Source organism: Streptomyces sp. cf386 (assembly GCF_900103585.1).
Taxonomy (GTDB): Bacteria; Actinomycetota; Actinomycetes; order Streptomycetales; family Streptomycetaceae; genus Streptomyces.
The window spans coordinates 1-57,114 of record NZ_FNHV01000037.1; the positions used below are offsets into that span (position 1 = coordinate 1).

The following is a 57,114-nucleotide window of genomic DNA, read 5'->3' on the forward strand; positions in this document are numbered from 1 at the left end:
ACGGTCTGGCTGTCTGCCACTGCGGAGCGGGGTCGGAGGCGGGTGAGGACGTGTGCTTCGTCAAGTTCGGTGCCGTACGCCCTGGCCCGGACGCCGCGGACCGGTTCGAACGACTGCTGAACGCGTGCGAGCAGCTGGCCACCGAGAAGGGACTGGGACAACTGGACGCCGGAATGAGCCTGGCCCGCCAGGATGCCTACCGGCGCATGGTCGACCGCGGTTTCCGTACCTGGCTGCAAGGCGTGACCATGCACAAGCCCAACGAACCTGGCTACAGCCACCCAGACGCCTACGTGATCGACGACTGGCGCTGAGTCCACCGCCATACCCGGCTTCGGGGAAGACCCGATGCCGTCAGGAGAGACTGACACCAGGACTCCACGCTGAACGACCTGCCGCTGACCGCCCGTCACCGTTCCTACTGACCACGTCGGCATTACGCAGGGATCACGAGACGTCAGCCCCTACAACACCACGCTTTGAAGGTCAGTAGACACGTTCAACGAGTGCTCCCCGCGCCCGCGGGGATGGTTCCCCGGGCTTGTACGTGGGCTCCGGACTCGGCATGTGCTCCCCGCCCCGCGGGGATAGTCCCGTGATCGCCGCGCCGAACGCGTCGATCAGCACATGTTCCCCCGCCGCGGGGATGGTCCCATCTCCTCCATGGCGGCCTTGGCTGTCACGTAGTGCTCCCCCCCCCCGCACACGAGGGGATGGTCTCAGGTCGACCGCGATGAGGTCCTCGTGGCGGAAGTGCTCCCTGCACCCGCGGGGTTTGCCCCACCTCCTGACGGGTGGCGCGCGCATGCTTGTCTAGGTCTCGCACACTCGGGGTTGGCCCGAACGACGTCCCGCATGCTCCTCGCACCCGCGGGAATGTTCGCGGCACCCCAAGCAGCGTCGGCAGCCGTGGCAGTGCTCCCCGGATCCCCGCGGGGATGTTCCCATCATCCCGCTGCCCGTCGACACGTGGATGCCGCGCTCCCCGTACCAGTGGGGATAGTCCCGCCACAATGTTCGCGATCGCCAGGGCCATATTCGGTGGGATTGCTCAGGCCACCGGTCGCGCTGTGGCTATGGTGCAGTGCTCCTAGGGCGCGTGTCGAAAGTGGATCTTGGTCGGGCGATGATCTTGTTTCGTGGCGCGTGGAGATCTGACGGACGAGCAATGGGCCCAGTTGGAGCTGCTGTTGCCGAGGGGCAAGAAGCCCGGCCGGCCGCCGGTGTGGACGCGGCGGCAGCTGATCGACGGCATACGGTTCCGGGTCCGTACCGGCATCCCCTGGCGGGACATGCCCGCCGAGTACGGGCCGTGGGGCCGGGCATACGACCTGTTCCGCCGCTGGCAGCGGGACGGCACCTGGCAGCGCATCTTCACCCAGCTCCAGGCTCGGGCCGATGCGAAGGACCTGATCACCTGGGATCTCAACATCGACTCCACCGTCTGCCGGGCCCACCAGCACGCCGCCGGAGCGAGGAAAAGGGGGACCTACAGAAGGAACCGCCCGGCGGTGTCGTCACCGAGCCCGACGACCATGGCCTCGGTCGCTCACGCGGCCGCCTGACCACCAAGCTGCACCTGGCCGTCGAGCAGGGCCAGAAGCCCATGTCCGTCGTGATCACCGCAGGGCAGCGCGGGGACTCTCCGCAGTTCGAGGTCGTCCTCGGCCGCGTCAGGGTGCCCCGGCTGGGGACGGGAAGACCGCGCACCCGCCCCCGGCGGGTGCGCGCTGATAGGGCGTACGCTTCCCGAAAGAACCGTGCCTACCTGCGCCGACGCGGCATCCGCTGCACCATCCCAGATAAAGCTGACCAGGCCCGCAACCGGAAGAACTCGGCCCCCGCGGCGGCCGCCCGCCGAAGTTCGACCCGGAGGACTACAAGGCTCGGCACGCAGTCGAGTGCGGCATCAACCGCCTCAAGAGGCACCGGGCTGTGGCCACGAGGTACGACAAGCTCGCGGTCCGCTACGAGGCTACCGTCCTCGTATCCGCCCTCAACGAGTGGCTGTGACCAGCACATTCGATAGACGCCCCAGGAACACCAAGAAGGTCACCTGAACTTCGATGGCCCTGTTCATCAGGGGAAAGCCATCGTCGCTGTCGCCTGTCGGTGAAACTACTGATGATCTTCGCGTGATGTCGCGCCCCGGTTGCCCTTCGCTGCAGGTCAGGGCGTGTGCTCCAGCGGCATCACGCGGCGAAACTCAGTAACGGCCCAGGGAGCGATTACCAGTGACGGCTGGTTGGTCAGGGCTACGAGACGTTGAGCGGCAGATCTCGGTGGAAGACGGCCATAGCCTGGCCGGGGCCGTTGTAGTCATCGACGATCTTCGTGTTGAAGCCTAGGCTGCGGTGGAAGGAGATTGAGCCGGTGTTCTCGATTGACGTGATCGCCTTCAACTGCCGTGCACCGTGACGTTCCGCTGCTTCGGCGAACGCCGTATACAGACGACGCCCAAGACCGGTGCCACGGGCGTCGTCCCGCGTGGCGATCAGATGCACGTACCCGGTGCCGTCTGGGGTGACGAACCCGAAGATGTACCCACGGACTCCGTCCTCGGCTCGGGCAACCAAGCAGGTGGAACCGAACTCTTGCACCAGTGCAAGAAGGTGCAACGACCGAAGGTCGCGTTCGCCCCAGTAACGGGGGTGATCAGTCAAGACCTGATGGAAGTCGGCCACCCCGGCCGTTGCGATGTGTATCCCCATGGTGACGATCATGGCAGGTGCCTTGGCCGTTACGGGCGAAGGGTCTGCAGGGAGACATCGAGCCGTGGCCACCAGGCACGACGAACTCGCGGTCCGCTACGAGGCTACCGTCCATGTGACTCGGTGGGTTGCTGCCTGAGATGGGGCCAGGGTGGTGAAGGTTCGAGTGCTGCTGGCCGTGGCTGCGGACGACACGACCTGCGGTACAGGTCAGTCCGCCGCAGACTCGGCCTCTGGCAGCGCCGGATAGTCGGTCGGGTAGAGCCCGGCAGCGAAGCCGTACACCACATCGCCTCCGCGGGGCAGTTGCGCGTAGTCGTTGGCAAGCTCCAGCACCCGCGCCCAGAACTCGCGGGCCTGCTCCCGCGGGATCCGCACATGCCGCACGATCGAGGAGAGCTGATCCGCCTGATGTGCGGAGGCCGACTCGGCCGCGGCCGTGGCGAGATCGTTGTTGCAGTAGGGTCCCTCGGCCCCGTCTGTGGGGCTGACCGTGCCGACGCGGAAGATGCGCGCGGTGCGGCCGTAGTAGCGCTCATCAATGGCCCGCACCCGGCGGGTCCGCACGACTTTCAGCAGCTGGGCATCCACCAGGACGCTCACGTGGTGCGCGACCGTGCTCTTGGGGCGGCCGAGTGCAGCGGCCAGTTCGCTCACCGTCGCGGCGCGTTCGAGGAGCAGCTCAAGGACGGCGTTGCGCAGTGGGTTGGCCAGCGCGCGGAGCTGGGCCGGGGCTGTCACATCTGTGACGTCGGAGACGTCGTAGTCGGGGAGACGGGGATTGTTCGACACTCTTCGATTATTCTAAACTTCCGGATCATTCGCTACCCACACTCAAGGGGTTTGGGCATGACAGAGGTCGTACTGTTCCATCACTCGCAGGGACTGACGCCCGGAGTCGCCGCTTTCGCCGACGAACTCCGCGCTGTCGGCCACACCGTCCACACGCCCGACCTCTTCGACGGACGCACCTTCGACTCCCTCGAAGAGGGCCAGGGCTACGTCGAGCAGCTCGGCTTCGGCGAGATCACCGAGCGCGGCGTCCGCGCGGCCGAACTCCTGCCGCAGGACGCCGTTTACGCTGGCTTCTCACTCGGTGTGCTGCCCGCCCAGAAGCTGGCGCAGACGCGGGCGGGCGCGCGGGGCGCGCTCCTGTTCCACGCCTGCATCCCCGTGTCGGAGTTCGGCGCGGCATGGCCTGACGGCGTGCTGGTGCAGGTGCATGCGAAGGAAGCCGATCCGTTCTTCGCCGAGGACATCGACGCCGCCTGCGCGCTCGTCTCCGACTGCGCTGATGCGGAGATGTTCCTGTACCCCGGAGACCAGCACCTGTTCGCGGACAATTCGCTGCCGTCCTACGACCCGGACGCTGCCAAGCTCCTGACCCAGCGGGCGATCGAGTTCCTCAGCTCGCGCTAGGTTGTTGGCGGGTTCTGCGCAGTGCCAGAGGCGCAGAGCTGCGACGGTCGAGGTGGCGTAAAAGACATACGCCCTCTTGTCGAATCGCGTGGCCACCGCCCGGTTCGCCTTCAATCGGTTGATCAGCCGCTCAACTTCGTTTCTGCGGCCGTAGCATGCCGCATCGAAGCCGGTGGGCCTGCCGCCGCTGCTGCCACGGCGCAGGCGGTGGGCCCGCTGATCAAGGCGTTCGGGGATGGTGTGCTTGATCTGCCGACGCCGCAGATAACGGCGGTTGCGGCGCGACGAGTACGCTTTGTCGCCACTGAGATGGTCCGGCCGGGTGCGGGGACGGCCGCCGTCCAGCCGAGGCACGCGAAGGCGGTCGAGAACCGGGAGCATCTGTGGGGCATCGCCCCACTGACCGGGGGTGACCAGCATGGCAAGAGGCCGAAGACCGCCCTCACCTGCCAAGTGAGTCTTCGTTGTCAGGCCCCCGCGCGAACGGCCCAGCGCCTCATCGGGGCGGTGCTGAGCGGGCCGGGTGCGCTTGCCCGTTTTCCGCGGCGCCTGCTTGCGTGCGCCGGCGGCGTGTTGATGAGCACGGCACACTGTGGAGTCCACACTCACCATGGACCAGTCGATCCGGCCATCCGCGTCGGCATCGGCCTGGACGGCCCGGACGATCCTCTCCCAAGTGCCGTCCGCGGACCACCGCCGGTGCCGGTCGTAACAGGTCTGCCAGCTCCCGAACCTCCTTGGAAGGTCCCTCCACGGGATGCCGGTCCGTATGCGGAACAAGATCCCATCGATGATCTTCCGGTGTTCCTTCCAGCGTCCGCCCCGACCGGTGTTCTTCGGCAAGTGCGGCTCCAGCTGGGCCCATTCAAAGTCAGTCACATCACCTCGCCCCACGCAGTGCTGAACGATCGGCGGTCCAGCTCGCCACTGACCTATCGGACCTAGGGCGGTAGTGGGTGTCTCGGGTACCGGTGGAAATGGGTGCTGGGCCCGATGGTGATGCCGCAAGGCTGTGTGTGACAGTGGCATGGACCTTATGTGTCGGTTCCCCGAGAGGAGGAGCCATGACGCAGCCCGGCACCGATCCGCTGCACGAATGCGCGGCGCAGACGCGGCGAAGCGATCATCCGTTCGCTCGCGGTCCGGAGACCAGGACGCCCGCGTCGGCCACGCGAATTCCGGCGACGGCGTGGCCTTCAGCTGCCCGTATGCCCGCCGGTCAGGGCGAACCCCTCAACGATCAAGAACCACGGCTCCCGTGTCTGTTCTGTCAGGCGTTACGGGAAGGTAGCTTGGTGGAGAAGGCCCTGCGAGGAGGGCGGTTTGATGCCGTGGTTCATATGGCTGCTCGCCGCCGGGGTGCTGGGTGCCGCGGAGTTCTTCACCCTGACGCTTGCCTTCGGGTTGCTGGCGGGCGCCGCGCTGGTGGCCGCTGTGGTCGCCGGTGTGGGCATCGGCGTTCTCGGCCAGCTCGTCGCCTTCGGGGTAGCAGCGGCAGCAGGTCTCGTCATCGTCCGTCCTGTCGCTCTGCGGCACATGGCACAGCAACCCCTCACACGCGAGGGCAGTGATGCGCTGATCGGCAAGCGGGCCGAGGTCATGCAGGAGGTCACCGCAACCCACGGCCTGATCAAACTCTCCGGCGAGGAGTGGTCCGCCCGCGCCCTCGACGAGAGCCTGGTGATTCCGGTGGGAGCGCTGGTGGATGTCATGGAGATCGAAGGCGCCACGGCCATCGTCTACCCCCGCGAGCTTCTTCCATGAACGGCTGAACACACAGCAACGGAGGCACTGTGGAACCAGTTGTCATCCTCACTCTTGTGGCGGCCATCGTCGTCGTCTTTCTGGTGGCCTCCACCGTGCGGATCGTCCCGCAGGCACGCCGCTACAACATCGAGCGGTTCGGCCGATATCGCCGGACGCTACAGCCCGGCCTGAACTTCGTCGTGCCGGTGGCGGACCGCATCAACACCAAACTCGACGTGCGCGAGCAGGTCTATTCCTCCGACCCCAGGCCGGTGATCACCGAGGACAACCTCGTGGTGAACATCGACACCGTGCTCTACTACCAGATCACCGACCCGAGGGCGGCGGCCTACGAGGTCGCCGACTACCTGCATGCGATCGATCAGCTCACCGTGACTACGTTGCGTAACGTCATCGGCAGCATGGACCTGGAGGAGACGCTCACCTCGCGTGAGGAGATCAACTCCAGGCTCCGCGCCGTCCTCGACGACGCCACCGGCAAGTGGGGCATCCGGGTCAACCGCGTGGAGATCAAGGCCATCGATCCACCGCACACGATCAAGGAAGCGATGGAGAAGCAGATGCGGGCCGAGCGTGACAAGCGCGCGGCCATCCTGCACGCCGAAGGGGAGCGGCAAGCCAAGATCCTGACCGCGGAAGGCACGAAGCAGAAGGACATCCTGGAGGCACAGGGCACGCAGCAAGCCATGATCCTTCGGGCGGACGGCGAGGCAAAGGCGGTGGAGCTCGTCTTCCAGGCCGTCCATCGCAACAATGCCGACCCGAAGGTCCTGGCCTACAAGTATCTGGAGACGCTCCCGCACTTGGCGAGCAGCGACAACAACACGTTCTGGGTGATCCCGGGGGAGCTGACCGAGGCGGTGCGGACCGTCACCCGTGCGTTCGGTGATCAGGCCACGGCGGGTGCTCCCACACCCCCGCAACCCGCGGAGGCAGGCACTGCCGACGCAGCGTCGCCTGAGAGCCTGGTTCCGGAGCTCGGTGCGGGCTCGACGGTGTCGCTCGACGCGGCGGCGGCTGCTGACGAGGCCGAGAAGCAGGCCGCCGCCGCGGTGAGCGATGCCAAGGCGGAGGCCGAGGCCGCGATGTCGTCCCAGGTGCCGCGCCGGGGGCAGACGTCCGGCGATTGAGCCCGCCCTCGGGCTGTCGCCAGGACCGCCGTGACGCGACTGGGCGGCGGCGACAGACACCAAGGGCGAGGACTCGCTGCGGCGCGCCGCCGACCTGCCGGCCTTCGCCCTCCTGGCTCGCCCGGCAGCCCCCTGATTCATTCGGTCCTGCTGCGCCGCCTGACCGCTATGCGCCAGGCCAGATACACGGCGCTCACCGGCGACAACACGATCAGCACCGTCAGTGTGAAGGCGCTGGACATGGGGTGCAGTTCCGTATCACGACGCCACGCCGCCCTGCGCCGAAGAACCCTCGGCAGGTTCCGGGCGAAGCCGACGACGCCACCGAAGTAGACGGCGAGGGCAGCGAGCAGCAGGTGATGGGGCTTCTTGGAAACGACCCGTGTTGCTCGTTGCCTCACTTGATCCAGTTCTCAACGACCCGGGAGGGTTGGTAGGTATCACGCCCCCCACAAACCGGTGCCGCGAGGCTGGTCAGGTGCAGCCCGTGTTCGCGGCCCTGCTCAAGGCTGCACGAGACTCTGCCGGGCAGCCTTACTCCTCTGCCGCGGGAATGGCCGACCGCGCCGCGTAGCGGCTGCGCATCGCGTCGCTGGCTGCGGGGCCCGCGGTGAAGACGTAGGCGGCGCTGTCGTCGAGTGGGCGGCCGGTCTTGGCGTCGACGACGACTGGCTCGACTTCCTCGCCGCTGTGCGCGTCGACGAGGATCATGCTGCGCTCCGTCGGCGTGAGGCGGGAGTTGCCCCACGCGGCCAGGGCGACGATCACCGGGCGCAGGGAGCGCCCGAGTTCGGTCAGTACGTACTCGTGCCGGACGGGGCTGGTCTGGTAGGGCCGGCGCTCCATCAGACCGTCCGCGACCAGGGTCTTCAGCCGGGTGGTGAGCATGCTGGAGGAGATGCCCAGGTTCTCCTGGAACTGGTCGAAGCGGGTGTAGCCGTCGAAGGCGTCGTGGAGGATCAGCAGCGTCCACCACTCGCCGACGTGCTCCACCGTCGTGGACAGCGGGCACTCCCGGTCCTCCAGCCTGATCCGGCTTGCCACGGCGACCATCTCCTCAGTTACTGCTAAAGTCGAAGTTAGTAGCTTCTATTTTAGCAGTCGAGGCGAGAGTGGCGCCTCGTATGCCCGCGCCCGGAAACGGAAGACATCGTGACCACATCCATCAGCGAATCCCTCGAAGACCGGCGCGCTCTGGTCACCGGCGGCACCAAGGGCACCGGAGCCGCCATCGCGCGACGCCTTGCCCAGGCCGGTGCGACCGTGCTCGTCACAGCCCGCAGCCGCCCCCACGACGTGGAGGAGAAGACCTTCATCGCCGCCGACCTTTCCTCCGCCGAAGGCGCCGCCCACGTGGCCGCCGAGGTGGACGCCCGCGCGGGAGGCGTCGACATCCTGGTCAACACCCTCGGCGGTTCCGAGGCGCCGGCCGGAGGGTTCGCGGCGCTGGGTGATGACGACTGGGCCAGGGAGCTGAACACGAATCTGCTGGCCGCCGTCCGCCTGGACCGCGCACTCCTCCCGCACATGATCGCCCTGGGCAAGGGTGCGATCGTGCACGTCACTTCGATCCAGCGCCGCATGCCGCTGTGGAACGGAACCCTGGCCTACGCCGCCGCCAAAGCCGCCCTGACCACCTACAGCAAAGGACTGGCCAACGAGGTCGCCCCTCACGGCGTCCGCGTCAACACCGTCTCACCCGGCTTCGTCCAGACCTCCGCTGCCGACGACCTCGTCGCCCGGATCGCCCACGACGCCGGCATCACCCAGGAAGCGGCACTGGGCCGGCTCATGGACTCCCTGGGAGGCATCCCGCTCGGCCGCCCCAACCAACCCGAGGAAGTCGCCGAACTCGTCGCCTTTCTCGTCTCCGACCGCGCCTCGGCCATCGTCGGCGCCGAACACGTCATCGACGGCGGCACCACACCCACCATCTGAACCCGCCACCACCATCAGGAGGGTCATGCACGACAACCAGCCCCGGACCATCACCCCGCACGACCTGCCCGAGGTGATCACCCGCTACCTCAGAGCGCACCGCTCCCACGAAACCGCCACCGCGGTCACGGCGTTCACCGACGACGCCACAGTGATCGACGACGGCAACACGTACCAAGGCACCGCCGCGATCGAGCGGTGGCTGGACCGATCCGCCACCGAATTCACCTACACCATCCACCTCACCGGCGCCCAGCAGAGCGACACGGCCCACTACATCGCCACACACCACCTTGAAGGCAACTTCCCCGGCGGCACCATCGATCTCCGCTATCGGTTCACGCTGCGCGACGACCTCATCGAACACCTCGCCATCGAACCCTGAGCCCGCTCCCGCACCACCTGTTCCCGCCTACGAGAGAGATCCAGCCCTCAAGTTCGGCATCCACCGCGGATCAGCTTGGACGCCTGAGGAATCGAGGCGAGCAAGTCCGGGGCCATCCTCAGCGCAGGGTGAGGAGATTCAAAGATCCCCATCAGCAGGACCGTGTCCTGCTCCGTCAGCGCCGCCCAGCCGTCCTCACTCATGGCCGGCCGACCGCATCCTGATCGTCCACCGCTTCATTTGCTTCCGCAGGCGACGTTTGAGATCACCCCAGGAGCCCGAGCCGTTCCGGCCCGAGCCTGCGCCAGCCTTTGTGGGAGGCAAGCAACGCACGCTGACCGGGCCGAACCCGGTCGATCGCGGTAAGAAGGGCAGCAAGCTGCACGTGTTGTCCGAGGCCCAGGGCATGCCCCTGGCCGTCGCGGTGTCCGGTGCGAACACCCGGCGGAGTCTCCTCAACCGCCAGGAGTCCCGGCTGTGCGCCCACCTACAGGCGAACCGCAGCCTCCGCGGGGACGGCCTAGTAGGGGAAGCGGTGCCGGTCCGTGTGGCTGATGAGCCCACCAAAGAGACACGCTCTGGGTCGTGTCCGCAATGTCAGGGCAGCCGGAGTCGTAGGCAGGCGAGGGTGAGTAGGGCTTGGTAATGGCGGGCGCGTTTGTCGTAGCGGGTGGCCAGGGCTTTGTTGTGTTTGAGCCGGTTGAAGTAGCGTTCGACGACGTTGCGGCGTCGGTAGGCCGCTCGGTCCAGTCGGCACCGGCTCTCGCCTCGCCGGATGCGACCGTTGATCTGGTCGATGCGTTCCGGGATTGCCGCTTTGATGCCCCGACTGCGCAGGTAGCTGCGGATCTTCGTGGACGAGTAGCCCTTGTCTGCCGCGACCTGCGCGGGGCGGGTGCGAGGACGGCCGGGCCCGCACCGCTCGATGCGGATGCGGGCCATCACCGCCTCGAACTGGTGCAGTCGTTGACGTTCCCGGCCGTCAGGGTGAAGGCCAGGGGCCTGCCCTTCCGTCGCAGGCGAGGTGGATCTTCGTGGTCAGTCCCCCGCGGGAGTGGCCGATCGCCTCGCCCGGCCACTCCTGCCCCCCCTTTTTCGCGCTCCGGCCGCGTGTTGGTGGGCGCGCACGGTGGTCGAGTCGATGCGCACGGTGGTCCAGTCGACCGCACCGACGGCATCGGAGTGCTGCTGGACATGGGCCAGCAGGCGATCCCAGGTACCGTCGGCGGATTATCGGCGGAAGCGTTCGTAGAGCGTCTTCCACGGCCCGTAGCGTTCGGGCAGGCCGCTCCGGTGGACGCTTTCACAGGATGCCGTTGAGGACCTGCCGCCGGTCACGGACCGGGCGGCCCATCCGAGGCGGAGCCAGCAGCGGCTCAATGACCGCCCATGCCTGATCAATCAGCTCATGACGACGCGCCACGAACAGACCAGCGCGACAACCGGTTTGCGGACACGGCCTGGGCATACGGTCAACGACCAGAGCATGGAGGTTTCCCTCATGGCCGTCACTGCACGCTCCAACCACATTTAGTTCGCGCCGCTGTGCGCAACTTCGTAAGATCTCCGGCGCGAGGCGGTACCGCAATGGCCGAGTGCTCGCCCTGGAACTTCGGAGAATCCCATGCGCCGTCCTCTCGTGCTCACCGCTGCCGCCGCGCTGCTGTGCGCCGGCTGTTCCACGGCCGACGCCGGAAGCCGTGACAAGCCGACGGCCGCGTCACCGTCCTCCACATCGTCGTCCGGCCCCCGCTCCGCCGTTCGAGCGGCCGTCTCGGCTCTCCGCGAGGACAGCGCCGGGTTCCGCCAGGAGGCCGAACTGGAGGGTGAGGGCCAGGTGTACGGCCTCACCATCACCGGCGGCTTCGACTTTGCCGCGGACAGGGGTCACCTGGCGGTCGACCTCCCCGGCGGCGCCATCGACCACAGCGACCAGGTCTTCGCGGACGGCAAGATTTACATCAGCGGCGTCCAGGGGATCGGCGAGGATGCCTGGGGGGTCATGCCCCGGGACAAGGCGCAGGCCCATTACCTGCTGCGGGCCCCGCTCAACGACCCCGAGCACGTCCTGCAGCAGATCGCCGCAATGCGCAAGATCTCCCGGGAGGGCGAGGAGAACGTTCAGGGGGTACGCGCAGTGCGCTACCGCGGCATCCTCGACCATCGGACTGTCACTCTGCGCATGACCCCGGATGTCCGCACGAAGACGGACCAAGCCCGCGACGCCCTGGGCAGCGACCTCCCGGTCTTCGCGGACGCATGGGTCGACGGCCGGGGGCGCCTGGTGCAGACCCGCATGAGTGTCAACATGTCCGGTGCGCGGGTGACGTTGACCATGGCCCTGTCGGACATCGGTGAGCCGGTCCGCGTGACGGTTCCGCGGGCTGCGGACACGATCCCCGTCACCGAGGTCGGCGGCATCCTGAACGGCTGAGCCGGACGGCCGCTCCTGCGATCGCCCTCACCCCACTCGCGATCGACGCCGGCGACGAGCTCACCGAGTATCAGGCAGGTGTCCTGTGGGCCGCGATCAAGGAGTTCGAGCACGTCGCGATCGCCTACGGCACCGCGATGGCTGCCCAGGGCACGCCACTCAAGCTCGCTGTGAAGGCGGCGATGCTGGTGTTTCGGTAGAACCTCTCCGCGTGCACGCGCGCCGCGGTGGCCGGAGCCTGATTGCGTGGACTTCCCCGTCGATGTGGCGCTCGCCGAGCTCGTCCCGACGCTGCCGGTCGGGACGGGCTGGCGGTACGAGATGAAACTCGACGGCCACCGGACCGTCGTCTGGCGGGAGAAGGACACCGTCCGACTGCAGGCCCGCTCCGGGCGGGACGTCCCCGCCGTGTGGATGGACCTGGCCCTCGCGGCACCTCGACTTGCTGCCGCCAGGAGTCGTTCTGGACGGCGTTATGCGACCTGTGGGGGTGTCTCAGCCCCAAGGTGTCTCAGGCGGCGCAGCTCCCATAGACGAGGCGAGACGAGGCGAGACGAGACGTGACGGGCGTCGCGGACACGTGCCGCAGCGGCCGCTCAGAGGTGGCCGTCCAGGAACTTCCGTACCTCGGCGACGGTCATAGGCCCCGTGCCGTGCGCCACCGCCTCTCCCTCCTTCAGCAGGACGTAGGACGGGGCTCCGGTGATCCCGTATCGCTCGGTTGCGGCCGGACAACGCGTGATGTCGGCGCGGACGACCGTCAGGCGGCCCGTGTAGTCGTCGGCGATGCCACCCACGACGAGGTCCATCACCCGGCAGGGCTCGATTGCCTTGGGCCATGTCCCGGTGAAGTATGCGAGGACCGGAACTCCGCTCATCCCGAGGATGAAATTGAACTCCGCGTCCTCACGGGGTCGGTGAACCCGCTTCGCCATGGAAGCTCCTGACCTCACGTTCCGTCATTCCACCCCCATCATCCCCCGAGGCCTTGTCTGGTCTTCACATCGACCCCCGGTCTCAGCTGGCCAATACCGCTCTTCCCCGGGCCGCATGAGTCAGCTGATGGCACCGAGAACGAGACACGATTCCTGGACCGCTCGCGGACGCGGTCGTGGACGGTCGAAGTACGCGTCAGCTGACCCGAAGACCGACCGCCAGCGTCAGTTCAAGGACCCGGTGTGGCGATGCGAGATCCGGAAACAGCTCCCGCAGCTGCGACATCCGGTACCGGACTGTCTGGGGATGGACGAACAACGCCGCCGCCACCTCGTCCCGTCTGCCCTGGTGCAGCAGCCACGCCCGCAACGTCTCCTCCAGCCGCCGTGCGGTCGCGACAGGCAAGGTCCGCAACGGTGCGAGAGCTCGGGCACGCAGGTCTGCGAACGCGTCCACGTCGGCGCTCAGCACCAGCTCGGGCAGGTGGTCCTCGGTGTCGCGAACATCAGAGGAGAGGGAGCGCGCGCGTACGGCTCGTGCGTACGAGGCGGACGCACGAGTCCAAGGCCGGGCCGGGCCGACCACGGCGGTGCGGTCGGTCAGCTGCCGCAAGAGATGTGATCGGTCGGCATCGGGGACGAGCAGCACACCGGTGGCGTCCGGCAGATCGTCGAGGACGAGGGTGCTCGGGTCGAGCGCGCGGTAGGCGGGCCGGGCCTGGGCGGCGGGCAGCAGGACCGCGGTCAGCGAAACCGGAGGCTGCCACCCGGCCCGTTGAACAGAGGCCAGCAGCACGTCCGGGCTCGCGCCGGCGAGGAGGTCGCGGGCCAGGTGTTCCAGGTGGCGCTCCTGGGCCCTGCCCCGGGCGGCCAGTTCGTCGGCGTGCCCCGCGGCGCTCGCGGCGGAGAGCTCGTCGATGTAGGCGAAGGTCAGCTCGGCGAACTTGGCGACCTCGGCGGCGGGCAGACCTGCGGGTACGGCACCCGCTGCCAGGCATCGCCAGGCCACGCGGGCGCCGACGCGGTAGGCGCTGAGCAGGGCGTCCATCGAACGGCCGTCGCGCACCTCGCCGCGGCCCAGCTCGTAGGCCGCGTCACCGCCGTCGCCGCCCGTGGCGTTCCCGCTCGCGAGGTCCAGGTAGTGCCCCAGGGCGGTGCGCACAGCTCGGCGGATGGTGCCGCCCATGCGGCCCGAAAGGGCGTTGGCGTAGGGAGGGACCTCGTCGATGATCGCCTGGACGACCTCGTCGGCGGTCGTCCTCAGCGCGGCCCGAAGTACGGTGACCGTCGTCTCATCCAGGGCCAGTTCGCTGGCCCTCCGGATTACATGGCTCACGTTTTTGTTTCCTGCGAACAATTCCACCTACCAGATTCACGTCTTGCGGTCAGGACTTTACGCCCTGAGACGCAGCAAGCTGGAGCCATGACGAGTACAGCCCTCCGCAGCAGGGCGTGGAAACTGCTGGAGATGGTCACGACGCCACTGCTGCCGTCGGACTACCTCGACCTGGTCAGCCCGCTGCGTGCGGGCGCTGACCTGCGTGGGCGGATCGAGGCCGTGCACCCCGAGACGGGTGACGCCGCGACCATCGTGATCAGGCCGGGACGGGGCTGGCGCGGCCACACAGCGGGTCAGTACGTGCGGATCGGAGTCGACGTCGACGGGGTGCGTCTGTGGCGTGCCTACTCGCTCACCTCGCCGACAAACCGCCAGGACGGCCGCGTCACGATCACCGTGAAGGCGATCCCCGACGGCAAGGTCAGCAACCATCTGGTCCGCAGGGCGAAACCGGGCACGCTGATCCAGCTCGACCAGGCGACCGGTGACTTCGTGCTGCCGCAGGCCAAGCCCGCCAAGGTGCTCTACCTGACGGCCGGTAGCGGCATCACGCCCGTGATGGGCATGCTGCGCGACACCGAATTCGACGACGTCGTCATGGTCCACTGCGCGCCCCAGCCGCACGACGTGATCTTCCGCAACGAACTGCACGACCTGGTCGCGGACAAGAAGCTGCAGCTCACCGAGGTGCACACCGACACAGACGGCATGCTCGACATCGCCCGTCTCGACGAACTCGTGCCCGACTGGGCCGAGCGCGAGACCTGGGCTTGCGGGCCCGCGGGCCTGCTCGACGCCGCCGAAAAGCACTGGACCGAGCACGGAGTACAAGAGCGCCTGCACACCGAACGCTTCCGCCCCAGCATCGTCGTCGCCGGCGACGGCGGCGATGTCACGTTCAGCGCCACCGGCAAGACCGTCGACGCGGACGGCGCCACGCCGTTGCTGGACATCGGCGAGGAGGCCGGCGTGCTCATGCCCTCCGGGTGCCGCATGGGCATCTGCTTCGGCTGCATCACGCCGCTCAAGGCGGGCGCCGTCCGCGACCTGCGCACCGGCGAGATCACCGAGGCCGAGCCGGGCGTCCTCATCCAGACCTGCGTGTCCGCCGCGGCGGGCCCCTGCGACATCGAACGGTAGGAGCACCTTGACCGCCATCGACCCCACCGCCCACCTGACCGCGGAGCAGATCGAGGAGCTCGGCCGCGAGCTGGACGCGATCCGCGACGAGGTGATCGCCAGCCGTGGCGAGAAAGACGCCGCCTACATCCGCAAGGTCATCTCGGCGCAGCGCAAGCTCGAGCTGGTCAGCAGGGGCGTGCTGCTGTTCTCGATCTTCCCGCCCGCGTGGCTGCTCGGCACCGCCGGTCTGTCCGTGGCGAAGATCATGGACAACATGGAGATCGGCCACAACATCCTGCACGGTCAGTGGGACTGGATGCGGGACCCGAAGATCCACTCCACCACCTGGGAGTGGGATCACGTCTCGCCGTCCGATCAGTGGAAGCACTCGCACAACGAGCTGCACCACACGTACACCAACGTGATCGGCAAGGACAACGACCTCGGCTACGGCATCATGCGCGTCGACGAGGACCAGAGGTGGCACCCGTTCCACCTCGGCCAGCCGCTGTGGAACTTCATCAACGCCTGCTTCTTCGAGTACGGCATCGCAGCGTACGACCTGGAGCTCGGCAAGAACCTGCACAAGCGCCGCCGCAAGAACCCGGAGTTCCGCGCGCGGGCCAAGGCCGTGGGCCGCAAGATCCGTAAGCAGGTGCTCAAGGACTACGTGATCCACCCGCTGCTGTCGGGCCCGTCGTTCCTCCCCACGCTCGCCGCCACGTTCACCGCGAACCTGGTCCGCAATATCTGGACCCACTCGGTGATCATGTGCGGGCACTTCCCCGAGGGCGTGCAGGTCTTCGAGCGCCGGTCGATCAAGGGCGAGACGCGCGGCCAGTGGTACCTGCGCCAGATGATGGGCTCGGCGAACATCAGCGGCAGCAAGGCCATGCACTTCATGACCGGCAACCTGTCGCACCAGATCGAGCACCACCTGTTCCCGGACCTGCCGAGCAACCGGTACGCCGAGGTCGCGGTGAAGGTGCGCGCGCTGTTCGAGAAGTACGAGCTGGAGTACGTCACCGGGCCGCTGCCCAAGCAGGTGTTCTCCGCCTGGCGCAAGGTCTTCCGGCTCTCGCTGCCGAACAAGAAGCCCAAGGTAAAGACGCCGGACCGCGAGCAGGAGCTCGTCGCGGCCTGATTCCCGGTATTGGTTCAGATCTTTCGGCCGTACCGGCGGCACCGCCGGGTTCGGTGAGATCCGTTGCGGACGGTGGGCGGCCGCGACATCAGACCGTACGACACGGGATCCGGGCAGCCCGGTGTCCGGCTGCGCTGCCTGGACGTGCGCCAGGAGTTCAGCAGACAGCCCCTGGCGAGGTGTTGTAGTGCGCTGACCTGCCGTGGCCGGGCCGGTAGTCGGGTGCGTACGCGCACTCGGTTTGCCGACGGGCGGGCTGGGTGGAAGGCATGGGCTGTGACGTGGACACTGCCGGAACCGATGCTCGCCGCCCCTGTGTCCGACCCTGCGCTGCTGCCGGGGTGGGCGGGTGAGCCGAAGTAAGACAGGTGTCAGGCCCTGGTTGCGGCAGTCCTTCCGGCAGCATTCAACGCGTCACAGGGAGGGAGGCCACGGTGTTGCCCTGGCCCAGAGCTTCGCGCAGGGTGGCGTTCTCCGCTTCGAGTTCGGCGTTCCGCAGGCTCAGCGTCTGGACGTGGTTGGCGTAGGCGGCGATGGTGGCGCGTGCCTCCCGCTGCTCGGCCGCGTGTGGGGAGCCCAGCGTGCGGTCCGCCTTCTTGAGGCGGGCGATGTCCGCCGTCAGGGTGTCGGTCTGCGGTCGGGGCGTTCCGGGGTTTACCCGTCCACGACGTAAGCGTCCTGGTGCGTACTCGCCGCCGACACATCAAGGCGTTCGCATGTGCCCGGCGCTTGCCTTGATGCGAACGGAAGCCTACGCAGCGTTGAAGTCCGGCCTTTGGGGCTGATCGGGCGAGGCTCAGCAGGCGACAGCCCATGTCCGGTCGATCCCGCAGCCCACCATGGGTAGCCGTCCTGGCAGGTTCTTGGTCTGCTGGTGGTACTCGGCCCGCATTTGGTTGACCAGCGAAAACAGCAATCGTCGATGCCAGTGGCGAGTTGCCGGCCCGCGCATGGTCCGGATCTTGAGGTGGACGGCCAGGTGCTGTACGTCCTCGCTCTCCGTGGGCAGGAACGGCCGGACCGCGGATGGGGCGTTGGCTGGGCGGATGGTCCGGTTGTGTCCAGCGTGGCTGTGGCCGACACCGTAGTGATCAACCTGTGTGGCTCGGACCTTTGCTCCCGAGCGTGGGCCGTGGCAGGGCTCGATCCCGACGTTCGGCCCGGGGGTTTCCTGTCCGTACTCGGGGCGAACGGATCGGCACGGCCAGTTTTGTGGAGGCGCCTGGCCGGGCCGTCGGCGGTAGTCCGTCGGCACCGCTTACAGCTCTCGGCCGCCCAGCCCCGCAGGGCCGGCCGCACGTATGTCACGCGGACTCGCGCCGAGTTCACGGCGGCAGGCCTTGTTGAAGGCCTGGAGATCGGCGATGCCGACGGCCGCGGCGATGGCGGTGATGGAAAGGGTGGAGGACAGCAGGAGGTGGCGGGCGCGTTGAAGGCGTCGGTGCCGGATGTATGACACGACCGTGAGGCCGGTTTCGGCACGGAACACTCGCGTCAGGTGTGTGTGGGAGATTCCGACGACGCGTGCGACGTCCGGTACGGACAGCGGGCCTGCCAGGTGTTCCTCGACGTAGGCCTGTGCGGCGGCGACGAACGGGTGGCGGCGCCCGGCTCCCTCGCTCCTCGGCAACCCGGCGATGCGCCACAGAGCGGTCCAGACCTCGGCCGTGGCTCGCGGGGGAGAGGTCGGCATGGCCGTCACGGCGCGGCGGAGCAGATCGGCCAGGCGTGTGCTCTCGGCCGCGGCGTCCTGCATCACCGGCACCACGCGTGCGGTTCCGCCGTCGTGCAGCCGCAGATGGACGTAGAGATGCTCCGACCTGCCCCGGTAGTGAAAGTGCACCTCCGTGTTCGGCGGCACCAGGCTGACGTGGCCGGGGCGTATGGGGTGGACCGACTCTCCGAGGGTCAGAGCACCCTCGTAGTGGTAGAGATGCAGCTGCCACAGGTCGGGCAGCCGGAAGACGTCATGGGCGGAGAAGACGCCGTGCACCCCGATGCCGGCATTGACCACGGTGGGCGCCTCGTCGAGTCGTACTGTTGCGTGTTTCACGAAGATGGAAAATTACCAGCACTGGACGATTTCAGCCCACGACCGATCCGGATCGGGCACCTACGTTCGTCGCATGTCAACCAGCAAGCAACTCCTGACATCGGTTCAGGTGGCGCGGTTCGTGGCACAGGGATTCCTGCGCCTGGACGGGGTGGTGCCGCGGGAGATCAACGAACGGGCCATCGCGACCTTGGCCGAGGGTCTGCCGGACGTGGCCTACGGCACTCCGCTGGGTGGGGCGTTCGCGTCGGACACCTTCGTCCACGAGCTGCTCGATCTTCCGGTCGTCGCAGGCGCTGTCGAGAGCCTGGTCGGTCCCGGGCCGACCGTCGACCACCATGCGGTTCATGTGCGCGAGCCGCACGAGGGACAGGCGCAGCCGCTCCACGGAGACGCCATCATCGATGTCCGGCCGGATGCGTTCGACATCCAGCTCATGTACTACCCGCACGAGGTGACCGCCGAGATGGGCGGCACCCTCAGTGTGCCAGGAAGCCATCTGCGCAGGATCAACGAGACGGACGTCGGCCGCGTCCAGAACCTCAGGGGGCAGACCCGTCTGACCTGCCCGGCAGGCACGGTCGTTCTCGTGCACCACGGCATCTGGCACGGTGGCCGCCGCAACGACACCGCGGGTCGTCGCTACATGTACAAGCTCCGCCTCAACCCGACCGTGCCGCAGGTGCGCCTGTGGGACGTGTCCGACCTGCACGACCCTGCGGTGACCGCGGAGCTGAACACGTACTTCCCCTGGTACGAGCAGGCCACGGCCCGACTGGAGATCTACAACCGGGTCCTGATGTGGCGGGCCCTGACCGGTGACGACTCGTTCGATGTCGACTACTGGGTCACGCGCGTCAGCAACCGGCCGACCCTGAGGAGTCACGCATGAGGCAGCAGGTTCTGGTCCTCTACCTCGCCACGTCGGCGCTGGACTCCGACGTCGTGGGCTGGTCCCGGTACGACGGGACCGGCAGGACCCGCCCGACGACCGGTGACAGCGACGAGCCGCCCTATCCCACAGGGCTTGCCGCGCTGCTCGACGGGTGGCGCCTGTTCCAGGCATCCCAACTGCTGCCGCCGCAGGCCGGTCACGAGTACGACGTCTCCTTCCTCAAACACGAGTTCTTCTTCGAGAAGACGGAGGACGACTCTTGATGACATCCACCTTTCCGTGGCGGAGAGGCGGGAGGCGAACGGCCGTCCTCGCCGCGGTGACCGCCCTGATGGCAACACTTCTGAGCGCCTTGGGTACCGCCGGGACGGCGCAGGCGGCCACGGTGGATACGAGCGCGTCTTATGTGCTGGTCAACCGGGGCAGTGGCAAGGCCCTGGATGTGGCGGGTGTGAGCACGGCTGACGGGGGCCTGACGCAGTGGACCCGTACCGACCATGCCAACCAGAGGTTTCAGTTCGTGGACTCGGGTGGTGGCCACTACCGGTTGAAGGCGCAGCACTCGGGCAAGGTGCTGGACGTCCTGAACCACTCCACGGTCGACCACGCGGACATCGTGCAGTGGGGTGACGCCTATGGCACCAACCAGCAACTCCGGCAGCGTGGACATCAAGCCGATCCTCCAGTGGCTCGCCTACACCAAGGGCTGGATGCCCGGCAACGAGACCATCGGTGAGGTGCAGTTCGGCTACGAGATCACCTCGTCGTCCGGCGGCCTCAACTTCAACACCAACAACCTGACCGTCAACGGCGGCTGACCAAGCATCAGGGCCGAGGTCGGTCCGCGTCCTTCCGTGGGCGCGGTCGACCTCGGCCCGCAGCGCGTTGTCCTCCGCGAAGGCGCCTGCGACGCAGACATGTCCCTGGCAAGCCTGCTGTCGGAAGCTGTGCCCCATGCACTGAGTGGGTTCTGCTGCCGGGTGCGAGAATGCCGGCAGTAGCAGGCGAGGGGATGGGGAAAGGCAGCGACCGTGCCGGACAACCGAGCGAGAACACCTTCGATGGAGGACCACGGCGAGCGCGGTGGGGGACCCGCATCGGTGACGATCGCCTATATCGCCGAGTCCGCGGGCGTCTCCGTTCCCACCGTGTCGAAGGTGCTCAACGGCCGCTCGGGAGTGTCGGACGAGACCCGGGCCCGCGTCGAGGAACTGATCCATCAGTACGGATACCGCAAGCCTCCGAAGAACCGCAGCAATCTCGTGGAGCTCGTGTTCCGCGAGCTGGAGAGCATGTGGGCCGTGGAGATCATCCGCGGTGTCGAGCGCGTGGCCCGCAGGAACCGGATCGGTGTGCTGGTGTCGGAGTTCGGGCTGCCCGACACGGCGGGCATGACCATCGACGACACGGTCGGCCGGCGTCCCCAGTGCGTGCTGTCGGTGGCGCAACTCTCCGAGGCGGAGCGGGAACAGCTGAAGGCGAAGGGCATCCCGTTCGTCGTCTTCGACCCGATCGACGAGTTGCCGGACGACGTTCCGTTCGTGGGTGCCACGAACTGGAGGGGCGGGCAGGCGGCGACCAGGCATCTGGTCGGCCTGGGGCACCGGCGCATCGCCATGGTCAGCGGGCCTGATCACCCCTTCTGCCTCGCCCGGTTGTCCGGCTACTCGTCCGCTCTCGCGGAAGCCGGACTGCCGGTGGAGCCCGACCTGGTCGTGAAGACCCAGCTCACGCGTGAGCACGGGTACGCCGCCGCGCGGGAGTTGCTGTCCCGACCCGATCGCCCCACCGCTGTGTTCACCGCCAACGACATGCAGGCGCTCGGTGTCTACCAGGCCGCGCGCGAGCTGGGCCTGCGCATCCCGCACGATCTCAGCGTGGTGGGCTTCGACGACGTACCGGCCGTGGCCTGGATGGATCCGCCTTTGACCACGGTCCACCAGCCGCTGGCCGAGATGGCGACGGCGGCCACCGAGCTGGCTCTGGCGCTCGGGCGGGGTGAGCAGGTGGCGCAGGTGGGGCTGGAGATCGCCACCACTCTGGCCGTCCGGGAGAGCACGGCTCCGCCGAAGGAGGAGTGAGGCAGTGCGGCAGGGACGCCGCTGCCCCGGCTGCCCGTGAGGTGGGCAACCAGGGCGAGGGGCCTGTCGGTCAGGATTCCTTGACAGCCGTACCGGTGACTGAATCTCCGGACTTCGTGACCTTGTACTTCACCTTGGCGCCGCTGTGGAAGTGGAAGGTCAGCGTCGCGGGTTCGCCGTCACGCAGGGACTCGAGGGTCTCGGTGGTCAGGATGATCGTGCCGTTCGGGTAGTCCGGCCGGAAGGCCTTGTTGAATTCCTGGTACGGAGTCCAGCTGGTCGGGCCGGCGTTGGTGCCGTCGGCGTACGTGGCCTCCATGGTCGCCAGGTCGTCTCCCTGGTACTTCGTGGGAATGGTGAACTTCTCGGCCGTGCCCGTGGCGTCCGACAGCACCGGAGTGTCGTAGGTGACCACGCCGATCTGCCAGGGCAGCCCCTGGGAGAACCGGGCCTGGAGCGTCGCGTTGACCCCGTAGTCGCGATCGCCGGCCAGCCGGGTCAGGGCCGGTGCCGTGAGGGTGAGCCGATTCTCGAAGACGGTGTAGTCCCGGCCCTCGGCCAGCTTGGTGTCGCCGTGCCACAGCCCCCGGAACTTGGTGCCGTTCCGGTTCAGGGTGAGCGACTGGGCCGTGATCCGGCTCGACTTCGCCACGAAGACCTTGTCGAAGGAGGCGGTTCCCGAGCGGGTGGTCCAGCTCGACTTGATCCAGGCGAAGAGGGCGGGGTCACGCCACTTCAGGGTCTCCCGGTTCAGGTAGGCGAAGCCGGGATCCCACAGGGCGGTGGTGACACCGGCGACGCGTGCCAGGTATCCGACGTGCTCGTAGTACTTCAGCGCCTCGCCCCGCTCGATGCGGGAGGGGTGGTTGTCGTCGGGGTAGGCGAGCAGGCCGTACTCACCGAGGTAGACGGGGATGCCCCTGGCGACGAAGGTGTTGTGCATGCGGGCGAAGGCGTCGTCGGCGTCGTTGCGGGCGTTGTCGTCGTACCGGGTGCCGCCCGCGATGTTCACGCTGAACGGGTAGTAGCTGTAGTAGTGCACGGTGGCGACCAGGTTCTTGTCGCGCAGCGCGCTGATCGTGGTGTACAGGTCGTCCATGAGGTCCTGGGAGGGGGTGCCGACCTGTGTGGTCAGGACGAGCAGGCGGTCCTTGTTCCCGCCGCCCGAAGCGCGGACGACCTTCTGGAACGAGGTGTTCAGCTCGTTCATGTACTGGGTCTTCTGTGCGGCTGTGGCGTCGCCGAAGGTCGGTTCGTTGACGCCTTCGAAGAGCAGGGTGCGCGGCTCGTTCCGGAACGCTGCGGAGATCTGGGTCCACAGTGCGTCGTAGCGAGCGCGTACGTTGTCGTGGTCCGTGGAGATCTTCTCGATCCACTGCCATGAGTCGTGGTGGACGTTGAGCACGACGTAGAGGTTCTCGGCCTGTGCCCAGTCCACCACCTGCTGGACCCGGCTCATGTACGCGGCGTCGACGGTGTAGGGCGCGGTGGCCGACTGGTGTGCGCTCCAGGTCACCGGGATGCGGACGCTGCGGAAGCCCTGCGCCCGGACGGTTTCGAACAGCTCTCTGGTGGCCTTGGGGTTGCCCCAGGACGTCTCGTCCGGAATCGCGTCCAGGGTGTTGCCCAGGTTCCAGCTGGGCTGCATCGCGTCGACGGCGTCCATGGCGCGGGCCGGAACCCTGACCGTGGAGCCTGTCTGCTGTGCCGCACCGCCCGGCGTGGCGATCGCGGTGCCGCCGGACAGCCCCAGGACGACGAGCAGCGCCATCAGCAGGCCGGTCAGGCGTCCTGGGCCGTGGCTGCTTTGGCGGGCGGGTTGCCGTATGCCCTTCATGTTCTTTCCTTTCGTTCGGTCGTAGGGGGTTGGGCTTCAGCCGTCGAGGGGCTCGTAGTCGAACCAGTCGAAGTGGACGGTGCCTGCCGTGGCGTACATGCCGATGACCCGGCCGGTGAAGCCGCCGGCCACCTCCGTCGACAGGTAGCGACCGTCGAGGGTCGCGAGCTCGGTCAACGTTCCGTCCGGGGCTTCGATCCCCAGCGAGGCGACGTCGGGTCCGGTGCAGGGCCCGTGCGGTGACGGCGGGTCGGTGACGGCGACGGCAAGGGTCACCGGCCCGGCGGGCACGGACTGGGCGGCCACGACCGTGCGCAGGGAGCCGACGCGCGCGATCACCCGCACCTCCGCGCCGCACGCCTCGATCGCGTAGTGGTGCCGCTCGTCCAGCCGTACGGCGAGGCCGCCGCGCCCCTGCCCCGCGTCGACCAGGGCGCGCGCCCGGCAGGAGAAGTGCTGCTGACGTCGGCCCGTGAACACCACGTCGGGCTCGTCCAGGGAGGCGCCCCGCGCGCGGAGCGTCAGCCAACCGGGGCGCTCCTTGGTGGTGCAGAGCTCGGCGGGGCGGTCCCGCACGGAGATCCAGGTCGACCCGAGTTCGCTGAGCTCGAAGTCGTCGCGCCCTTCCTCGACGGGGCCGGGGGTGAGCGGCCAGGGGAGCGCGGACAGGTCCGAGGTGACCTCGCCGACGACCGGCCAGTCGTCCTCCCAGGTCACGGGCGCGAGGAAGGTCTCCCGGCCGAGCACGTGCCAGCCGGGGGTGCCGCCGCGCGGACGTACGCCGAGGAAGACCATCCACCATGAGCCGTCGGGGCCTTGGACCAGGTCCGCGTGGCCGGTGTTCTGGACCTGGTGGTCGGTGCCGCGGTGGGTGAGGATCGGGTTGGCCGGGTGCGGTTCGAACGGACCGGTCGGCGTACGGCCGCGGGCGATCGACACACCGTGGCCGCGCTCCGTGCCGCCCTCGGCGATGAGCAGGTACCAGTAATCGCCGATCCGGTACAGGTGCGGCGCCTCCGGAGCCTTCGCGCCGGGGCCGCCGGACCAGAGCCGGTGCGGTGTGCCGTACGTCTGCCCGGTGGACGGGTCGATACGGACCTGCGACACCCCGGCGACCGTGCACCAGCAGGTGTCGTCCTCGTCCCAGGCCAGGTCGGGATCGATACCGGGTACGCCCGGTGCCCAGATGGGGTCCGACCACGGCCCGGCGGGGTCGGTGGCCGTGACGATCAGATTGCCGCCGCCCTCGCTGCAGTTGGTGACGATCAGCCAGAAGCGCCCGTCGTGATGGCGCAGGGTGGGGGCGTAGATCCCGCCGGAGGACGCCATGGAGGCCGGCAGCCGCAACTGCTCCGGCCGGTCCAGGACGTTGCCGATCTGCCGCCAGTGCACCAGGTCACGGCTGTGGAAGAGGGGTATGCCGGGGAAGTACTCGAAGCTGGAGCAGGCGAGGTAGTAGTCGTCGCCGACACGGCAGATGCTCGGGTCGGGGTGGAACCCGGGGAGCACGGGGTTGGTGGCGTGGGCGGGCGGGGTCTGAGCGGGCACCCTCGGTCGTCCTTTCGTCGGGTGGGTGGCGGGGTCGGCGCTCAGGGAGCGTCCGGTTCCGTGCGGGTGATGCGGAGCAGCGCCGCGGAGGGCGTGGTGGGCAGGGTCACGGTGAGGTCGGCGGTGTCCGGGTTCCAGACGGCAACTGCCTGACCTGCGGCGGGGTACAGCACCTCGGAACGGGCCACGCAGCCCGCCCGTTCAGCCAGCCGGAGGGTGATGGTTGCCTCGCCGCCCGCGCGGCGCCAGACGGTGAGGTAGGTGGCGGCGGGGGTGTGCAGGGCGAGCGCGATCCAGGGGTCGTCCCAGCCCGGGAGGCCCAGTGGCCAGGAGGGCACGGCTTGGGGCAGGTCGGCGCGGATGGCCTTGTACGTGGCGACCGCTTCGTGGACCAGGGCGCGGGCCTCGGGCCCCAACTCCAGCAGGCGCCCGGAGAGATGGACGCGGCCGAGGAGGGCGCTCGCCATGGTGAAGGCGACCTCGTCGAGTGAGTCCTCCGGCTGCGGATAGGCCCACACGGCACCCTGCTCGGGGGTGACGGCGGTGGGCGCGGAGGCCGCGATGGGCGCGTAGTGGTGGAGGTTCTGCTGGTCGCTGGTGGACTGCAGTTGCAGCCGCGACAGCAGGGCGTGGTCCAGGCGCATGCCGCCCGAGGCGCAGTTCTCCACCACCAGGTGTGGATGGCGGTCCAGGATGCCGTCGAGCCAGTCCAGGTGGGCGCGGTTGTGGCCGAGCAGTCCGGCGCCCGCGCTCTCGCCGGGGTGGGCGCTCGTGCCGGAGCCGGGGTCGATGTTGTGGTCGAGCTTGAGGTACCCGACGCCCCATGCGCCGACCAGGCGGTCCACGACCTGGTCGAGATGGGCGCGGGCGGCCGGGTGGCGCAGGTCCAGGTGGTACCGGCCGGACTCCGTGACGCGGACGCCGTCGCGGCGGAAGTACGCCTCGTCGGGCAGGGAGTCGGCCACCGGGCTGTGGACGCCGATCACTTCCGGCTCCAGCCACAGGCCGGGCACCATGCCGCGCTCCCGGATGCGGTCCAGCACCTCGTGGATGCCCTTTTCGCCGGGGAAGCGTGAGGCGGCCGGCTCCCAGGCGCCGACGGTGGTCCACCAGCCGTCACCGCCGTCGTCGTACCAGCCCGCGTCGATGACGAAGTACTCGGCGCCGGCCTCGGCCGCCGCGTCGATCAGCGGCAGCAGCTTCTCGGTGGTGGGGTCTCCCATCAGGCAGTTCATGTAGTCGTTGAAGATGACGGGCAGACCTTGGTGGTCGGAATGCGGACGCCGATGGGCGCGTCGGTACCGGGTCAGGGTGGCGAACGCGGCGTCGGGGCCGCCGTCGGCACTGAAGGACAGGGCCACGGGTACGGTGCGGAAGACGGCACCCGGTTCCAGCGGCTGCCGCCAGCCGTGGTGGGAGTCGGTGGGCCCGAACAGCGCCAGGTAGGCCGTCCTCTCGCGCTCGGCGCACTCCCAGCGCCAGCCCCCGCCGTTGTGCTCGACCTGCCACACCCAGGTGCGGCCGGTGCGCCGGTCCGTCAGGCCCCCCATGGGCAGGTGCCCGCAGCTGGACCAGGTGCCCTGTCCGGTCAGGGCGAAGCCGGAACGGCCGTTCGCGTGCTGCACGCGTCCACCGTGGTCCGGCGAGGTCAGCCGCAACGGGCGGCGCTGCCAGCGGCATTCGGCGAGCCAGTCGTTCTCCGCCCACAGCAGGTCGGCGGCGTCCAGGTCCGCCGGGTCCGGCGTGGTGAGGCACCCCGTCGCGAACGAGCTGACCGACTCCAGGTGGAGCGTGTCCTGCCCTTCGTTGCGAAGCGTCACCTCGCTGCGGAGCACGGGTAAGCCGTCCGGCGACCGGTAGGTCACCTCCGCGACCAGACCGGTGTCCGGGTCGTGGAGTTGGACGGTCAGGATGTGCCAGCCACCCTCGCGGGCCGCACTGTGGGTCCGGTGGCGCAGCCGCTCGCCGAGACCCGTCTGGACCAGACGGCTCCCGGACCAGCTGCGCCCGTGACCCGTGGCCGTCACCTCCACCAGAGGCAGGGACCCACGGGTGCCGTTGCCTGCCTCGCCCGGCCGTCCGAGGTGCGTCAGGCGGGCACTGCCGTCGTCGCCGAGGGTGAACTCGACGTGCAGGGCGTCGTGACCCCAGCGAAAGCTCCGCTGTTCCGTTTCCATGGTGGCCCTCTCCGGGTCAGTGGCCGCGCAGGACCGCGCAGGCGCCGGGCGGCAGTTCGTGGGCCGCCCCGCCGGTGAGCAGGTCGTGGGCGGGATCCGGCAGGGGCACGGTGTCGTCGGTGTGGTTGATCAGGACGTGCCAGCGGCGGCCGTCGGCCGCGTGCCGGGTGACGGCTTCGACACCGGCCGGCAGGTCCGGCAGCTCCGGCTCGACGCCGGCTTCCTTCAGGAGCCGTCCGACCAGGGCGCCGTAGTCGGCGTCGTCCAGGCGGGTGGACAGATACCAGCCCTGTCCGGTGCCGAAGCGGTGCCGGGTGAGTGCCGGGCTGTCCGCGAGCATGGCGTGGGTGTAGGCGGCGAGCGCTTCGGCGCCTTCGGTGCGCAGGGACTCGCTCCAGACGGTGCCGTGCGAGCCGTCCGACAGGGTGATCCGCTCGTCCGTCCGCAGTGGCCGGTGCTCCTCGACGCAGATGCCCAGCGCCTCGCGCAGCGGTGCGGCCGGGTAGCCGCCGAGCCGGGCGTGCATGCGGTCGTCGACGTAGCCGGTGGCGTGCTGGACGAGGAGTGTCCCGCCGCCCTCGACGTAACGGCGCAGGTTCTCCGCGCCCTTGTCGGACAGCAGGAACAGGGCGGGGGCGATGACCAGCCGGTAGCGGCTCAACTCGTGCTCGGGGTGGGCGAAGTCGACCGTGACGCCCGCGTCCCACAGCGCGCGGTGCGCCCCGGCGAGCGGCCCGTGGTAGTCGAGCCGGGAGGAGGGGAGGCCGTCCGCCTGCAGTGCCCACATGGCGTCCGGGTCGTCGAGCACGGCCACTTGCGCGGTGACCGTCGATCCGGCCAGCTCCCCGAGCGCGGCGACCGCCTCCCCGGTCCGCGTGGCCTCGCGGAAGATACGGCTGTCGGGGCCCGCGTGCGGGAGCATCGCCGAGTGCCAGGTCTCGGCGCCCGCCCGGGACTGCCGCCACTGGAAGAACAGGGCGCCCTCCGAGCCGCGCGCGATGTGGCCGAGGCTGTGGCGCAGTACGTCGCCCGGTTCCTTGCCGATCACCTGATCGCCGTCGTAGACCGTGCTGGTGCCCTGCTCCATCAGCAGCCACGGGCGGCCGCCGGCCAGGGAGCGGGAGCGGTCGGCGTAGTAGGCCACGTGTGCGGCGCCGTCGAGGCCGTTCGCGTCCGGGTACTGGTCGGAGCTGACCACGTCGAGTTCGCGGGCGAACGCCCACAGGTTCAGCCGCAGGTCGTAGGGCAGCATCAGGTTCGTCGTCACCGGACGGTCGCTGTGCTCGCGGATCGCGTCGCGCTGTTCGCAGTAGGCGGCGATGATCTCGTCGGCCCAGAAGCGGTGGAAGTCCACCGTCTGGCCGGGGTTCTTGTGGTACTGCGTCGCGCGGGGCGGCAGCACCTGTTCCCAGGAGGTGTAGCGCTGGCTCCAGAAGGCCGTTCCCCAGGCCTCGTTGAGGGCGTCCAGCGAGCCGTGCCGGGCGCGCAGCCACACGCGGAACGCGGCCGCCGTGTGGTCGCACCAGCAGAGCGTGCCGTACTCGTTGTGCACGTGCCACAGCGCGAGGGCGGGGTGATCGCCGTACCGTTCGGCCAGCGCGGAGGCGATCCGGCGGGCCGCGCTGCGATAGGCGGGCGAGGCGAGGCAGTAGGTGTCGCGACTGCCGTGCACGAGACGGGTGCCGTCGGCCCTGACCGCCAGCGCCTCGGGGTGGGCGAGGGTGAACCAGGGCGGTGGGGAGGCAGTCGGGGTGGCGAGGTCGACGGCCACGCCGTTCGCGTGGAGGCGTTCGATGTGGGCGTCCAGCCGGCTGAAGTCGTAGCGCCCCTCCTCCGGTTCGAGCAGGGCCCAGGAGAAGACTCCGAGGGTGGCCAGGTTGACCCTGGCCCGGCGCATGAGTTCGTCGTCCTCCTTCCAGACCGGCTCGTCCCACTGCTCGGGGTTGTAGTCGCCGCCGAAGGCGAGACCGCCCAGGCGGTCGGTGATGCGGCGTGCCGTCATGACGGTGACCCTCTCCCACGAAGTGTCGAAGCGCTTCACTTGCGAGGGAAGTTAACGGACATGTTTCGAGCGAAACAAGAGCCCGTGCGGGAGGAAAGTTTCTCTCCGCTGGTCCATTGACAGCCAGTGAGCGAAAATGACAGCGTCGATGCGCTTCGACAAGTCAGCCTCTTGTCCCACGTTCACGCCCGATTGCCGAGGGATCTGTCTCGTGGCTTCTCCGTCCTGTACGACCGTGACCGCCGCGACGGCGATGGGGGGTTTCCCGAAGCTGCCCGCCGGGTTCCGCTTCGGTGCGGCCACGTCCGCCTACCAGATCGAGGGCGCCCATGACGAGGACGGCCGCGGACCGTCCGTCTGGGACACCTTCAGCCACACCCCCGGGCGCACTCACGCGGGTGCCACCGGCGACGTGGCCGCCGACCACTACCACCGCCACCGCGAGGACGTGGCACTGCTGCGCGATCTCGGCGTCGACAGCTACCGCTTCTCGATCGCATGGTCCCGGCTGCTGCCCCAGGGTGTCGGACCGGTCAACCCCAAGGGGTTGGACTTCTACGACCGCCTCATCGACGACCTGCTGGCCGCCGGTGTCGCACCGGCCGTCACCCTCTACCACTGGGATCTCCCGCAGGCCCTGGAAGACCGTGGCGGCTGGCGCGTGCGGGAGACCGCCGAGGCCTTCGCGGCATACGCGGCACTCGCCGCCGAGCGCTACGGCGACCGTGTGGAACGCTGGATCACCCTCAACGAGCCCTACTGCTCCGCCTTCGTCGGCTACGCCGAGGGCCGGCACGCGCCCGGCGCGCGGGAGGGACGGGGCGCCCTGGCCGCCGCCCACCACCTGCTCCTCGGCCACGGTCTCGCCGTAAGCGCCCTGCGCGCCTCGAGGGCCCGGGAGATCGGCATCACCCTCAACTTGGACCGCATCCACGCCGCTTCCGACCGCCCCGAGGACCGCGCCGCCCTGCGCCGCGCCGAGACCCTGCACAACGACATCTGGACGGAGCCGCTCTTCGCCGGACGTCATCCCCGCGACGAGGCCGAGACCTGGGCCGGGCTCGCCGACGGCCCCTGGCGGCTGCCGGGCGACCTGGACCTGATCGGCATCCCGCTGGACTTCGTGGGCCTCAACTTCTACCGGCCCCTCACCGTGGCCGCCGCACCACACCAAGCGGCCGACCCCGAGCAGCGCACCGCCGTCGACGTCGGCGTGGCCGAGCTGGACCCGTACGGCACCCGGCACACCACCATGGGCTGGCCGGTCGTCCCGTCCGCGTTCACCGAACTGCTCCGTGACCTCCACGCCCGCTACCCGCAGTTGCCGCCGATCTGGATCACCGAGAACGGCTCCGCGGAGGCCGACACGGTGTCACCCGACGGCCGCATCCACGACCCCGCCCGCATCGCCTACCTCGCCGACCATCTCGCCGCAGTGGCCGACGCCGTCGCCGCCGGTGTGGACGTACGCGGCTACTACGCCTGGTCGCTGCTGGACAACTTCGAGTGGGCGCGAGGCTACGACCAGCGCTTCGGGCTCGTCCATGTCGACTACGCCACCCTGACCCGCACCCCCAAGGACAGCTACCACTGGTACCGGAGGCTGATCACCGCGCACCGCGCGGGGACGGAGGAACCTGCCCGATGAAGTTCACGGACGGCTACTGGCTGATGCGTCCGGGCTGCACCGCCCGCTACGCCACCGAGGTCGCCGACGTTCGTGCCGGCGACCACCGGATGACCCTGTACGCACCCGTGAAACACGTCACCCGACGCGGGCAGACCCTCAACAGCCCGCTGCTGACGGTGGAGTGCTGGTCCCCGGCCGAGGGGGTCATCGGCGTGCGGACCACCCACCACGCCGGATCGGTGCGCCGGGACGGAGCGGTGCTGGAGCTGTCCTCCGGCGAACTGTCGCTGCGGGTGGACACGGAACAGTCGTGGCGGCTGGAGTTCACCGCCGGCGGACGCGTGCTGACCTCCGTCGGCGAGCGCGGCACCGGCTTCGTCACCGACGCCGAGGACCGGCACCACATCGTCGGCCAACTCGCCCTGGGGGTAGGCGAGTTGGTCTACGGGTTGGGGGAGCGGTTCACCCCGTTCATCAGGAACGGGCAAGTGGTGGACATCTGGCAGGCCGACGGCGGCACCAGCAGCGAACGTTCAGCGTCGAGGACCAGTCGCTGGAGTACTTCGTCGTCCACGGCCCGACCCCGAAGCAGGTCCTGGACCGCTACACCGGGCTCACCGGCCGCCCGGCGCTGCCGCCCGCCTGGGCACTGGGCCTGTGGCTGACCACGTCCTTCACGACCGACTACGACGAGGCCACCGTGGGCCGCTTCATCGACGGCATGGCCGAGCGCGGCATCCCGCTGAGCGTCTTCCACTTCGACTGCTTCTGGATGCGCGCCTACCAGTGGTGCGACTTCGACTGGGACGCCGAGACCTTCCCCGACCCGGCGGGCATGCTCGCCCGGCTCAAGGAGCGTGGACTGCGCGTCTCCGCCTGGATCAACCCGTACATCGCCCAGAAGTCCGAGCTGTTCGAAGAGGCCATGAGCGCGGGCCACCTCGTACGCCGCGCGGACGGCAGCGTGTGGCAGTGGGACCTGTGGCAACCGGGCATGGCCCTGGTCGACTTCACCAGCCCGGCCGCCCGCGACTGGTACATCGGCAAGCTGCGCATCCTGCTCGCCCAGGGCGTGGACTGCTTCAAGACCGACTTCGGCGAACGCGTTCCCACCGACGTCGTCTGGCACGACGGCTCCGACCCGGAGCGGATGCACAACTACTACACCCACCTCTACAACCAGGCGGTTTTCGATCTGCTGCGCGAGGAGCGGGGCGAGGGCGAGGCGCTGCTGTTCGCCCGCTCGGCCACCGCCGGCGGCCAGCAGTACCCCGTGCACTGGGGCGGTGACTGCGACTCCCACTTCGGCGCCATGGCCGAGTCCCTGCGCGGTGGGCTCTCGCTCGGCCTGTCCGGGTTCGGCTTCTGGAGCCACGACATCGGCGGCTTCGAGGGCACCCCGACGCCGACCGTCTTCAAACGGTGGGTGCAGTTCGGGCTGCTTTCCTCGCACAGCCGCCTGCACGGCAGCAAGTCGTACCGCGTCCCGTGGGACTACGGCGAGGAAGCCGTCGAGGTCACCCGCGAGTTCACCCTCCTCAAACAGCGCCTCGCCCCCTACCTCCAGCGCGCCGCCCAGCAGGCCCACACCACCGGCGTCCCGGTGATGCGGGCCATGGTTCTGGAGTTCCCCGACGACCCCACCGCCGCGGTGCTGGACCGGCAGTACATGCTCGGGGAGGACCTGCTCGTCGCGCCCGTCTTCACGGACGACGGCACGGTCGAGTACTACGTGCCCGAGGGCACCTGGACCAACGTCCTGACCGGCACCCAGGTCGCCGGCCCCCGCTGGGTGCGCGAACAACACGGCTTCCACACCCTGCCGTTGCTGGCCCGCCCCGACTCCGTCGTCCCCTTCGCCGCCGACGACCAGCATCCGGTGTCGGCCTGGGCGGATGACGTCGAACTGCGGATCCACGCCTTCGCGGACGGCGCCCGTCGCACGGTGGTGATCCCGCGCACGGACGCCCTCGGCGAGACGGCCCGCTTCGAGGTCCACCGCGAGGGAGACCGCCTGAGCGTCACGACCGACAGCCCGTACCCCTGGCGACTGCGGATCGGCGGCCCCGGGGGCACGGTGCACACCAACGCCGCGGGGCGGGCGACGACCGAGGTGCGCTACGAGGACTGAGCGCCCACCACCGCCCTCGTACCGATGTCCGTGACTCTGATCGAGCCGCCGCACCTGCTGCCGTCGGCGGAGACGAGGCAGTTGTCTTCCGTGCGGGGCAACTGCCGCCGGCCGCCGCCGGTGCCGACCTCCAGGCGGGCGACCGGGTTGCGGTGGCCGATCGAGGTCGAGTGGCCCGAGTGCGCAGGGCAGCGGGCCTTCGTTGGTGATCCGTACGGTGATCGACTTGCCGTTGGCCGCGCGGCCGAGCATGTACGCGCCGCACGCCCAGGACGTCTCGTAGTCCGTGGTGTTCATGGCCGCACACGGGACCAGCCTGCCCGCCGCCGCGATCGCCTTCCCGCACACGCATCCCAGTATCATCACCATCACCCTCGGCATGCGGACTCCGGAACAGGTCGGACGAAACGTGGAAGTCCATGATCAGCGCGTCCCGGACGGTCTCTGGGGGATCTGCGCACGCAGGGGCTGATCAGGCCGGACGTGCTCACGGGGCACGGTGGGGGAGGGATGTGCGGTGTTGCTGACCGACAGGGCCATCGAGCAGATCCGTGAGCTGATCCGGACCGGTGCCCTGCCCCCGGGCTCGAAACTCCCTCCGGAGCCGGACCTGGCCGCGCAGCTGGGTCTGTCCCGCAACCTCGCCCGCGAAGCGGTCAAGGCGCTGGCCGTGGCGCGGGTCCTGGAGGTCAGGCGCGGCGACGGAACATATGTGACCAGCCTCCAGCCGAGCGTGCTGCTGGAGGGGCTCGGTGGCGCGGTGGAGCTGCTGCAGGGCGACTCGGTCGCCCTGCAGGACCTCATGGAGGTACGGCGGCTCCTCGAACCGATGGCCACGGCACTTGCCGCCACGCGGATCTCTGATGATCAGCTGGCCGAGGTGAAGGGGCACCTGGACGCCATGCGTGAGGCCCGCGACGACGTCGAACGGCTCAACGCACATGACGCCGCCTTTCACCGTGCCGTTGTCTCCGCCACTGGCAACGAGACCCTGCTCACCCTCCTGGAAGGGATCTCCGGCCGCACCCTGCGCGCCCGCATCTGGCGTGGTCTGGTCGACGACAAGGCCGCGGGCCGCACGGTGGCCGAGCACGAGGCGATCTACAACGCCCTGTCCACTCGTGACGCCACCCTCAGTCAGGCCGCGGCACTGCTGCACGTGAGCAACACCGAGCAGTGGCTGAGGGAGCACCTGCGCTCGGGCGAGCCCCTCCGCTTCGGGACGACAACGGGGAAGTGACGGGCGGGCGTTGTGAGTGCCATCGATGTTCGCCCGGGATCCGAGCCCGGAAAGGGCTCAGAATCCAAGAGCGGGGGTTATCCCGTGGTCAGAGCGGTCCACTTCTGATTGGAGCCGCCGGTGCAGTCCCACAGGTGGAGCTGCGTTCCGTCGGTCGTGGAGAAGCCCGGAACGTCGAGGCAGCGGCCGGAGGCGGGGTTGCGGTAGCCGCCGTTGTACGGCTTCCAGACCTGGTTGGCGCCGCCGTGGCAGGCCCAGATCTGCACCTTGGTGCCGTTGGCGGTGCCCCCGCCGGCGGCGTCGAGGCACTTGCCCATCGAGCGCAGCGTGCCGTCGGTGTAGGCGGACCAGAACTGATTGGCGCCGTTGCCGCAGCTCCACGTCTGGACGGCGGTTCCGTCGGCGGTGCCGGCGCCGTTGACGTCCAGGCACTTGCCGGCGATGCCGGACTGCACGCGTTCGGGAGCGGGCGCGGGGTTCCGCAGCCACCCCGCGCTGTCCGCGGCCTGGATGCCACGGTGGAAGGCGGTGGCCATCTTCTGGTAGCCCGAGTCGTTGGGATGCAGGGTGTCGGCAAGGTCGGCCGTGGTCAGGATGCTCATGTCCACATATGCGACATGCTTGCCCGCGGCCTGTGCGTCGTTCACGATCTGGGGGATGGCCCGGTTGTAGGCGGCACGGTACTGCTCCTCCGAGCCGCTGGTGGACACGACCAGGGAGGCCACGAGGACGGTTGCGTCGGGGGCGGCGGCGGTGATCTGGTCGACCAGGGACCTCAGCCGGGCGGTGGCGGTGGAGACCTGGTAGCTCTCGTTGAGGTCGTTGGTACCGATGTGCAGCGTCACGAGGTTGGGGCGGTAGTGGGTCAGCGAGGCGTCGGTGAGTGCGGCGAGCTGGTGGATCTTGTATCCGGAGTGGCCTTCGTTGTCGGGGTCGGACATCGAACCGCCCCGCAACGTGCCGACGAAGTCCAGGGGATGCCCGTCCGCCGCGAGTTTGTCCCACAACGGGCCCCGGTAGCCGTTGCCGGTACTGCTTCCCACGCCCCACGTGATCGAGTCGCCCAACGGCATGACCCGTAAAGGCGTGTTGGGAGCGGCGGAGGCAGGGGCCACGCCTGCGGCCGTCGCCCCGAACGCGGCAGCGACAAGCGTGATCAGAGGGAGAACCCGAGGTCTTCTCATGCAGCGTCCTCTTCTGCGAGTGATGGGGTGAACCCTCGCGGCTGATCGCCGTTCCAGTGCATGGATACCACGATCCCGACCGGAACATCCCATGAATGAACTGAAATCAGGGAACGGAGACGCGACGGCGAGCGTGTGGGTCCGCTAACATCCCATGTCTGGCCTCGGTGTCGGGTCAGCTCGTAACGCGCAAGGTGGCGTCCGCGGTGAACTGGGGGTGCTGTCACTGCGGGCAGCGCGATGCGTCAATGCTTCCGTCATCCGGCTTGTGGTTAAGGCGCTGATCACTCAACGTACCGGGCGACGGCGGCCGGGCCGTGCCGTCAGGTCAGACATGAGGGGAAGCGGTGCAAGCGTGTCATTGTCAACTTGGCGATCGTCGAGGTCTTGTTCCTCAACGCCGGGACCGGTCAGAACGGGGTGCTCACGGTCGCCGAGTTCTTCGGTCTGCACGCCGCCGTGCTGATGCTGTTCCAGCTGCTGCCGGCCAGGCTGCCGTGGCTCGACCGCCGAATCGGCATGAACCGGCTGACGGTGTGGCACCGGTGGGTCGGCTTCACCCTGTTGTGGACCATCCTCACCCACGCCGTACAGGCGGTCGGCAGCGCAGGCGCCGGCCTGCGGCACATCCCGGTCGGGAGCCGCGCGTTCGTCGAGGGGCCGTACGGCGCGTTCACCTCGTTGCATCGAACGCGGCCCGGCGCACTCCTGATCGCCGGAGGGTTGGGGATCACGCCGGTGCGGGACCTGCTGGAGGAGGAGCCAGCCGGCGACGTCGTCGTGCTCTACCGGGTGCGCAGCGAGCACGACGCCGTGCTCGTCGACGAGGTACGGGCCCTGGTCGCGGACCGCGGTGGCGAGCTGCACCTGCAGACCCGTCGCACGGGGGAGGGGAGCACGCAGTTCGAGCCGGACATTCTCCGTGCCCTGGTTCCCGACATGGCCGAGCGCGACGTGTACGTCTGCGGCCCGCCCGCGATGACCTCGGCCGTGCTCAGCGCGCTGCGCGGCCTGAAGGTCCCGCACCGGCAGGTACACGCTGAGCGGTTCGCCCTGGCCTGAGAAGTTCGGCTTCCGCGCCGAGGGGCCGGTCGGTACGCAGGCCATGATCAATCCGAATAACCTTCGCCGAGTAGGACTCGGACGTGGGTGATGCAGGGCCTCACTCAAGCCGGGGGACGCCTGCGGCGGCAGACGATTCGACAAAGGAGAGGCCGATGAGCGTTCTTGACGGAATTCTCGCGGGAGTTCGCGAGGACTTGGAAGAGCGTAAGCGTGCGACGCCGCTGGCGGAGCTGCGCTCCCGGGCAGCGGACGCGGCACCCGCGCTCGACCCGCTGCCCGGTTTCCGGGCGCCCGGGGTGTCCGTCATCGCCGAGGTGAAGCGCAAGAGCCCCAGCAAGGGAGCGCTGGCGGACATCCCCGACCCCGCCTCCCTCGCGACCCGGTACGCGGCCGGCGGTGCCGCCGCGATCAGCGTGCTCACCGAGAGCAGGCGGTTCGGCGGCTCGCTCGCAGATCTGGACGCCGTACGGGCCCGCGTCGACGTGCCCGTCCTGCGTAAGGACTTCATCGTCGACCCCTATCAGCTGTGGGAGGCCCGCGCCCACGGAGCCGACCTTGCGCTTCTCATGGTCGTGTCGCTGGACGACGCCCAGCTCACCGACCTGATGGCACTGTGCAAGGAGCTGGGTCTCACGCCGCTCGTGGAGGCGCACACGGCCGACGAAGTGCGACGCGCCGTCGCTGCGGGAGCCGAGCTGCTGGGCATCAACGCGCGGGACCTGACAACGCTGGACGTGGACCGCAAGGTGTTCGCCGAGCTCGCGCCGGCCATCCCGGAAGGCACGGTCAAGGTCGCGGAATCCGGTGTGACGGGCCCCAAGGACGTGGCGGAGTACCGCGGTTGGGGAGCCGACGTGGTGCTGGTCGGTGAGGCACTGGTCCGCTCCGGGGACCCGCGCACCGCCGTGCGCGAATTCATCGAGGCGGCCGGGGCGTAACGGCGCACGGCACCCTCGCGCCCAACCCAACACCTTCCCCGAGGAGCCTCTCATGACCGCTGCCTTCCACGTCCTGACCACCGGCTACGCCGACGAGCGGGTGGCCGGCACCGTCACCCTGCTCGTCGACGGCGACAAGGTCGTGATCGTCGATCCCGGCATGGTCGCGGACCGCCGGCTCATCCTGGACCCGCTCGCGCATCACGAGCTCAACCCGGAGGACGTGACCGACGTGATCTTCAGTCACCACCATCCGGACCACACGCTGAACGCGGCCCTGTTCCCCGAGGCCCGCTTCCACGATCACATGGCGATCTACCAGAACGACATCTGGGAGGACCGCGCTGCCGACGGATACCAGGTGTCGTCGTCGATCACGCTCATGACGACCCCCGGCCACACCGCCGAGGACGTCAGCACCCTGGTCACCACCGACGAGGGCCTGGTGGTCCTGACTCACCTGTGGTGGACCGCCGACGGGCCGTCCGACGACCCCTTCGCGCCCGACCGTGAGCAGCTGCGGGCCGCCAGGGAGAAGGTCCTCGCCCTCGGCCCGGCGCTGATCGTGCCGGGCCACGGCGCACCGTTCGTGCCGTCGGCGTCGACGCCCGTCTAGCCTGCCGCATACCTTCGTCGCCCAGCCATGAACCATCGGCCGATTCCGTCCCGCCCTCCCGCTTCCGACACTGGTACCGGCCCCGGGGGGAAGGGGAAGGCGAGGGCACATGAGGATCAGCCGGGCCCGGTTCCTGGCCATGGCTTCGGCGGCGGTCGGCACGTTCCTGCTGCCGACGACCAGAGCGGCGGCGATGATCCGAATCGTCCACGGAGAACGGACGCCACCGCGCCGCGGCAGGAGCCACGGCAGATCGTCCACGAAGCCGCCGTAGGCTGACCGTTGAACCGCCGAACGCGCCCCGACCCCTCGTGTGGGCCGGGGCGCGTCGCTTTGTGCGGGGTCAGTGGCCTTGCCAGCAGGACCACCACGATGGTCAGCGAGGGCCGGCCGCCCCAGCCGCACTGGTGCGACGCGTGGGTGGACACCGACTACGAAGCCGGCCTGCGCCTGCTCCTCGGCCACCTCGCGGAGTCCGGCGCCCGCCGGATCGGGCTCTCGCTGCCCCTGCACGACGACGCGTACCCGCGCCTGAACGCGCAGGCTTACCGGGCCTGGTGCGACGAACACGGCATGCCCGCCCTCGTGGAGGAGTACGCCCCGCTGCCCGACCCCTTCACCGCCGAACAGGACGCGGTCAGCCGGCTGCTCGACCACGATTGACGGCCGGACGCCGTCGTCGGCGTCCACTCCGACTCCGGTCACAACATCCTGGCCGCCGCTCGCCACCACCGGCTTCGGGTACCGCAGGACCTGCTGGTGGCATGCATCAGCGAGGATCCGGACTACGCGGCGACCACCCCGCCCGTCACTCCGCTCAGCCTCCGTCCGGACCGGATGGGCGACGAAGCGGTCGACCTGCTGATCGCCGTCATCAACGCCCGCAGCGGCGTGGACCGGCACCGGCTCGTGCAACCGGTGCTGCTCCCTCGACGGTCCACACGGCGGGCGGTGCGACGGAGGAACGGCACACCGTGACCGCACGGCCCGACCGTCCCGCCGCGGGGACCGCGCCGTCCCGCGGCACGGCCCCCGCCCGGTGTCGTCACAGCGGGAGGATCTGCCAGTCCTGGTTGGAGCCGCCGGTGGCGGGCCACTGGATGACCGCAGCGCCGTCCGCGGTGGCGGCGTCCTTCACGTCGGCGCACCACCCGTTGCGGACGTTGACGAGCTGGTAGGACCCGCCGGTCTGGGAGGGGACCAGCTTCCACGACTGGTTGTCGCCGCCGTCGTCGCTCCACTGGTTCAGTCCGTCACCCTGGGCGGAGCCCCCCGGGCTTTGAAGGACCCTGCCGCTGCGGACGTTGGACAGCCGGTAGGAGCCGTCGGTGTTGGGCAGCAGCTTCCACTGCTGGTTGGTACCGCCGCCCCACGGCCACTGGATGACGGCGCTCCCGTCGGCGGTCGAGGCATCGCTGACGTCCAGTACCTTGCCGCTCTTGCGGTTCACCAGCCGAACGGTGCCGACGTCCGCGCTGAAGGGCCGGTCGTAGACCTCCAGGCTGCGGATCGACGCCCAGACGCCCGAGGGCAGCCCGGTGACCGTCACTCGCACATACCGTGCCTGAGCGCGGAAGACGGAGACCCGCACCTGACTGGTGCCGGTGGTGGCGGTCAGGTTGGCCAGGGTGGTCCAGTTGGCGTTGTCGGTGGAACCCTCGATCCGGTAGCGGTAGTTCGTGGCCGGGGACTCCCAGGCGATACGGGTTCCGGTCAGCGACCTCGCCGACCCCAGGTCCACCTTCAGCCACTGCCCCGCTTCGCCGTTGCTCGCGCACCAGCGGGTGGCGGTGGAGCCGTCGACGGCCCTGGCCGCGGTGTTGCCCTTGGAGGTCTCCTCGCTGCCGGCCGTGGCCGTCTTGCCGACGGCGATGTCGGCCGGCTGCAAGGAGCGGTCCAGCGTGACCCCGACGACGCTGTCCTCGGGGATGCGGGTGCGGTTGATGCCGGTGATCGTCACCTTCCCGTCCGAGCCGACGGTGTACGACAGGTCGGTACCCGTGGCGACCTCGAAGACGCGGGTGACCTTGGCGTCCCCGGTGGACGGGGTGGTGAAGGAAGTGCCGTTGTAGCCGGGCAGCAGGTGGACGTAGAAGGTGTTGTCCTTCTGCGTGAAGCCGTACTGGCCGTCCACCGGTTCCCACGGCCCGCCGCGCGTGCCGTAGACGGCCTGGCCGCAGGTGGAGAGGAAGGAGCCGACCTTGCGCACCGCCGCCGCCTGGTCGGCGGGGACCACGCCGGTGCGGTCGGGGCCGACGTTGAGGAGGACGGTCATGTTCCGCACCCAGGCGTTGACCAGGACGTTCATGATGCCGCCGAAGCTCATCACGGGCGCGCCCGCCGTGTGGCCCCAGGCGCCGCCGATGGTGAAGCACTTCTCCGCCAGCCTGCCGGTGCGCATCGGCCCGGTCGGCACGGAACCGCCTTCCTCGCTGGTGAAGTCGCCGATCCAGCCGGAGCGCAGGGTGGTGACGATGTCGGGCTGGTGCTTGCGCACGAGGCCGGTCAGGCCCAACGGCCTGCCGGTCGCGGAGTCGGTCTCGCCGTAGGCGGAGTCCACCGGCCACTCGTTGGCGGGATCGCGGAACTTGCCGGGCTCCCAGAAGAAGGCGGCGTCCGCGTCGGTGCCCTGCTGGCCGAGCCAGCCGCCGTCCCACCACAGGTCGTCGATCTTGCCATACTGGGTGACCAGTTCCTTGACCTGCTGGTACACCTCGTTCTTCATGATCCGCGCGTTCTCCTTGTGCGCGGGATCGGTGACGTACCCCCACTTGTTCGGGAGGCAGTTGGTGCCGCGGACGTCGTAATAGCCGGGGTAGCGCCAGCTCAACGGCGAGTAGTACAGACCCACACGCAGCCCGGCGTTGCGCACGGCGGTGACGTACTGGCCGATGAAGTCGCGCTGCAGGGGCGCCTGTCCGCTGTGCCAGGCATTCGGGTGCGTGGACGGCCACAGCGCGAACCCGTCGTGGTGACGGGCCGTGAGCACCGTGTACCTGGCGCCCATGTCCTTGGCCAGCTGCGCCCAGTCGGCGGGGTTGTACGCAGCCGCGGTAAACTGCTCGCCGCCTGCGTCGGTGACGTACTTCCGGTAGTTCTCCGGGGTGACGGCGGCGTTCTCCATGTACCACTCGCCCCTGGCCGGGCCGGAGTAGACCCCCCAGTGGATGAACATGCCGAGCTTGGCGTCCTGCAGCCACTTGATCTTCTCGTCGGACTGCTGCTCGATGCCCAGGTCCGGCTGGGGGACCCGGAGCGGGAGGAGCGGCAGCGGCTGTGGGGAGGCGGCGGCGTGGGCGGGGGGCGCCAGTGTCGGCGAGACGGCTGCGGCAACCGTCATTGCGGCCATGCCGGTCAGCACTCTGCGGCGACTGATCGGTTCGGGCAAGGTTCTCTCCTGACTGTTCGCAGAACCGCACGGAAGGTGTGCTGGTTCAGGTTCAAAGCAAGCGGGGCGTGGGGTGTCCCGGTGATGAACCCCGTGCCGCGACGCAACAGGAACATTGGATGTATTAGCGGCTGCTGAACGGGCTGTTGTCCAGAGATCCGAGGCAAATGCCCAATACAGCAGGCCTTTTGCGCCAACCCCCGCCGGACCGACCAGTCTTGACATGGGATGTATCTACCGTGCGGTAGCTATTGACGAGGTCATGCCTGGTACCTACTGTCCTGCGACGGATCCGAACAGATTTCAACAACACGAAGCCTGTGGCTCGGAGCGGAGTACCGATGCTCAGACGTGCGTTCTCCCCTCTTCTCGTCCTCGTCCTGGGCGTGTTCACGCTGCTCGTCTCCGGCGCGCCGGCTCAGGCGGCCCCGGGCACCGTGACCAACGGGACGCAGTTCACCGACACCACCGGAGCCGTGGTGCACGCCCATGGCGGCGGGGTGATCAAGGTGGGTGCGTACTACTACTGGTTTGGCGAGAACCGCAACGCCGACAACACGTTCAAGGCCGTCTCCGCCTACCGCTCCACCGACCTGAAGACCTGGGAGTTCAGACGCCACGTGCTGACCCAGGCCGGCGACCCCGAGCTCGCGGTCGCCAACATCGAGCGGCCGAAGGTCATTTACAACAGCGCGACCGGCAAGTTCGTCATGTGGATGCACAAGGAGAACGGCAGCGACTACAACGAGTCCCGTTCCGCGGTCGCCGTCTCCGACACCGTCGACGGCGACTACGCCTGGCGGGGCAGCTTCCGGCCGCCGTCCGGCACCACGTCACGGGACATGACCCTGTTCAAGGACGACGACGGAACGGCCTACCAGGTCACCTCCGCGGCCGGCAACGCCGATCTGCACCTCTACAAGCTCACCGCCGACTACACCGGCTACGACAGCCTCATCGCCAACCCGTGGCCGAACAACTACCGCGAGTCGCCCGCGCTGTTCAAGCGCGACGGCGTCTACTTCATGCTCACGTCCGGCACCAGCGGCTGGAATCCCAACCAGCAGAGGTACGCGACCGCCACCAGCCTGGCCGTCCCTTGGACCGCCATGACCGAGATCGGCGACGCCACCGCCTACGGCTCCCAGACGGCGTTCGTGCTGCCCGTGCAGGGAACCTCGGGCACCTCCTACCTCTACATGGGCGACCGCTGGGGCAACTCCATGGGCGGCACGGTCAACGACTCGCAGTACGTCTGGCTGCCGCTGACCTTCCCGACCAGGACCACCATGAACCTGTCGTGGTATCCGCAGGTCACCATCGACACGGTCGCCGGCACGGTCACCGGTGTGGGCGGCGGCCCGTACTACAACCTGGTTGCCAGGCACAGCGGTAAGTGCCTCGACGTCACCGACAATTCGGCCGCCGACAGCGCGATCGCGCTGCAGTACACCTGCAACGGTGGCCTCAACCAGCAGTGGCGGCTCCAGGACGCGGGCGGCGGCTACGTACGGGTGCTCGCCCAGCACAGCGGTAAGTGCCTGGACGTCGAGGGAGGCTCCACCGCCGACGGCGCGTTCGTGAACCAGTACCACTGCACGACGGGCACCAATCAGCAGTGGCGGTTCGATGACCGGGGAGGCGGCTACCACCGCCTGGTGGCCCGGCACAGCGGCAAGTGCCTCGACGTCGCCGACGCCTCGACGGCCAACGGCGCCCGACTCATCCAGTGGCCCTGCGGTACCGGCGCCAACCAGCAGTTCCAGCGGCCCGCGGTGTGAGATGGGCGGCAACGCCGACCGACGATCTCCAACAGCAGCGCGCCCCGGCCTCGCCCGGGGCGCGTCCCCCCACAGCGGCGAAGCAGCCGCGCTCAGTGAAGGAGAGACAGATGACGGGCATGCGTACGGCATGCAGGGTGTCGTGGTGGCGACGAGGCAGGCGAACGGCCGTGCTCGCTGCGGTGATCGCCCTGATGGCAACGCTGCTGACCGGGTTGGGCGCCGCCGGGGTGGCGCAGGCGGCCAGTGTGGACACGAGTGCGTGGTATGTGCTGGTCAACCGGGGCAGTGGCAAGGCTCTGGATGTGGCGGGCGTCAGCACCGCCGACGGTGCGAGCCTCACGCAGTGGACCCGCACCGACCACGCCAACCAGCGGTTCCAGTTCGTCGATTCGGGCGGCGGCTACTACCGGCTGAAGGCGCAGCACTCGGGCAAGGTCCTGGACGTGCTGAACAACTCCATGGCCGACCACGCGGACATCGTGCAGTGGGGTGACACCAACAGTGTCAACCAGCAGTTCCGGCTGGCTGATTCGTCGGACGGTCATGTCCGGCTGATCGTCCGCAGCAGCGGCAAGGCCGTGGAGGTGGACAACGCTTCGACCGCGGACGGTGCCAAGGTCGTGCAGTTCACCGACTGGGGAGGGGTCAACCAGCAGTGGCAACTGGTCCGCGTCGGCAGCGGCGGCGGTGGCGGCTCGCTGCCGTCGACGTTCCGGTGGTCCTCCAGCGGCGTGCTGGCCGGCCCGAAGCCGGACGGCCAGCACAACGCCGTGGCCATCAAGGACTTCTCGGTGATCCGCCACAACAACCAGTGGCTGGTCTATGCCTCGGCCGTGGGCCCGAACTTCGGTTACGGGCTGGAGCAGTTCAGCTTCGGTGACTGGTCACAGGCCGGGTCGGCACAACACTCGTACCTGGACCAGTCGCCGATGGGACCGGGCTACCGGGCCGCGCCCCAGGTGTTCTACTTCGCGCCGCAGAACCTCTGGTACATGGTCTACCAGACCCCTGCGCCCACCTACTCCACCAGCACCAACCCCGCCGACCCGAAGTCGTGGTCCGCGCCGCGCACCTTCATCGCCCAGGAGCCGCCGATCGTCACGGAGAACAAGGGCAACGGCACCTGGATCGACTTCTGGGTCATCTGCGACTCGGCCAACTGCCACCTGTTCTTCAGCGACGACAACGGCCACATCTACCGTGCCGAGACCAGCCTGGGGAACTTCCCGAACGGTTTCGGGAACACGCAGATCGTGATGTCGGACACCAAGAACAACCTGTTCGAGGCGACCAACGTGTACAAGGTCGCCGGCACCAACCAGTACCTGCTCCTTCAGGAGGCCATCGGCAACAACACGGGCCGGCGCTACTTCCGTTCCTTCACCTCGACCAGCCTCACCGGCGGCTGGACCCCCCTCGCCCACGCATGGGACGACCCCTTCGCCGGCCGCAGCAACGTCACCTTCCCGAACGGCGCCTGGACCGAGGACATCAGCCACGGCGAGATGGTCCGCGCCGGCAACGACCAGACCCTCCCGATCGACCCCTGCCGTATGCAGTACGTCTACCAAGGCCTGGACCCCAAGGCCGGCGGTGACTACAACTCGCTGCCCTGGCGGATGGGCCTGCTCACCCAGACCAACTCCCCCTGCTGACGGCCCGAACCGTCATCGTATCCACGTCACCCCGCCGGGCGGCCTGCCCGGCGGGGTGACGTGCTGTTCGCGCGCTCCTGCCGGTCTCAGGCGCCTTCAGGCCATGGCCAGGACGGCGGAGACCAGAGCCCGCAGGCAGACCCTTTCGGCGTCCTCGTCCGGCAGCGAGAGGTGCTGCATCGTCAGCCCGTCGAAGCCCGCGAGGAAGAACCTCGCGATCGTCTCGGCGGGCTGGGCGAGCTGGTGGCCGGTGCGTGCGGCGGCCTCGCTGATCAGCTTCGCCGTCATGGCCGAGACGCCGCGGTAGTGGCCTTGCAGGGCCTCCTGGAGGTGGGGCGTGCGCAGGGCGAACATGGACAGTTCCGTGAGGAGCTGGTACGACGCCGGCTGTTCGAGCACGGTGTGCCACAGGGCCTCGGCGAGCGTGACGATCGAGTCCTCGAAGGCCGCGTCCGTGGGTGCCGCCCGCTCCACCTGGGTGACCAGGTCCTGGATGAGCTGCTCCATGACGGCCCGGTACAGATCTTCCTTCGTGCCGAAGGTGTAGTGCACGGTCGCCTGAGCCACGCCGAGCTCGGCTGCGATGGCGCGAGTGCTGCCGGCCGCCACGCCCTCCCTGGTCATGAGGTCGATGGCGGCCTTGATCAGTTGAGGGCGGCGCTCCGCCGCGGATACATGAGCCATGACGGCATCTTATGTGACTCAGTCTGGCGAACAGGTCGACCGACAAGGTCCGGTTTCCGGTGGTGGATGGGCGGGACGTTTCAAGGCCTCCGAAGGTTCCGTCAATCGACTGTGTCGGTCAACATGATCGATCGACATTGTCGACTGACAATGTCGCCTGTGCGGTTCTGGCCAGCGACAGCCTGCGCCGAACGAAAGGCAAGCTCATGACCCACGAGGCCCTGTGCGGAACCGAGCCGATCCCTCAGCGTCCCGCCCTGCCCCTGGTCGGCCACGCGTTCGACATTCCCGGTGGCGCCGACGGCCTGCTCTACGTGATGAAGGAGGCCAGGGAGCTGGGGCCGCTGTTCAAGCTCCGCATCTTCGGCAACGAGATCAACTTCGCTTCCGGCCTCGACCTGGTCACCGAGCTGGCGGACGAGAGCCGGTTCCGCAAGAACGTGCACCCCGACCTCGTGATCCTTCGCGAGATCGGCGGCGACGGGCTCTTCACCGCGTTCAACGACGAGCCCAACTGGCGCAAGGCGCACGACATCCTGATGCCGGCCTTCTCGCTCGGCGCGATGCGCGGCTACCACGCGACCATGCTCAAGGTGGCCCGGGAGCTGATCGGGAAGTGGGACCGGGCGGCCGGGACGGAGCCCGTGGACGTGGCCGGCGACATGACGCGGCTGACGTTCGACACGATCGGCCTGTGCGGCTTCGGCTACGACTTCGAGTCCTTCGGCCGCGAGGAGCCGCACCCCTTCGTCACCGCACTGTCGCGAGCGCTCGGCTTCGCCCAGGCCAAGGGGGAGTCCATCCCGGGCACGGACCTGTTCAAGTGGAAGCAGGCCGAGCAGTTCCGCGCCGACGTGGGTCTGATGAAGGACCTGGTCGACGACGTGATCCGGGAGCGCCGGGCCTCCGGAGACCCGAGCACCGACGACCTGCTCGGGCGCATGCTGCACACCCCGGACGCGGTGACGGGCGAGCCCCTGGACGACGTCAACATCCGCTACCAGGCGATCACTTTTCTTATTGCCGGGCACGAGACCACCAGCGGGGCCCTGTCCTTCGCCCTCTACTACCTGACCAAGCACCCCGAGGTCCTCGCCCGCGCCCAGGCCGAGGTCGACGCGCTGTGGGGCGACTCCGACGCCCCCGAGCCCGACTACGGCGACATCGGCAAGCTGACGTATATCCGCCAGGTGCTCAACGAAGGCCTGCGGCTGTGGCCGACGGTGCCCGCGTACGCCGTGGAGCCGCTGGAGGACACCGTCATCGGCGGCAAGTACGACGTGCGCAAGGGCGACTCGATCCAGGTGCTCATCCCGCAGCTGCACCGGGACCCCGCCTGGGGCGAGAACGTCGAGCTGTTCGACCCCGACCGTTTCCTGCCCGAGCGGGAGGAGGAGCGGCCGGTCCACCTGTTCAAGCCGTTCGGCAGCGGCGAACGCGCCTGCATCGGCCGCCAGTTCGCGCTGCACGAGGCGACGCTGGTCCTCGCGCTGCTGATCCACCGCTACCGCCTGATCGACCACACCAACTACCAGCTGAAGATCAAGCAGTCACTCACCCTCAAGCCCGACGAGTTCACCCTGAACCTGGCCCGGCGTGCCGCCGGGGAGCGCCGCCTGCCCGCCGCCGCGCCCGTCGTCGCGAGCAGCGCTCCCGCCGGTCAGGACGGGCCCGGCGTCCGGCGCGCCACCGGAACCGCGCTGACCCTCCTGCACGGCTCCAACCTGGGCACCTGCGCGGGCATCGCCCGCGACCTGGCGGCGGACGGTGACGAGAGCGGCTTCGCCCCGTCCGTCGCTCCCCTCAACGACGCCGTGGGCAAGCTCTCCCCGGGTGACGGACCGGTGGTGATCGTGGCCGCCTCCTACAACGGCAGGCCCACCGACGACGCCACGGAATTCGTCGCATGGCTGGAGGGCCTGGAGCCCGGCGCACTCGACGGTCTCCAGTACGCCGTACTCGGCGTCGGCGACCGCAACTGGGCCGCCACCTACCAGCGCGTCCCCACCCTCATCGACGAGAAGCTCACCGCCGCGGGCGCCACCCCACTGCTGGAGCGCGGCGCCGCGGACGCCGCCGGCGACTTCGCCGGCACGGTGGACCGGTGGGTCGGCGACCTGTGGACCACCCTGCTGGAGCGGTACGGTGCCGCCGCCGCGGAAGCACGGGAGAGCGAGTCGGCCGCCGACGAGGAGACGGGACTGTACGAGCTTCAGGACGCGACCGACTCGGTCATCGGCGGCCTCGCGGCACGCCACGGCGTACAGCCGATGGAGGTGCTCGACGCGTACGAACTGGTCGACATGGGCAACGAGTTGGGCCGCTCCAAGCGATTCCTGAGGCTGCGGCTGCCCAAGGACGTCACCTACCGCACCGGCGACCACCTGGCTGTCCTGCCGAGCAACCCGGACGCCCTCGTGCGGCGGGTGGCCGACCGCTTCGGCCTCGACCTGGACCGCACCGTGCGACTGCGCGCCCGTCGCCGCAGCCGGGGCGCCCTGCCCGTCGACCGGCCACTGACCCTGCGCCGTCTGCTGACCGACTTCGTGGAACTGCAGGACCCAGCCACCCCGGAGCAGGTCGCCGTGCTCGCCGAGCACACCGCCTGCCCGCCCGAGAAGCGGCCCCTGGCCGAACTCGCCGCGGCGGACCCGGAGGCCTTCCGCGAGCAGGTGACCGCCGCCGGACGCAGCGTCCTGGACCTGCTGGAGCGCTACCGCGCCTGCGAGCTGCCCTTCGAACGCTTCCTGGAACTGCTGCCCGTCCTGCGCCCCCGCCACTACTCCATCTCCTCGTCCGCCGAAGCGGCGCCCGGCGAGGTGGACCTAATGGTGTCGCTGCTCGCCGCGCCGCACCGAGGCGGTGAGGGCACGTTCCACGGCATCGCCTCGCACCACCTCCAGACCGTGCACGCCGGCGACACCGTCCAGGCCAGGGTGCTGCCCTGCGCCGAGGACTTCCGTCTGCCGCAGGACCAGTCGGTGCCGGTGATCCTGGTCAGCGCGGGCACCGGGCTGGCGCCCTTCCGCGGCGCCGTCCTCGACCGCCACCACACCCGGTCGACCGGAACGCTGCTGTGCTACTTCGGCTGCGACCACCCCGACGTCGACTACCTCCACCGTGCGGAGTTCGAGACGGCCGAGGCAGCCGGAGCCGTCAGCATGCGCCCCACCTTCTCCTCCGCCCCCCGAGGACGGTGCCCGCTTCGTCCAGGACCGCATCGCGAAGGAGAGCGACGAGGTCTGGGCGGTACTGGAGGCCGGCGGCCGTGTCTACGTCTGCGGAGACGGCCGTCGCATGGCCCCGGCGGTGCGGGAGGCGTTCAGGGAGATCTACCGGGACCGCACGGGCGCGGGCGGTGACGAGGCCATTGCTTGGCTGGCCGCTCTGACCGAGTCCGGCCACTACGTGGAAGACGTCTGGGCCGGCTGACCACCGCAGGCGTCCATCGAACCGACCCCGACTCGTGAGGCTCTCATGCTTGTTGCACACTCGGCGCCGCGCCGAGGAACGGCGGTAGTCCCCAACTCCTCGCAGAGGAGCGTCCGATGAACGCGCGCGGCGCCTCCGCCCTGACCTTCGGGGTGGCGGTGGCGCTCATCGCCGGAGTCACCCTCGGCAACGGCGGCGCGAACGTGATGCCCGTCTTCGTCGACGACTTCGCCACCCGCTTCGGACTCTCGGACTCCGGCGCCGGGATCGTGGCCGCGAGCCAACTGATGGCCACGGCGGTGGTGACGCTGCTGCTGGCCAAGCGGGCCGCGCGGCCGGGCCGGGTGCGGATGACCCGCCTCGGCCTGGCCCTCTCGGGAGCCGGCTTCCTCGGAGCGGCGGCGGCCATCGACCCGGTGACCCTGGTCCTGGCCAACCTGGTCCTCGGCGCGGGGCTCGGCGCGGTCTACGCGGCGGCCACGGCGGCGCTCGCCGCCACCGACGACGCCGACAAGGCGTCCGCCGTCACCATCTCCGGCACGGTCGGTGTGACGGCACTGCTGATCACGGGCGTCCCCGCGGCCAACCACGACGTCGGGGAGGGCGCCGGGTTCCTGCTCATGGCGTTGTGCTGCCTCGCCGCCTGGCCGCTGGTACGCCGGCTCCCGGACGGTCCCGCCACAGCGGACACCGGGCCCGCCGGCGGGGGAGAGGCGACCGCGACCAAGCCGTCCGTGGTTCTCCTCCTCGGGACCGCACTCCTGTGGACCGTCACTCAGGGCGCGTGGTCGTACGCCTCGGTCCTCGGCCGTCAGCACACCGGGATGTCCCACTCGGCCGTGTCGGCGGTCCTCGCGATCTCCAGTGTCGTGGCGCTCGTCGGTGCGGCGGTGGGCCCGGTGGCGGCGCGGCGCTTCGGGCGCATGCGGTCCATTGCCGTCTTCGTCACGGCACAGGCCCTCGCGATGGCGCTCCTGGTCCTCACCCACGACCCCGTGCTCTTCACCGCCGCGGCCGTCCTCTGGCAGGCCTGTCAACTGGCCGTCCTGGTGCAGATGCTCGCCGCCGCCGCACTCATCGACCCGACCGGACGCATGGTCGCCTCCCTCAGCGGCGCGGGAGCCCTGGGAACCGGCATCGGACCCCTGGCCGTGGGAGCCGTCCTCGACGCCGCCGGGGCCGACGTGCTCGGCATCGTCCTCGCGCTCGGCACCGTCGTCGCCTCGCTGCCCCTGCTCCGGATGACGGTGGCCGGCACGGCGGCATCGCCCGAGAAGGAGCTCGCTCCTTCCTCCACCGAGACCGGGTGAGCACTTCAGCCGGGTCGTCCGACGCGGCCGGGCGTGGCCGGGCATCAGCGGCCCCCCGCTGGCCGCTGCGGTCCCCTCTGTGGCCGCAGGGGTCAGTTCCCGCTGGTCGCCCGGTGCATAGGTTCCCGGCAAACAACATCTGAGACATCCCAGAAAGGAGGCGGACTGGTGAGTGAGAACCAGTACGACACCTGTGTGATCGGTGCCGGACCCGCGGGCCTGGCGGTCGCGAGGGCGCTGGCCGAGCGCGGCCTGCCGTATACGCATATCGAGCGCCACACCGGACCGGGCGGGCTGTGGGACATCGACAACGCGGGCAGCCCGATGTACGAGTCGGCCCACTTCATCTCCAGCAAGACCCTTTCCGGCTTCGGCGGCTATCCGATGCCGGACCATTTCGCCGACTACCCGCCGCACCGGCAGGTCCTGTCCTACCTGACGTCGTTCGCCGAGGCGTACGGGCTGGGGGACAGGATCGAGTTCGGCACCGAGGTCCGCGGCGTGGAGAAGGACCCGGACGGCACCTGGACGGTCACCCGGGCCGACGGCCGGGCGAGCATGCACAGGCACGTCATCGTGTGTACGGGGGCGCAGTGGCACCCGAACGTCCCCGACCTGCCCGGCGACTTCACCGGCGAGGTCCGCCACACGGTCACCTACCGCAGCAGCGCCGAACTGCGGGGCAAGCGGGTGCTGGTGGTGGGCGCGGGGAACTCCGGGCTGGACATCGCCTGCGACGCGGCGCGGGCCGCCGACCACGCGGCGATCAGCATGCGCCGTGGTTACTGGTTCATACCAAAGCATCTGTTCGGCCGGCCCGTGGACACCATCGCCGCGGGCGGGCCCCACCTGCCGATGTGGGTGCAGCAGAAGCTGTTCGGCGGCCTGCTGCGGCTCCTCAACGGCGACCCGCGCAGGCTCGGTCTGCAAAAGCCCGACCACAAGCTGTTCGAGACCCACCCTGCCCTCAACTCGCTGCTGATCCACCACCTCCAGCACGGGGACATCACGGCCAGGCCCGGCATCGCGCGCACCGAGGGCAGGACGGTGCACTTCACCGACGGCACGAGCGACGACTTCGATCTGGTCCTGCTGGCCACGGGATACGTCCACAAAGTCCCCGTCGCGCAGCGGTACTTCGGCGACGAGCAGCACCCCGACCTCTACCTGTCCGCGTTCTCCCGCGAGCACGAGGGCCTGTTCGGTGTCGGCTTTGTGGAGACCAACTCCGGTGCCTACCAACTCTTCGACGCGCAGGCCCAGTTGATCGCCTCCTTCGTCCGCGACGCGCGGGCCGGGCTGCCGACGGCCGAGCGGTTCGCCCGCATGATCCGCAGTGACCGGCCCGATCTGTCCGGCGGACTGAAGTTCGTCGACTCGCCGCGCCACACCGGCTACGTCCACAGCGAAGCCTTCGTGAAGTACCTGGGAAAGGTCGCCGAAGGGATGGGCTGGCGTACCGCAGGCCTGCCGCCTCGGGCGACGTCCCCGCGACAGGAGGCGGTGGCCTCATGACGTACGACTTCCGTGACCAGGTCATCCTGGTGACAGGCGGCGCCGGAGGCATCGGCAGCGCCCTGTGCCACCGCTTCGCCGCGGGCGGCGCCCGTCTCGTCGTGGTCGACATCGACGAGGTGCGGGCCAGGAGGACCGCCGGCGAGCTGCCGGGGAGCGGGCACGTGGGGCTCGGCTGCGACCTGCTGGACCGCGCCGGGGTGGAGCAGATGCTCGACGTCGTCTCGGCCACCCACGGCCGGATCGACGTCCTGGTGAACAACGTGGGCATGACCAGCTCCGAACGGTTCGACGCGCGCAGCGTCGAGAGCATCGAGCGGGAGATCGACCTCAACCTGGTCTCCCCGCTGGTCACCACCCGGCTCGCCATCCCGCTGCTGAGGGCCTCCGGCGACCCCCGGGTGATCACGACCGTGTCCCTCGGCGGGATCTTCCCGCTGGGCGAGACCCCCGTCTACACCGCCTCGAAGTTCGGGCTGCGGGGCGCGATGCTCGCCATCGGGCTGGACTTGCGGGGCAAGGGCATCCAGGCGGGTTCGGTGCTGCCGTCGGCGACCGACACGCGGATGCTCCGCCAGGAAGCCGTCGAGGGCGGGAACTCCATGCAGTTCCAGGACGCGCCGCAGCAGCCGTCCGATGTCGTCAGAGCGGCTGTGAGCCTGCTGGACAAACCCCGCCTGGAGGCCTACGTCAGGCCCGGTGAGTCCCGGCTGGTGCGGTGTGCGCTGCTGGCACCGAATCTGCTGCCCCGGCTCTTCCCCCTGTTCCGCAAGCGGGGTGAGCGAGGCATGGCCCGCTATCTGGAGGACCTGCGCCGCAGGGGACTGGCCCGTCAGGTCGGCGGCCGGTGGGAACTGGTGGAGGAAGCATGAGCGGCACGCACCTGACCGGTTACGAGGAGACGCTCGACATCGTCAACCCCGCGACGGGCGAGCTGATCACGACCGTGACCGCGGCGAGCGAGCAGGACGTCACGCTGGCCGCCGAGCGGGCGCACAAGGTCTTCGAGAGCGGCGTCTGGGCCGGCAGGTCCCCGCGGGAGCGGGCCGCTGTGCTGCTGCGCCTTGCCGGTCTCATGGAGCGCGACGCCGAGGTGCTGGCCCGGCTGGACTGCGAGGACGCGGGCAAGCCGATCACGGAGTGCCGTACCGGCGACGTGCCCGCGGCGATCGAGTCGACGCGCTGGTTCGCGGAGGCGGCCGACAAGGTCTTCGGCCGCGTCGCCCCCACCGGTCACGAGAGCCTGGGCCTGGTGAGCCGGGAACCGGTCGGGGTGGCCGCCGCGATCCTGCCCTGGAACTACCCGCTGGCGATGGCCGCCTGGAAGGTCGGGCCCGCGCTCGCCGCGGGCAACTCCCTGCTGCTCAAGCCCGCCGAGGCCACACCGCGCTCCACCCTGCACCTGGCCGCGCTGGCGGCCGAGGCGGGCCTGCCGGACGGTGTGCTCACCGTGCTGCCCGGCCACGGCACCGTCACCGGTACGGCGCTCGCCCGCAACCGCCTCGTGCGCGCACTGTCGTTCACCGGATCGACGGCCACCGGTCGCCGCATCCTGGCGGGTGCGGCGGAGACCAACTTCAAGCGGGTCTCCTTGGAGATGGGCGGCAAGAGCCCCCAGGTTCTGATGCCGGACGCGCTCGAGTACGGCGGCGAACTCATCGACAACATGATCGAGGCCGCGTTCCTGACGATGGGGCAGAACTGCACCGCCGGCTCCCGCGTCCTGGTCCACCACAGCATCGCCGAGGAGGTGCTGGACCGTTTCACCCGGGCCGCGAAGAGCCTCACCATCGGCGACCCCGCCGACGCACGCACCCAGGTGGGGCCGCTCATCAGCCGTGCCGCCTTCGACCGGGTCGCGGCGGCGGTGGACGCGGCCCGCTCCACCGGAGCCCACATTCACACCGGCGGTCTGCCGCACGGTCTGCCGCCGCGCGGCGCCTACTATCCGCCCACCGTGATCAGCCGGGCCCCGGCGGGCAGCGACGTCCTCACCAAGGAGCTGTTCGGCCCTGTCGTCACCGTCCAGACGTTCGCCTCGGAGGACGAGGCGCTGAGGTTGGCGAACGCCACCGAATACGGGCTCGCCGCCTCGGTGTGGACCCGGGACCTCGACGCCGCGCTCCGGCTCGCGCGGGGCATCGAAGCCGGGGTGGTCTCCGTCAACGCCTACAGCGAAGGCGACATCACGACGCCCTTCGGCGGGTGGAAGCAGTCGGGGTTCGGCGGCGCGGAGAAGTCCACCGACGCCTTCGCACAGTGGACCAGGGAGAAGACCATCTGGATCCGCACGCGTTGACCCGGTGGCCCGCTGACGCGGGGGGCACTCCCGTCACTGCTCCGGGCCCTCCTCGCGCAGCCGGGCCGGGGCCACCCCGTGCCAGCGGTGCACCGCCCGCCGCAGTGCCCGTACATCGGAGAAACCCGCCTGGCGGGCGATGTCCCGCAGGGTCGGCTCGGGTCGGCGCAGCAACTGCTCGACCCGCTCGCGACGCACTCCGTCGACGACCGCCTCGTACGTCGTGCCGCACTCGGCAAGCCGACGGCGCAGCGTGCGCTCACTGGAGGCGTGCCGTCGGGCCTGCTCGACGAAAGACGGAACGTCGGGCAGGCTCTGCGCGATCGAGATCTCCAGCACCTCCAGCAGATCCTGCTGGTCGCGCCTCGACGCCACCTGCTCCGCCAGCAGCTCCACGACACCGGTGTAGGTGACCCGGTCGCGGCCCGGCATCGGCCGCCCGGCCCATGCCGTGGGGAACACCAAGCGGTTCTCCGCGGCGTCGAACCGTACCGGGCACCGGAACAGCCCGGTGAACGGCCTGGTGTCGCGCGGGGCGGGAAAGGCGAACTCGACGCTCTGCGGGGCGAACTCCTCCCCGGAGCTCAGCCGCGTGAGGGCGACGACGCTGGCGAACGCCTCCTCCGCCAGGAAGACCCCGACCGCAGGATCGAGGGCGGGGTCGGGCAGTGCGGCCCGCAGCACGTAGCCCGCTTCCTCCTGGCCGGCCGACCAGACCACCATCGCCCCGGACAGGTTCTGGAAGCGCACGCCCGTCTCGATGGCCTCCCGCAGGGTCTCCGCGGCCATCTGGGCGAACCCCAGGAGACCCCAGGAGGTCAAGTGCTGCGCGGCACCGACCCGCAGGCCCAGGTGAGCATCACCGGTGAGCTCCAGCGCACGCCGGATGACGGCACTGCCCTGGCGGTAGGAGACCCGCAGCGCCGCCGAGCCCATCATCCCCTCGTCCAGCCCGACCCGGCTCAACTCGGGCCGGAGGTCGACTCCGTATCCGTCGGTGACCGGCGTGAGACAGCGCAGAATGTTCGGCGGGATGGTCGCCGAAGTGCTGCGGCTGGTTCCCGGGGACTGCGCCGGGGTGGGGCTCTCGGACATGGCGATCCTTGTGACCGGGCTTTGCTCGCTGCGCACAGAGTAGAGCGAAAGACCGGCGCACTCGCCCGCGGCCGAGTGCGGTGCCCGCCCGGGACCCTCCCCGGGCGGGCACCGGCCTCGACTCAGGACGTGGTGCCGGTCACCGTGCTTCCCGACTTGGTCACGTGATACGTCACCGTCGCGCCGCTCCAGAAGTGGAAGGTGAGCTTCACGCGCGCGTTGTCCCTCACCGCGTCGAGGAAGGCGGGAGTGAGGCGGATTTCCTTCTTGCCGTAGTCCGGCGCGAAGGCGGTGTTGAACTGCTGGTACGGAGTCCAACTGGTCGGACCGGCGTTGCCGCCGTCGGCGTACTCGGCCTTCATCGTCGCCAGCACGTCACCCCGGAACTGCATGGGGATGCGGAACGAACCGGCTGTACCGGTCGTGCCCGACTGCGCCGGGGCGTCGTGGGAGATCACCCGGATCCGCCAGGGGACGCCTCGGGAGAAGTCGGCCCGGAGCGTCGCCTTGACTCCGTAGGAACGGTCGCCGACGAGCCGCGTGAGCGCGGCCGCCTTCAGGGTGAGCCGGTTGCCGGAGAGGGTGTAGTCCCTGCCGCTGACCAACGTGGTGGTGCCCTGCTTGAGAGCCTTGAAGGCGGCCCCGTTGAGGTTCAGTGTGAGCGTACGGTCCTTGACGGGACCGGACTTCGGTACGAAGACGTCGTCCGAGGAGGCGGTTGCCGATCGCGTCGTCCAGCTCGACTTGAGCTGATGGAAGAGCCCCGCGTCCTTCCACTGGAGTTTCCCGCGGTCGTAGAAGGAGCCGTTGTCCCACAGCACGGTGGTGACCTTGTTGCTCCGGGCGGCGTGGCCGAGCGCCTCGAAGTACTTCAGCATCTCGCCGCGTTCCACGGCGCCGGGACCGTGGTCGTAGCCGAGCAGGCCGTATTCGCCGAGAACGACGGGGATGCCCCGGGCGACGAAGGTGTCGCGCATCCGCTTGAACGTCTTGTCCAGGTCTCCCTGGGCCTGCGCGTCGAAGCGGGTGGAGCCCGCGACGTTCACGCTGAACGGGAAGTAGCCGTAGTAGTGCACGGTGGCGATCAGCCGGGGGTCGTGCAGCGACTTGATCGTGGTGGCCAGATTGTCCATCAGCCGCTGGTCGGGGGTGCAGACCTCGGTGGGCAGCATGAGCAGGCGCTTGGTGTTGTTGCCTCCCGACGCCCGCACGACCTTGTGGAAGGACGTGTTCAGCTCGTTGAGCAGTTCGGCCTGGCGAGCGTTGTCGGCGTTGTCGAACTTTGGTTCGTTGATGCTCTCGAAGACGAGCTTGGCGGACTCGTTCCGGAACGCCGTGGCGAGTTGCTTCCAGGTCGTGTGGAAGCGGGCCAGCACCTTGTCGTGCTCGGTGGACATCTTGCCGACCCACTGCCATGAGTCGTGATGGACGTCGAGGACGACGTAGAAGCCCTCGTCGATGGCCCAGTCGACGACCTGCCTGACCCGGCTCAGATACGCCGGATCGATGGTGTAGTTCGGCGCGGCTGCCTGGTGGTCGCTCCAAGTCACCGGGATGCGGATGCTGTTGAAGCCCTGGGCGCGGATCTTGTCCAGGAGGGCCTTGGTGGTGCGGGGCTGGCCCCACGACGTCTCGTCGGGGATGGCGTCGAGAGTGTTGCCCAGGTTCCATCCCGGCTGCATCGCGGCCACGGCCGCCATCGCGCTGTCGGGAACCGTGGCCGTGGCCGCGGACGCTTCGGGCTTGGCGTCGACTCCGAACGCCCCGAAGACCGTGCCGTAGGCGATGCCGCCCGCGGCGATCAGCGCCAGCGGTGTACCCACTGCGAGCCGAAGCCGGCGTCGGCGGTGCTGTGGGGCCTGCTGCTCCTTCATTGCTCATCCGTTCTGGAAGATCGAGCCGGTGTCGCCCCTTAGACCGTGTCCTACGTGGTGAGGCGGGCGTTGACCCGGTATGGGGCGGGGAACGTGGAGTTGGATCGTGCCGGACGGCTTATGGGAGATCGCGAGGCCGCTGATCCCACCTCCGAAGGTGCGGCCGCAGGGCGGCGGAACGCAGGACACGCCTGATGAGACGCTGTTTGCGGCCATCATCTACGTCCTGGTCAGTGGCTGCGCCTGGCGCCAACTGCCGCCATGCTTCGGCATATCGAAGTCGACCGCCCACCGCAGGTTCCTGATCTGGTCGAGAGCCGGCGTCTGGGGCCGCCTCCACGAGGCCGTGCTGCACCG

At 69.2% G+C, this 57,114-nt stretch carries 41 protein-coding genes and 9 pseudogenes; 32 read left to right on the forward strand and 18 right to left on the reverse strand.

What is annotated here, in order from left to right; translation table 11 throughout:
* A partial coding sequence (locus BLU79_RS45360; RefSeq protein ID WP_218137845.1) for a hypothetical protein occupies positions 1–314 on the forward strand: 314 nt, incomplete at its 5' end.
* A gap of 825 nt (positions 315–1,139) precedes the next feature.
* Positions 1,140–2,013: pseudogene (locus tag BLU79_RS45365) on the forward strand (IS5 family transposase).
* 242 nt (positions 2,014–2,255) lie between these two features.
* Here BLU79_RS45365 and BLU79_RS45370 read toward each other — a convergent pair.
* Together BLU79_RS45370 and BLU79_RS45375 are read right to left on the reverse strand one after the other, a co-directional pair.
* Positions 2,256–2,723 (reverse strand): GNAT family N-acetyltransferase, encoded by a 468-nt coding sequence (locus BLU79_RS45370; protein ID WP_093911925.1) that lies wholly within the window; start codon positions 2,721–2,723, stop codon positions 2,256–2,258.
* A 198-nt stretch (positions 2,724–2,921) separates the two neighbouring features.
* Entirely contained in the window at positions 2,922–3,503 is a 582-nt protein-coding gene (locus tag BLU79_RS45375; RefSeq protein ID WP_093911926.1) for an ArsR/SmtB family transcription factor, read from the reverse strand.
* Between the two features lie 57 nt (positions 3,504–3,560).
* Between BLU79_RS45375 and BLU79_RS45380 the strand changes: the two genes are divergently transcribed.
* Positions 3,561–4,130, forward strand: coding sequence for a dienelactone hydrolase family protein (locus BLU79_RS45380; protein WP_093911927.1), 570 nt, complete (start codon positions 3,561–3,563; stop codon positions 4,128–4,130).
* 24 nt (positions 4,131–4,154) lie between these two features.
* On the opposite strand, the pseudogene BLU79_RS45385 reads toward BLU79_RS45380, so the two are convergent.
* A pseudogene (locus BLU79_RS45385) lies at positions 4,155–5,024 on the reverse strand (IS5 family transposase); the annotation flags it as partial.
* Positions 5,025–5,456: 432 nt separating this feature from the next.
* Between BLU79_RS45385 and BLU79_RS45390 the strand changes: the two are divergent.
* Positions 5,457–5,894 (forward strand): NfeD family protein, encoded by a 438-nt coding sequence (locus BLU79_RS45390; RefSeq protein ID WP_093911928.1) that lies wholly within the window; start codon positions 5,457–5,459, stop codon positions 5,892–5,894.
* 29 nt (positions 5,895–5,923) lie between these two features.
* Positions 5,924–7,027, forward strand: coding sequence for an SPFH domain-containing protein (locus BLU79_RS45395; protein ID WP_093911929.1), 1,104 nt, complete (start codon positions 5,924–5,926; stop codon positions 7,025–7,027).
* Positions 7,028–7,164: 137 nt separating this feature from the next.
* Here the strand turns inward: BLU79_RS45395 and BLU79_RS47975 are convergent, their stop codons facing one another.
* The gene (locus BLU79_RS47975) at positions 7,165–7,428 is read right to left on the reverse strand and encodes a hypothetical protein (RefSeq protein WP_143052598.1); all 264 of its coding nucleotides are present in this window, start codon (positions 7,426–7,428) and stop codon (positions 7,165–7,167) included.
* Positions 7,429–7,561: 133 nt separating this feature from the next.
* Positions 7,562–8,080 carry a winged helix-turn-helix transcriptional regulator gene (locus BLU79_RS45400; protein WP_177001453.1) on the reverse strand — a complete coding sequence of 173 codons (519 nt, stop codon included), beginning with the start codon at positions 8,078–8,080 and terminating at the stop codon, positions 7,562–7,564.
* 99 nt (positions 8,081–8,179) lie between these two features.
* On the opposite strand from BLU79_RS45400, the gene BLU79_RS45405 reads away from it, so the two are divergent.
* From BLU79_RS45405 to BLU79_RS49625, 3 genes and pseudogenes are all read left to right on the forward strand, one after another.
* Complete coding sequence (locus BLU79_RS45405) at positions 8,180–8,965, forward strand: SDR family oxidoreductase (RefSeq protein WP_093911930.1); 786 nt, start codon at positions 8,180–8,182, stop codon at positions 8,963–8,965.
* Positions 8,966–8,990: 25 nt separating this feature from the next.
* On the forward strand, positions 8,991–9,350 hold the full coding sequence (locus BLU79_RS45410; protein ID WP_093911931.1) for a nuclear transport factor 2 family protein: 360 nt from the start codon (positions 8,991–8,993) through the stop codon (positions 9,348–9,350).
* 322 nt (positions 9,351–9,672) lie between these two features.
* Positions 9,673–9,804 (forward strand): annotated as a pseudogene (locus BLU79_RS49625) (IS5/IS1182 family transposase); the annotation flags it as partial.
* Positions 9,805–9,947: 143 nt separating this feature from the next.
* Here the strand turns inward: BLU79_RS49625 and BLU79_RS45420 are convergent.
* Positions 9,948–10,818, reverse strand: a pseudogene (locus BLU79_RS45420) (IS5 family transposase).
* Between the two features lie 156 nt (positions 10,819–10,974).
* On the opposite strand from BLU79_RS45420, the gene BLU79_RS45425 reads away from it, so the two are divergent.
* Positions 10,975–11,784, forward strand: coding sequence for an SCO4651 family lipoprotein (locus BLU79_RS45425; RefSeq protein WP_093911933.1), 810 nt, complete (start codon positions 10,975–10,977; stop codon positions 11,782–11,784).
* A 596-nt stretch (positions 11,785–12,380) separates the two neighbouring features.
* On the opposite strand, the gene BLU79_RS45430 is transcribed toward BLU79_RS45425, so the two are convergent.
* Entirely contained in the window at positions 12,381–12,719 is a 339-nt protein-coding gene (locus BLU79_RS45430) for a thioredoxin family protein (protein ID WP_093911934.1), read from the reverse strand.
* Positions 12,720–12,915: 196 nt separating this feature from the next.
* Complete coding sequence (locus BLU79_RS45435) at positions 12,916–14,055, reverse strand: PucR family transcriptional regulator (protein ID WP_093911935.1); 1,140 nt, start codon at positions 14,053–14,055, stop codon at positions 12,916–12,918.
* A gap of 87 nt (positions 14,056–14,142) precedes the next feature.
* Here BLU79_RS45435 and BLU79_RS45440 point away from each other — a divergent pair, with 87 nt between their 5' ends.
* Positions 14,143–15,198 (forward strand): ferredoxin reductase, encoded by a 1,056-nt coding sequence (locus BLU79_RS45440; protein ID WP_093911936.1) that lies wholly within the window; start codon positions 14,143–14,145, stop codon positions 15,196–15,198.
* Between the two features lie 7 nt (positions 15,199–15,205).
* Positions 15,206–16,324, forward strand: a complete 1,119-nt coding sequence (locus BLU79_RS45445; RefSeq protein WP_093911937.1) for a fatty acid desaturase family protein — start codon at positions 15,206–15,208, stop codon at positions 16,322–16,324.
* A 1,258-nt stretch (positions 16,325–17,582) separates the two neighbouring features.
* Here the strand turns inward: BLU79_RS45445 and BLU79_RS45450 are convergent.
* A complete protein-coding gene (locus BLU79_RS45450; protein WP_093911938.1) occupies positions 17,583–18,377 on the reverse strand; it encodes an AraC family transcriptional regulator in 795 nt (264 codons plus the stop codon).
* Between the two features lie 73 nt (positions 18,378–18,450).
* Here BLU79_RS45450 and BLU79_RS45455 point away from each other — a divergent pair, with 73 nt between their 5' ends.
* The 5 genes and pseudogenes from BLU79_RS45455 to BLU79_RS45470 all read left to right on the forward strand — a co-directional run bounded on the left by BLU79_RS45455 (position 18,451) and on the right by BLU79_RS45470 (position 21,353).
* Positions 18,451–19,269: a phytanoyl-CoA dioxygenase family protein gene (locus tag BLU79_RS45455; RefSeq protein ID WP_177001454.1), complete on the forward strand. Its 819-nt coding sequence runs from the start codon at positions 18,451–18,453 to the stop codon at positions 19,267–19,269.
* The gene (locus tag BLU79_RS45460; protein WP_093911940.1) at positions 19,266–19,535 is read left to right on the forward strand and encodes a hypothetical protein; all 270 of its coding nucleotides are present in this window, start codon (positions 19,266–19,268) and stop codon (positions 19,533–19,535) included. Before BLU79_RS45455 ends, BLU79_RS45460 begins: the two co-directional genes overlap by 4 nt.
* Before the next feature lie 68 nt (positions 19,536–19,603).
* Positions 19,604–19,885 (forward strand): annotated as a pseudogene (locus BLU79_RS45465) (RICIN domain-containing protein); the annotation flags it as partial.
* Positions 19,886–19,907: 22 nt separating this feature from the next.
* Positions 19,908–20,090: a glycoside hydrolase family 12 protein gene (locus BLU79_RS49630; protein ID WP_256333743.1), complete on the forward strand. Its 183-nt coding sequence runs from the start codon at positions 19,908–19,910 to the stop codon at positions 20,088–20,090.
* A gap of 243 nt (positions 20,091–20,333) precedes the next feature.
* Entirely contained in the window at positions 20,334–21,353 is a 1,020-nt protein-coding gene (locus BLU79_RS45470; protein WP_093911942.1) for a LacI family DNA-binding transcriptional regulator, read from the forward strand.
* Between the two features lie 70 nt (positions 21,354–21,423).
* Here BLU79_RS45470 and BLU79_RS45475 read toward each other — a convergent pair whose 3' ends face one another.
* Genes BLU79_RS45475 through BLU79_RS45490 form a run of 4 tightly spaced genes read right to left on the reverse strand, consistent with a single transcriptional unit; the run spans position 21,424 to position 28,917 of the window.
* Positions 21,424–23,190: a cellulase family glycosylhydrolase gene (locus BLU79_RS45475; RefSeq protein ID WP_093911943.1), complete on the reverse strand. Its 1,767-nt coding sequence runs from the start codon at positions 23,188–23,190 to the stop codon at positions 21,424–21,426.
* Positions 23,191–23,226: 36 nt separating this feature from the next.
* On the reverse strand, positions 23,227–24,738 hold the full coding sequence (locus BLU79_RS45480) for a glycoside hydrolase family 43 protein (protein ID WP_093911944.1): 1,512 nt from the start codon (positions 24,736–24,738) through the stop codon (positions 23,227–23,229).
* 41 nt (positions 24,739–24,779) lie between these two features.
* Positions 24,780–26,915, reverse strand: a complete 2,136-nt coding sequence (locus tag BLU79_RS45485) for an alpha-galactosidase (RefSeq protein ID WP_093911945.1) — start codon at positions 26,913–26,915, stop codon at positions 24,780–24,782.
* A 16-nt stretch (positions 26,916–26,931) separates the two neighbouring features.
* On the reverse strand, positions 26,932–28,917 hold the full coding sequence (locus tag BLU79_RS45490) for a beta-galactosidase (RefSeq protein WP_093911960.1): 1,986 nt from the start codon (positions 28,915–28,917) through the stop codon (positions 26,932–26,934).
* A 253-nt stretch (positions 28,918–29,170) separates the two neighbouring features.
* Here BLU79_RS45490 and BLU79_RS45495 point away from each other — a divergent pair, with 253 nt between their 5' ends.
* From BLU79_RS45495 to BLU79_RS45515, 4 genes and pseudogenes are all read left to right on the forward strand, one after another.
* On the forward strand, positions 29,171–30,565 hold the full coding sequence (locus BLU79_RS45495; RefSeq protein ID WP_093911961.1) for a GH1 family beta-glucosidase: 1,395 nt from the start codon (positions 29,171–29,173) through the stop codon (positions 30,563–30,565).
* Positions 30,562–32,678, forward strand: a pseudogene (gene yicI, locus BLU79_RS45500) (alpha-xylosidase). Before BLU79_RS45495 ends, yicI begins: the two are co-directional and overlap by 4 nt.
* A gap of 298 nt (positions 32,679–32,976) precedes the next feature.
* A pseudogene (locus BLU79_RS49640) lies at positions 32,977–33,205 on the forward strand (aldo/keto reductase); the annotation flags it as partial.
* Positions 33,196–33,918, forward strand: coding sequence for a FadR/GntR family transcriptional regulator (locus BLU79_RS45515; protein ID WP_093911946.1), 723 nt, complete (start codon positions 33,196–33,198; stop codon positions 33,916–33,918). The pseudogene BLU79_RS49640 and the gene BLU79_RS45515, both read left to right, overlap by 10 nt.
* A gap of 77 nt (positions 33,919–33,995) precedes the next feature.
* Here the strand turns inward: BLU79_RS45515 and BLU79_RS45520 are convergent, their stop codons facing one another.
* Entirely contained in the window at positions 33,996–35,102 is a 1,107-nt protein-coding gene (locus BLU79_RS45520) for a ricin-type beta-trefoil lectin domain protein (protein WP_093911947.1), read from the reverse strand.
* 360 nt (positions 35,103–35,462) lie between these two features.
* Between BLU79_RS45520 and BLU79_RS45525 the strand changes: the two genes are divergently transcribed.
* From BLU79_RS45525 to BLU79_RS50210, 4 genes and pseudogenes are all read left to right on the forward strand, one after another.
* The gene (locus BLU79_RS45525) at positions 35,463–36,164 is read left to right on the forward strand and encodes a ferredoxin reductase family protein (RefSeq protein WP_093911948.1); all 702 of its coding nucleotides are present in this window, start codon (positions 35,463–35,465) and stop codon (positions 36,162–36,164) included.
* Positions 36,165–36,319: 155 nt separating this feature from the next.
* On the forward strand, positions 36,320–37,105 hold the full coding sequence (gene trpC, locus BLU79_RS45530; protein ID WP_093911949.1) for an indole-3-glycerol phosphate synthase TrpC: 786 nt from the start codon (positions 36,320–36,322) through the stop codon (positions 37,103–37,105).
* 52 nt (positions 37,106–37,157) lie between these two features.
* Entirely contained in the window at positions 37,158–37,721 is a 564-nt protein-coding gene (locus BLU79_RS45535) for an MBL fold metallo-hydrolase (RefSeq protein ID WP_093911950.1), read from the forward strand.
* Positions 37,722–38,093: 372 nt separating this feature from the next.
* Positions 38,094–38,699 (forward strand): annotated as a pseudogene (locus tag BLU79_RS50210) (substrate-binding domain-containing protein).
* A gap of 67 nt (positions 38,700–38,766) precedes the next feature.
* Here the strand turns inward: BLU79_RS50210 and BLU79_RS45545 are convergent.
* On the reverse strand, positions 38,767–41,109 hold the full coding sequence (locus BLU79_RS45545; RefSeq protein WP_093911951.1) for an alpha-L-fucosidase: 2,343 nt from the start codon (positions 41,107–41,109) through the stop codon (positions 38,767–38,769).
* Between the two features lie 341 nt (positions 41,110–41,450).
* Between BLU79_RS45545 and BLU79_RS45550 the strand changes: the two genes are divergently transcribed.
* Together BLU79_RS45550 and BLU79_RS45555 are read left to right on the forward strand one after the other, a co-directional pair.
* On the forward strand, positions 41,451–42,890 hold the full coding sequence (locus BLU79_RS45550; RefSeq protein WP_093911952.1) for an RICIN domain-containing protein: 1,440 nt from the start codon (positions 41,451–41,453) through the stop codon (positions 42,888–42,890).
* A 119-nt stretch (positions 42,891–43,009) separates the two neighbouring features.
* The gene (locus BLU79_RS45555; protein WP_093911962.1) at positions 43,010–44,548 is read left to right on the forward strand and encodes a non-reducing end alpha-L-arabinofuranosidase family hydrolase; all 1,539 of its coding nucleotides are present in this window, start codon (positions 43,010–43,012) and stop codon (positions 44,546–44,548) included.
* A gap of 96 nt (positions 44,549–44,644) precedes the next feature.
* Here BLU79_RS45555 and BLU79_RS45560 read toward each other — a convergent pair whose 3' ends face one another.
* Entirely contained in the window at positions 44,645–45,232 is a 588-nt protein-coding gene (locus BLU79_RS45560) for a TetR/AcrR family transcriptional regulator (protein ID WP_093911953.1), read from the reverse strand.
* Positions 45,233–45,438: 206 nt separating this feature from the next.
* Between BLU79_RS45560 and BLU79_RS45565 the strand changes: the two are divergent.
* The 5 genes and pseudogenes from BLU79_RS45565 to BLU79_RS45585 all read left to right on the forward strand — a co-directional run bounded on the left by BLU79_RS45565 (position 45,439) and on the right by BLU79_RS45585 (position 53,788).
* Positions 45,439–48,664: pseudogene (locus tag BLU79_RS45565) on the forward strand (bifunctional cytochrome P450/NADPH--P450 reductase).
* Between the two features lie 116 nt (positions 48,665–48,780).
* Positions 48,781–49,974: an MFS transporter gene (locus tag BLU79_RS45570; protein ID WP_093911954.1), complete on the forward strand. Its 1,194-nt coding sequence runs from the start codon at positions 48,781–48,783 to the stop codon at positions 49,972–49,974.
* Between the two features lie 168 nt (positions 49,975–50,142).
* A complete protein-coding gene (locus tag BLU79_RS45575) occupies positions 50,143–51,489 on the forward strand; it encodes a flavin-containing monooxygenase (protein WP_177001455.1) in 1,347 nt (448 codons plus the stop codon).
* Positions 51,486–52,361 carry an SDR family NAD(P)-dependent oxidoreductase gene (locus BLU79_RS45580; protein WP_093911955.1) on the forward strand — a complete coding sequence of 292 codons (876 nt, stop codon included), beginning with the start codon at positions 51,486–51,488 and terminating at the stop codon, positions 52,359–52,361. Before BLU79_RS45575 ends, BLU79_RS45580 begins: the two co-directional genes overlap by 4 nt.
* Entirely contained in the window at positions 52,358–53,788 is a 1,431-nt protein-coding gene (locus BLU79_RS45585) for an aldehyde dehydrogenase family protein (RefSeq protein ID WP_093911956.1), read from the forward strand. The genes BLU79_RS45580 and BLU79_RS45585 overlap by 4 nt, the downstream gene beginning before the upstream one ends.
* 33 nt (positions 53,789–53,821) lie before the next feature.
* On the opposite strand, the gene BLU79_RS45590 is transcribed toward BLU79_RS45585, so the two are convergent.
* Together BLU79_RS45590 and BLU79_RS45595 are read right to left on the reverse strand one after the other, a co-directional pair.
* A complete protein-coding gene (locus BLU79_RS45590) occupies positions 53,822–54,883 on the reverse strand; it encodes an AraC family transcriptional regulator (RefSeq protein WP_093911957.1) in 1,062 nt (353 codons plus the stop codon).
* Positions 54,884–55,005: 122 nt separating this feature from the next.
* On the reverse strand, positions 55,006–56,757 hold the full coding sequence (locus tag BLU79_RS45595; protein WP_093911958.1) for a cellulase family glycosylhydrolase: 1,752 nt from the start codon (positions 56,755–56,757) through the stop codon (positions 55,006–55,008).
* 79 nt (positions 56,758–56,836) lie between these two features.
* Between BLU79_RS45595 and BLU79_RS45600 the strand changes: the two genes are divergently transcribed.
* Positions 56,837–57,114 (forward strand): transposase (locus BLU79_RS45600; RefSeq protein WP_143052521.1); only part of this gene is annotated, 278 nt, incomplete at its 3' end.

What these genes read in the sequence shown, in the direction of transcription:
- BLU79_RS45370 (WP_093911925.1), bottom strand. Translation starts at nt 2,723, where the DNA reads ATGATCGTCACCATGGGGATACACATCGCAACGGCCGGGGTGGCCGAC.
- BLU79_RS45380 (WP_093911927.1), top strand. Translation starts at nt 3,561, where the DNA reads ATGACAGAGGTCGTACTGTTCCATCACTCGCAGGGACTGACGCCCGGA.
- BLU79_RS45555 (WP_093911962.1), top strand. Translation starts at nt 43,010, where the DNA reads ATGCGTACGGCATGCAGGGTGTCGTGGTGGCGACGAGGCAGGCGAACG.
- BLU79_RS45560 (WP_093911953.1), bottom strand. Translation starts at nt 45,232, where the DNA reads ATGGCTCATGTATCCGCGGCGGAGCGCCGCCCTCAACTGATCAAGGCC.
- BLU79_RS45585 (WP_093911956.1), top strand. Translation starts at nt 52,358, where the DNA reads ATGAGCGGCACGCACCTGACCGGTTACGAGGAGACGCTCGACATCGTC.
- BLU79_RS45490 (WP_093911960.1), bottom strand. Translation starts at nt 28,917, where the DNA reads ATGACGGCACGCCGCATCACCGACCGCCTGGGCGGTCTCGCCTTCGGC.
- BLU79_RS45535 (WP_093911950.1), top strand. Translation starts at nt 37,158, where the DNA reads ATGACCGCTGCCTTCCACGTCCTGACCACCGGCTACGCCGACGAGCGG.
- BLU79_RS45390 (WP_093911928.1), top strand. Translation starts at nt 5,457, where the DNA reads ATGCCGTGGTTCATATGGCTGCTCGCCGCCGGGGTGCTGGGTGCCGCG.
- BLU79_RS45410 (WP_093911931.1), top strand. Translation starts at nt 8,991, where the DNA reads ATGCACGACAACCAGCCCCGGACCATCACCCCGCACGACCTGCCCGAG.
- BLU79_RS45455 (WP_177001454.1), top strand. Translation starts at nt 18,451, where the DNA reads ATGTCAACCAGCAAGCAACTCCTGACATCGGTTCAGGTGGCGCGGTTC.
- BLU79_RS45440 (WP_093911936.1), top strand. Translation starts at nt 14,143, where the DNA reads ATGACGAGTACAGCCCTCCGCAGCAGGGCGTGGAAACTGCTGGAGATG.
- trpC (WP_093911949.1), top strand. Translation starts at nt 36,320, where the DNA reads ATGAGCGTTCTTGACGGAATTCTCGCGGGAGTTCGCGAGGACTTGGAA.
- BLU79_RS45595 (WP_093911958.1), bottom strand. Translation starts at nt 56,757, where the DNA reads ATGAAGGAGCAGCAGGCCCCACAGCACCGCCGACGCCGGCTTCGGCTC.
- BLU79_RS45460 (WP_093911940.1), top strand. Translation starts at nt 19,266, where the DNA reads ATGAGGCAGCAGGTTCTGGTCCTCTACCTCGCCACGTCGGCGCTGGAC.
- BLU79_RS45400 (WP_177001453.1), bottom strand. Translation starts at nt 8,080, where the DNA reads ATGGTCGCCGTGGCAAGCCGGATCAGGCTGGAGGACCGGGAGTGCCCG.
- BLU79_RS45570 (WP_093911954.1), top strand. Translation starts at nt 48,781, where the DNA reads ATGAACGCGCGCGGCGCCTCCGCCCTGACCTTCGGGGTGGCGGTGGCG.
- BLU79_RS45430 (WP_093911934.1), bottom strand. Translation starts at nt 12,719, where the DNA reads ATGGCGAAGCGGGTTCACCGACCCCGTGAGGACGCGGAGTTCAATTTC.
- BLU79_RS45470 (WP_093911942.1), top strand. Translation starts at nt 20,334, where the DNA reads ATGGAGGACCACGGCGAGCGCGGTGGGGGACCCGCATCGGTGACGATC.
- BLU79_RS45495 (WP_093911961.1), top strand. Translation starts at nt 29,171, where the DNA reads ATGGGGGGTTTCCCGAAGCTGCCCGCCGGGTTCCGCTTCGGTGCGGCC.
- BLU79_RS45590 (WP_093911957.1), bottom strand. Translation starts at nt 54,883, where the DNA reads ATGTCCGAGAGCCCCACCCCGGCGCAGTCCCCGGGAACCAGCCGCAGC.
- BLU79_RS45580 (WP_093911955.1), top strand. Translation starts at nt 51,486, where the DNA reads ATGACGTACGACTTCCGTGACCAGGTCATCCTGGTGACAGGCGGCGCC.
- BLU79_RS45475 (WP_093911943.1), bottom strand. Translation starts at nt 23,190, where the DNA reads ATGAAGGGCATACGGCAACCCGCCCGCCAAAGCAGCCACGGCCCAGGA.
- BLU79_RS45425 (WP_093911933.1), top strand. Translation starts at nt 10,975, where the DNA reads ATGCGCCGTCCTCTCGTGCTCACCGCTGCCGCCGCGCTGCTGTGCGCC.
- BLU79_RS49630 (WP_256333743.1), top strand. Translation starts at nt 19,908, where the DNA reads ATGGCACCAACCAGCAACTCCGGCAGCGTGGACATCAAGCCGATCCTC.
- BLU79_RS45485 (WP_093911945.1), bottom strand. Translation starts at nt 26,915, where the DNA reads ATGGAAACGGAACAGCGGAGCTTTCGCTGGGGTCACGACGCCCTGCAC.
- BLU79_RS45550 (WP_093911952.1), top strand. Translation starts at nt 41,451, where the DNA reads ATGCTCAGACGTGCGTTCTCCCCTCTTCTCGTCCTCGTCCTGGGCGTG.
- BLU79_RS45520 (WP_093911947.1), bottom strand. Translation starts at nt 35,102, where the DNA reads ATGAGAAGACCTCGGGTTCTCCCTCTGATCACGCTTGTCGCTGCCGCG.